This is a genomic window from Roseovarius sp. (assembly GCF_040223625.1).
Classification (GTDB): Bacteria; Pseudomonadota; Alphaproteobacteria; order Rhodobacterales; family Rhodobacteraceae; genus Roseovarius.
This window is the reverse complement of sequence record NZ_JAVKFX010000049.1, coordinates 1-54,876: the sequence shown is the minus strand read 5'-3', so window position 1 is coordinate 54,876 and position 54,876 is coordinate 1. Positions and strand designations below refer to the sequence as shown.

Genomic DNA, 54,876 nt, shown 5'->3' with positions numbered 1-54,876 from the left:
CGCCGTGCTGCTCGCCGGCCTCAATGCGCCGGGCGAAACCGTGGTCATCGAACGCGAGGCCACCCGCGACCATTCCGAACGCATGCTCGCCGGCTTCGGCGCCACCATCGCGACCGAGGTCACCAACGAGGGCCGCATCATCACCCTGCAAGGCCAGCCCGAACTCAAACCCCAGACCATCGCCGTCCCGCGCGACCCCAGCTCCGCGGCCTTCCCGGTCTGCGCCGCACTGATCACCGAGGGCTCCGACATCCTCGTGCCCAATATCGGCCTCAACCCCACCCGCGCCGGCCTCTTCACCACCCTGCGCGAGATGGGCGCCGATCTCACCTACGAGAACCAGCGCGAGGAAGGCGGCGAGCCCGTGGCCGACCTCCGCGCCCGTTTCTCGCCCAACCTCAAGGGCATCTCCGTCCCCCCCGACCGCGCCGCCAGCATGATCGACGAATACCCGGTCCTGTCGGTCGTCGCCGCCTTCGCCCAAGGCACCACCGAAATGCGCGGCGTCAAGGAACTCCGCGTCAAGGAAAGCGACCGGATCGACGCCATGGCCACCGGCCTGCGCGCCTGCGGCATCACCGTGGACGAGGGCGAAGACTGGTGGACGGTCACCGGCCTCGGCCACGGCAACGTCCCCGGCGGCGCCACCTGCGCAAGCCATCTCGACCACCGCATCGCCATGTCCTTCCTCATCCTCGGCCTCGCCACGCAGAAACCGGTCAGCATCGACGACGGCGCCCCCATCGCCACCTCCTTTCCGGTGTTCGAGCCGCTGATGACCACGCTCGGCGCAAATATCCGCCGCGACTGAGGCCCATCACCACCCCACGCTTCTTCTGGCCAGAAATATCCCGGGGGAGGCGTTGAAATCCCAAAGGATTTCAACGTCGGGGGCTGGCCCCCATACCCCGTCGCCCCCCCCCGATGACGCCCCCGGACAAGATTCTGCCGGTTGCAGCCTTCCCCCGCAAAACGAACCGTCTATGGTGCGCCACAAACTCACCTTTCGCCACAAGGCCCGCACCGCAATGACCACCGATCCCCTCGTCGTCTTCACCCCCTCCGGCAAGCGCGGCCGGTTCCCCGCGGGCACCCCGGTCCTGACCGCCGCCCGGCAGCTGGGCGTCGATCTCGACTCGGTTTGCGGCGGCCGCGGCATCTGCTCCAAATGCCAGATCACGCCGGGCTATGGCGAATTCTCCAAGCACGGCATCGCCGTGGCCGACGACGCCCTTTCCGAATGGAACAAGGTCGAGGAGCGCTACGACCAGAAGCGCGGGTTGAAAGCCGGCCGCCGCCTCGGCTGCCAGGCCCAGATCCTGCGCGACGTGGTGATCGACGTGCCCCCCGAAAGCCAGGTACACAAGCAGGTCGTGCGCAAGGCCGCCTCCGCCCGCGTGATCGAGATGGACCCGGCCACCCGCCTCTACCTCGTCGACGTGGAAGAGCCGGACATGCACGAGCCCACCGGCGATCTCGAACGCCTCGCCCGCGCCCTGAAAAAGGAATGGGGGATCGAGGCCATTCGTGCCGACGTCACCCTCCTGTCCAAGCTTCAGCCCGTCCTGCGCAAGGGCAAGTTCCAGGTCACGGTCGCGCTCCACAAATCCCATCAGGATGACGTGGCCCGCGTGCTCGACATCTGGCCGGGCCTCCACGAGCACGGCCTCTACGGCCTCGCCATCGACCTCGGTTCCACCACCATCGCCGCCCACCTGACCGACCTCGTGACGGGCGAGGTCAAGGCAAGCTCCGGCATCATGAACCCCCAGATCCGCTTCGGCGAAGACCTGATGAGCCGCGTCTCCTATTCCATGATGAACCCCGGCGGCGACAAGGAAATGACCAAGGCGGTGCGCGACGCCATCAACACGCTCGCCGGCGAGATTGCCAGGGAAGCGGAAATAGAGCCGCATCTCATCTTCGAGACGGTCTTCGTCTGCAACCCGGTCATGCACCACCTGCTCCTCGGCATCGACCCGGTCGAGTTGGGGCAGGCGCCCTTCGCGCTCGCCACCTCCGACAGCATGACGCTCGAGGCCCGCGACCTCGACCTCACCGTCATCAACCCCCGCGCCCGGACCTATATCCTGCCCTGCATCGCCGGCCACGTGGGCGCCGACTGTGCCGCCGTGGCGCTCTCGGAAGAGCCCGGCAGATCCGAAGACCTCGCGCTCATCGTCGACGTCGGCACCAATGCCGAGATCCTCCTGGGCGACAAGACCCGCGTGCTCGCCTGCTCCTCCCCCACCGGCCCGGCCTTCGAGGGCGCGCAGATCTCCTCCGGCCAGCGCGCCGCGCCGGGCGCCATCGAGGCGATCCGCATCGACCCCGAAACCAAGGAACCCCGCTTCCGCGTCATCGGCTGCGACAAGTGGTCGGACGAGGACGGCTTCGCCGAGGAAACCGCCGTCACCGGCATCACCGGCATCTGCGGCTCGGGCATCATCGAGGCGGTGGCGGAACTGCGCATGGCCGGGCTGATGGACGAGTCGGGCCTGATCGGCTCCGCCGCCATGACCGGCACCGAACGCTCCGTCCCCGAAGGCCGCACCCATTCCTACCTGATCCACGACGCCACCGCCGAGGGCGGCCCGCGCATCACCGTCACGCAAGGCGACATCCGCGCCATCCAGCTTGCCAAGTCGGCGCTCTATGCCGGCGCCCGCCTGCTGATGGACCAGCGCGGCGTCGACAAGGTCGACCGCGTGGTGCTCGCCGGGGCCTTCGGCGCGCATATCTCGCCGAAACACGCCATGGTCCTCGGCATGATCCCCGATGTGCCGCTCGACAAGGTCACCTCCGCCGGCAACGCCGCCGGCACCGGCGCGCGTATCGCGCTCTGCAACATCGGCGCCCGGGCCGAGATCGAGCGCGTCGTCCGCCAGATCACCAAGGTCGAAACCGCCATCGAACCGAAGTTCCAGGATCACTTCGTCGCGGCCAACGCCATCCCCCACAAGACCGACCCGTTCCCCGAGCTGAAAAAGATCGCCCCCTTGCCCCAGGTCAGCTTCAACCTCGGCGGCGGCGATGCCGGCGGGGAAGGCCGCCGACGCCGGCGGCGGGGGTAGGGGCCTTTCGGCTATCCCGCGCGAAACAGCAGCGCGCCCTTGGGCGCGCTGCCGCGCATCGGCGTGCCGCCCCCCGGCACGGCGATTTTGCAGAAGGCAGTGCATCGTCGCTATGTCCCCCTGACTTGGCAGCCATAAACTGCCCACCACCCCCGTCGGATCGCCGCACCGCGGCCCGCCGATGCGCGGCGCAACACTACCGCACGCCCCCTTAACCCGGCCCCTTTCGGAAAAAAACACCGACAAAATACCGACGTTATACCGACGCGATACCGACACCGGATTTCCGCCGTTAATCAGCCCCTTAACGGTGATTCTCGCCGGAAAGCCGGTACGCCCCGTTTCCCTTGCCCGTTAACCCTTGCCGAAACCCTCACGCAACGGCCCTGCGCAATCCGAAACCCCTTGACCGCACCCCGGCGATTTCATACCTGTCCATCCTGCAAAGCGGGTATGGTGAAAAGGTATCACGCGAGCTTCCCAAGCTTAAGTTACGGGTTCGATTCCCGTTACCCGCTCCAGCACTCCCCCTGACATCTCCCATCCAACGGCTTGAGCCCCGGCGCGTGATCTTCTACCACTTCGGGACTCGGACAAGGGGCAGGGCGATGGCGTTCACTGTGGCAATCGACGGGCCGGCCGCGGCCGGCAAGGGCACGATCTCCAAGGCGGTGGCCGCGCATTTCGGCTTCGCGCATCTCGACACCGGCCTGCTCTACCGGGCCACCGGCCGCCGCACGCTCGACGGCACCGACCCGGTGACGGCCGCCGAACAGCTTCAGGCCGCCGACCTCGAAGCGGGTGACCTGCGCACGCCCGACGTGGCCCAGGCCGCCAGCCGTGTCGCCGCCATCCCCGAAGTGCGCCGCGCCCTGGTGGATTTCCAGCGCGCCTTCGCCCGGCGCGAGGGCGGCGCGGTGCTCGACGGGCGCGATATCGGCACCGTGATCTGCCCCGACGCACAGGTGAAGCTCTTCGTCACCGCCACGGATGACATCCGCGCCGAACGGCGCCTTAAGGAATTGCTGGGGACTGGTCACGATACCGATTACGACAGCGTCCTGGCCGACCTGCGCACCCGCGACGCCCGCGACAGCGCCCGCGCCGCCGCCCCGCTGAAACCGGCCGAAGACGCGGTGACGCTGGATACCTCCGAGATGGATATCGACGCCGCCGTCGCCGCCGCGATCACCATCGTTAAGGAAGCGTTAACCTGAGCCCCCCGCACGGGCGCGCCCGCGGTTACCCCTTGATTCCCTCCGCCGCCACCTCTATAGAGCGCGGTGTCGACAAGGCGGGCAACGCCGCAAATGATAAGAAGAGGTCGAGCAGGGTCGGGAACACCGGCCCTCTTTCGTTTGCAGCCCGCTGACCAACGAACCCACCCAAGACCGGCGGAGACAACCGCGCGGCCGGAAAAATCGAAGACGTAAAAGGAACCGAACGCCACATGGCTCAAAACACATCGATGGAGGAATTCGAAGCCCTCCTCAATGAAAGCTTCGAAATGGACACCCCCGAAGAGGGCTCTGTCGTCAAAGGCAAGGTGATCGCGATCGAAGCGGGCCAGGCCATCGTCGACGTCGGCTACAAGATGGAAGGCCGCGTTGACCTGAAAGAATTCGCAAATCCCGGTGAAACGCCCGAAATCTCCGTCGGAGACGAGGTCGAGGTCTATCTCCGCGCGGCCGAGAACGCCCGCGGCGAAGCGGTCGTCAGCCGCGAGATGGCCCGCCGCGAGGAAGCCTGGGATCGCCTGGAAAAAGCCTATGCCGACGACGCCCGCGTCGAAGGCGCGATCTTCGGCCGCGTCAAGGGCGGCTTCACCGTCGATCTCGGCGGCGCCGTGGCCTTCCTGCCCGGCAGCCAGGTCGACGTGCGCCCCGTGCGCGATGCTGGCCCGCTGATGGGCCTCAAGCAGCCCTTCCAGATCCTCAAGATGGATCGCCGCCGCGGCAACATCGTCGTCTCGCGCCGCGCCATCCTCGAGGAAAGCCGCGCCGAACAGCGCGCCGAGGTCATCGGCAAGCTCTCCGAGGGCGATGCCGTCGACGGCGTGGTCAAGAACATCACCGAATACGGCGCCTTCGTCGATCTCGGCGGTGTCGACGGCCTGCTGCACGTCACCGACATGGCCTGGCGCCGCGTCAACCACCCCTCCGAGATCCTGTCGATCGGCGAGACCGTCAAGGTTCAGGTCATCAAGATCAACAAGGAAACCCACCGCATCAGCCTCGGCATGAAACAGCTGCAGGAAGATCCGTGGGATATGGTGGCTGCCAAGTACCCGCTGGAATCGGTCCATACCGGCCGCGTGACCAACATCACCGACTACGGCGCGTTCGTCGAGCTGGAGCCGGGTGTAGAAGGTCTAGTCCACGTCTCGGAAATGTCCTGGACCAAGAAGAACGTGCATCCCGGCAAGATTGTCTCGACCAGCCAAGAGGTCGAGGTCATGGTGCTCGAGATCGACCAGGCGAAACGCCGCGTGTCGCTCGGCCTCAAGCAGACCATGCGCAACCCCTGGGAAGTCTTCGCGGAAACCCACCCCGAAGGCACCGAGGTCGAGGGCGAGGTCAAGAACATCACCGAATTCGGTCTCTTCATCGGCCTGCCGGGCGAGATCGACGGGATGGTCCACCTCTCCGACCTCAGCTGGGACGAGCGTGGCGAAGACGCCATCCAGAACTACCGCAAGGGCGATGTCGTCAAGGCCGTGGTCTCAGAAGTCGATGTCGAGAAGGAGCGTATCTCGCTCTCGATCAAGGCCCTGGGCGGCGACAAGTTCGCCGAGGCCGTGGGCGGCGTGAAGCGCGGCTCGATCATCACGGTCGAGGTCACCTCGATCGAGGATGGCGGCATCGAGGTGGAATACGAAGGCATGAAATCCTTCATCCGCCGCTCCGATCTGTCGCGTGACCGCTCCGAACAGCGCCCCGAGCGTTTCTCGGTCGGTAACAAGGTCGACGTGCGCGTCACCAACATCGACAGCAAGACCCGCCGCCTTGGCCTCTCGATTAAGGCGCGCGAGATCGCCGAAGAGAAGGAAGCGGTCGAACAGTATGGCAGCTCCGACTCGGGCGCCTCGCTGGGCGACATCCTCGGCGCCGCGCTGAAGGGCGACGACGACAAGTAATCCCGTCTTCCGCAAGGAGGATGGTCAGGCGGCCCCGTCAGGTTCTGGCGGGGCCGCTTTCCGTTCTGGGGGGGCAACCTGTACGCCGCCGTACCATCCGCCGGGTCGGCCAAGCGGTTTGCCAAACATGGCAAAAATGGGGCGCCCCGGGCCGGGTTTTCTCAACCGAATCAATGGTTTTTTCCGCGCGCCTTCTCTGCGGCGCGGCATGTCGCTTCCGGGCGAAATGTCGTTTCCGGGCCGAAAATCCATGCATTGGCCCCCCGAAACGGCGGAATTCTTCCCAAAGGATGCGTGTGAGACTATTCCGATTTTTCCGATTTCTATCTATAGTTTACCAAAATCAGGACTGCGCAAGCCAAGCCAAGCCCGGGGAGACTGCCGATGATCCGATCGGAATTGATTCAGAAGATTGCCGACGAGAACCCGCATTTATACCAGCGCGATGTCGAGCGCATCGTGAACACGATCTTCAACGAAATCACCGATGCGATGGCACAGGGCAACCGGGTCGAATTGCGCGGCTTCGGCGCCTTCTCGGTGAAGAAGCGCGAGTCGCGCACCGGCCGCAATCCGCGCACCGGCGAGTCGGTGCATGTCGAGGAAAAGCACGTGCCGTTCTTCAAGACCGGCAAGCTGCTGCGTGACCGCCTGAACGGGAAGGCCTGATGCGATACATCCGCTACGCCTCGATCGCGATCTTCGCGATCGCCCTGATCCTCATTGCGCTCGCCAACCGCGAGGTGGTGACGGTCCAGGTGCTGCCGACCGAACTGGCCCATCTTGCCGCGCTGAACCCGGCCTATGACATGCCGCTCTTCCTCGTCATGTTCGGCGGGGTGCTGGCCGGCCTGATCATCGGCTTCATCTGGGAATGGATCCGCGAGGCCGGCGAACGCGCCGCCGCCGCCCGCCAGGCGCGCGAGATGGAGCGGCTCAAGGCCGAGGTCCGGCGCCTCAAGGGCGAACGCCACCAGGGCAAGGACGAAGTGCTGGCACTTCTGGACGAAGCCAGCTAAGACGCTGGCATGCCGTCAGACACCAGGGTCAAGATTTGCGGGCTCACCGACCCCGCCGACATTCCCGCCGCGATCGTGGCGGGGGCGTCCTATCTCGGCTTCAACTTCTTCCCGAAATCCCCCCGCTACATCGACCTCGAGGCCGCGGCCTTCATGGCCGCCTCGGTGCCCGTGGGCGTGGGCAAGGTTGGGCTCACCGTCGATGCCGATGACACCACGCTTGACCTCCTGACCCAATCGGTCCCGCTCGATTTCCTGCAGCTTCACGGCAAGGAAACCCCGGCCCGCGTGGCCGAGGTCAAGGCCCGCTACGGCCTGCCGGTGATCAAGGTGGTGGGCATTTCCGGCCCCGAGGACGTGACCCAGATCGACTTCTACGGCAAGGTCGCCGACCAGATCCTCGTCGATGCCAAGCCGCCGAAAGGGGCCGACCGGCCCGGCGGCAACGCCGTGGCCTTCGACTGGAAGCTGATCGCCGGCCGCCGCTGGCCCGTGCCGTGGATGCTGGCCGGCGGTCTGACCCCCGAAAACGTGGCCGAGGCCATCCGGCTCACCGGCGCGCGGCAGGTCGATGTCGCCTCGGGCGTGGAAAGCGCGCCCGGCGTCAAGGATGCCGAGCGCATGCGCGCCTTCATCGACAACGCCCGCGCCTGAGCGCGCGCCTCGGCCGTCGACCCTGAAAGCCAAGGAGGAACTGCGAATGAAAAGCGAGGATCTCGATGGCGTCTATGGCGCCAAGTCCCCCGATGAGGCCCGCACGCTCTACGACGACTGGTCGGGCAGCTACGACGCCGACAACCTGGCCAAGGGCTTCCGCCTGCCGGCCCTCGGCGCGGGGCTTCTGGCCAGCCATGTCGGCCGCACCAGGGGGCCGATCCTCGACGCCGGCTGCGGCACCGGGCTGGTGGGCGAGACGCTGATGGTCATGGGCTACATGCATGTCTTCGGCTGCGACATCTCCAAGGACATGATGGCGCGGGCCAACGAAACCGGCGCCTATTCCGGCTTCGAGCAGGCCGACATGGGCGAAAGCCTGCCCTATGCCGACGATCATTTCGCGGGCTTCGTCTGCGTCGGCTCCTTCGGGCCGGGCCACGCCCCGCCCTCGACCCTGACCCATCTCGCCCGCGTCACCCGCCCCGGCGGCTACGGCGTCTTCAACCTGCTCGAACATTCCTATGTCGATCAGGGCTTTCCGCCGGTGATGGAGAAGCTCACCGCCGACGGCGTGTGGGAGGTGGCACAGGTCACGCCACCCTTCCGCCCCTTCATGCTGGGCGAGCCCGACCTCTATTCCCGCGCCTACGTGGTGAAGATGCTCTGATCGGGCGCGCGGGGCAGGGTCAGCCTGCCTCGACTTCGTTCACCTTGAGAAGGATCAGCGCCGGGTCCGGCCCCTCGACCGGTTCGAGCCCCTGCGCCTCGCCTGTCCGCGCCAGTTCGGTGGCAAAGGACGTCCCGTCCCCATATTGCGCATCCCGGCACAGCAGCAGGTAATCCGCCCCGGTCTGCGACAGGGCGCTGCGCAAGGCCGTCTCGTCCCCGTCGAAGGGCAGGGCGCCATTGGCCACCGCCTCGGCGCTGCGATGATAGGGGCCCGCAAGCGCCGTGTGATCGGTCAGCAGAAGCAGGACCGGGCCGAAATTGCTGGAGGTCAGGACAAGCCCGGGCGGGGCCGCATCAAGGCTTCGGACAAGATCGGCGGTGCGGCAGTCGCTCGCATCCGCGCTGCCCGCAGCCGTCGGGGAGGCATCGCCAGTCGCCGGGACCGACGGGGCCGCCTGCGACCTGATCAGCGTGAACAGCGTCGGCGACAGCAGCGTCAGCGCCACGGTCAGCGCCAGCGCCACCGCCGTCCCGGCCCGCACCCCGCCGCCCTCGCGCCGCGGCAGAAGCGCGGCGATGGCATAGCCCATCAGGAACGGCACCGCCGCCGCCCCCATCAGCACCAGCCGAATCTGGAACAGGCAGGCCACCACCCCCAGCCAGCCGAAGGCCAGCAGGATGGCGACCCGCCCCGTGGTCTGCGCCGTGTCGCGCTTCGTCATGGCCCGGACACCCCAGACCAGCGTCGCGATCACCACCGCCGCCGCCGCCGGGAAGGTGAAGCGGAACGCCATCTCGTCCCCGGCCAGAAGCGGCGGCAGGGCCGGGCGCGCCTCGGTGATCCGGGTCGATATGAGGGCCTGCACCTCCGCCGGCAGGTCGCCGTAGGGCCCGCCGAAACAGGGCGCGATCAGCGGGTAGACCACCGCCAGCCCGATCGCTGTGACCCCCAGCACCGCGACGATCCGCAAGCCAAGGCTCCCCATCCAGCCCGAGATCAACGCGGCCGCGATACAGATCAGCGCACCCACCCCGGCCAGTGCCAGGAAGGGCGGCGACAGCTCGTCGCATTTCGGCAACGGCCATTCCACCGGCGGCGTCTGCCCCGCGAAGAGCAGCGCCGCCCCCACCGACAGCGCCAGCGCGAAGACCACCAGTTGCCAGCCCTTGCCCGGCTGCCGCAGCACCGTCTGCACCAGCAGCACCACGCCCGCCAGCGCCAGCGTCACCAGCATCTCCAGCCCCACCGCCAGCGACATCGCCGCCGCCAGCCCCCCGGCCAGCCCCAGCCGGACCGGCCGCCCGGGCACCAGCAGCGTGATCAGCACCACGCAGGTCAGCAGGATCTGCACGTTGTGATGGTCGATCCGCGCCGGCCCGAAATAGGTCAGCCCCGTCGGCGGCCAGAGGGCGAGGGCGATCATGCTCACGATCGCCGCCTGCGTGCCGAACACGCGCCGCGCCGCAAACCCCGTGGCCAGCAGCAGCAACAGGAACAGCAGCGTCGGCCACGCCACCAGCGCGAACGCCTCGGCCTGTGCCACCGGCACCACCTGCGCCGCCGTCCAGACCAACGCGGCAATCGGCGCATCCACATAGCGCGACCAGTGCAGGTCAAGCCCGGCGGGCGGCAGCATCCGGTATTGCGTCATGTCGTACCACGCCTGACCGTCCAGCAGGGCGCGCACCGACAGGAACCGCATGATGTCGTCATTGTCCGACACGGCCAGCGTGTCGATGGGCGGGGCGGGCGCAAGCACCGCCTTCATCACCATCATCGCCATGGTCAGCACCAGTATCGTGATGAAAAGCCGCGTCTCCCGGCCGGTCTCGTCTGCCGTCATTTGCCCTGCCCCGCTGGCGCCTCTCGGGGCGCTCTGATCGCCGGTTTCGCCCGACGTGACGTGATTGATCCCTTCAATTGCCGTAATTTTGCCAGCTTGAACCTGTCATATCCATTGAAAAATCAGGCCGGAGACCGCTCCGGCGCAGAAAGTTAGGGCCAAGCGGATGTCGATCATCTTTCCCGACCGGTTCAGCAAGGAACGCACCCACCCCGGCGCCGCGCCGCTTCGGGTGGCGGTGCTGATCCCCTGCTACAACGAGGCGGCCGCCATCGGGCAGGTCGTGCGCGACTTCCGCGCGGCGCTGCCCGAGGCGGAGGTCTTCGTTTACGACAACAATTCCTCCGACGACACCGCGGCCATCGCCCGGCAGGCCGGCGCCATCGTCCGCACCGAGCCGCGGCAGGGCAAGGGCTACGTGGTGCGCCGCATGTTCGCCGATGTCGAGGCGGACGTGTTCGTCATGGTCGACGGCGACGACACCTACGATGCGGCGGCGGCACGGTTCATGGTCGACAAGATGCTCGAGGACGGGCTCGACATCGTCAACGGCGTCCGCGTGGCGCGCAGCGGCACCGCCTACCGGCCCGGCCACGCCTTTGGCAACCGGATGCTGTCGGGGCTGGTGCGCTCGATCTTCGGGCGGGGGGCCACCGACATGCTGTCGGGCTACCGGGTGTTCTCGCGCCGGTTCGTCAAGACCTTCCCGATGATGTCGCGCGGCTTCGAGATCGAGACCGAGCTGACCATCCACGCGCTGGAACTGCAGATGCCGGCGGGCGAGGTGCGCTGCAACTTCAAGGACCGCCCCGATGGCAGCGAAAGCAAGCTGAACAGCATCCGCGACGGGGTGCGCATCCTCTTCACCATCACCAAGCTTCTGAAGCAGGAACGGCCTTTGCCGGTCTTCCTGGCGACGGCCTGCCTTCTGGCGATGGCCTCGCTCGGCCTCGCGGCGCCGGTCATTTCCGAGTATCTCGCCACCGGCCTCGTGCCCCGGCTGCCGACGGCAGTGCTGTCGGCCAGCGTGATGATCCTCGCCTTCCTGATGGGGGCCGTGGGGCTGATCCTAGACACGGTGACACGCGGGCGGCAGGAGCTGAAGCGGATGCATTACCTGTCCGTGCCCGGTGTGCTGAGCGAGATGAAGACGGCCCAGCCCTCCGGCCCCCGCAGCCTGAGCAACTGATATGGCGGCCACGGGCCAGCAATTCCTGCGCTTTGCCGCGGTGGGCGGCATCGGCTTCGTGGTCGATGCCGTGGCGCTGTACCTGCTCGTCGAAACGGGCGGCGCGCCGCTGCTGATGCGGCTTTTCAGCTTCGCGCTGGCCGTGTCGGTCACCTGGGCGCTGAACCGCGCCTGGACCTTCGGCAGGACCGGGCGCACACCTCGCACGGAATATGCCGCCTATGTCTCGGTCCAGACCGTGGGCGTGGCGATCAACTATGCCGTCTACGCGCTTGTCCTGTCGATGCTGTCGCCCTCGCCTTCCCATGCCGTCTTTGCGCTGGCCTGCGGCTCGGCCGTGGCGCTGGTGGGCAACTTCATCGGCGCCCGCACCCTGGTCTATCGCGACGCGCGCGGCTGACGCGCCCCAGGCTTTCACTTTTCCAGAAATACTCAATTCCACCGCTGCGGCGAAAGACCCCGGTGCGGCAGGAATCCTCTGGAAAAACCCGCCCGCGTCCCATATTCAAGCGCGGTGAGACAAGGGAAGACCAAGCGATGAACGAGCTTTTCAACTCCTTCATGACCGGGCCCGACGAAAAGGGCCGGTTCGGGCAATTCGGCGGGCGCTTCGTGTCGGAAACGCTGATGCCGCTGATCCTCGAACTGGAAGAGCAGTATGAGAAGGCCAAGACCGATCAGTCGTTCTGGGACGAGATGAACGATCTCTGGACGCATTACGTGGGCCGCCCCAGCCCGCTCTATTACGCGGCCGGCCTGACCGAGCATCTGGGCGGGGCGAAGATCTATCTCAAGCGCGATGAACTGAACCACACCGGCGCGCACAAGATCAACAACGTGCTGGGGCAGATACTGCTGGCGCGGCGCATGGGCAAGACCCGGATCATCGCCGAGACGGGCGCCGGCCAGCATGGCGTGGCGACCGCGACGGTCTGTGCCAAGTTCGGGCTGAAATGCGTGGTCTACATGGGCGCGCATGATGTCGAGCGGCAGCGGCCCAACGTGTTCCGGATGAAGCTGCTGGGTGCCGAGGTGGTGCCGGTGACGTCCGGCCGGGGCACGCTGAAGGACGCGATGAACGACGCGCTCCGCGACTGGGTGACCAACGTGCGCGACACGTTCTACTGCATCGGCACGGTGGCGGGGCCGCACCCCTATCCGGCGATGGTCCGCGACTTCCAGTCGATCATCGGCAAGGAAGCCAAGGAACAGATGATGGCCGCCGAGGGGCGCCTGCCCGACACGATCATCGCCGCGATCGGCGGCGGGTCGAACGCGATGGGGCTGTTCTATCCGTTCCTCGACGACAAGGAGGTGCGGATCATCGGGGTCGAGGCCGGCGGCAAGGGCGTGAACGAGAAGATGGAGCATTGCGCCAGCCTGACCGGCGGGCGGCCCGGCGTGCTGCATGGCAACCGGACCTACCTGTTGCAGGACGAGGACGGGCAGATCCTCGAAGGCTACTCGATCTCGGCGGGGCTGGATTATCCCGGCATCGGGCCGGAGCATAGCTGGCTGCATGACAGCGGCCGGGCCGAATACGTGGCGATCACCGATGTCGAGGCGCTGGAGGCGTTCCAGCTGTCCTGCGAAAAGGAAGGCATCATCCCGGCGCTGGAGCCCTGTCACGCGCTGGCGCATGTGATGAAGATCGCGCCGGAGCTGCCCGCCGATCACATCATCTGCATGAACATGTGCGGGCGGGGCGACAAGGACATCTTCACCGTCGCCAAGCATCTCGGCTTCGGGATGGACGAGGGCGACTGAGCCAGTCTCGGCCGGCCTGCCGCTTTCAGATCGCCCGGCCCGGCCTGCTTTCCGGGCCGGGCGATGAGCCGACGACCCGGAGGGACGGTGGGCTGCCGGCGGTTCGTTGAGGCCCGGCCGGTCCGGCCGGGAAGCGGCGGGCGAAGGAGAGGCCGGCGCGGATGACATCCGGGTCCATCCGGCCTTCGGTCAGCACCTCGACCGTATCGCGGGCGGGTGGCGTGTCGTCCCGGCGCATGTGATGCAGCATTTCCAGAACCAGCCGCTCGTCCTCGGTCACGCTGTCGCGGGCGTCGAGGCAGAGCGGATCCTGAAAGGTCAGCCCGCCCGGCCGGGCCGAGAGCAGCGCGCGGACGACGCGCAGTAGGGCCTGCGCCGCGGCAAGCCCGATACTGTCGCCCCAGCGCTCGGCGGCGGTGGTGTAGGCGAATTGCCATGCCTGAAGCTCGGGCGAGGCGAAGCTGGTCAGGAAGTGGCGCAGGACCGGCAGCAGCCCGGCCTCGAACGTGTCGAAGCGGCACTGGCTGAGCGGCAGGACCGGTGCTTCGGCGGTTTGCAGGGCGGGGGGTGTCATGCCTTCTTCCTTTCCGGCAAGGGGCTGCGGTCGACCAGCCGCGTGACGTTGGCGGGCAGGGGGCCGGCCATGGCGGCGGGTCGGGGCGGGGCGGCCGCGGCGCGGGAGGGGTAGCGCAGGTCGGCCTCGATCGCCGCGCGCAGCCTGGGGTTCAGCCCACAGCCGAAGCGCCGTGCCGTGGCGTCCATTGCCAGCAGGTCGGTCAATGTCCGGTCCATGCCCGTGTCTTCCTTTTATGCCTGTCAGGGGGTGGCAGGAGGTCGGCGAGGCGCGCCAGCCCGTCCAGCACCGTCTCGTCCGGGTTGCCCTCGCAAAGCAGCATCACCTCGACATGCGCGGCGCTTCTGCGGCCGCGGCGGAGGGCGGCCAGCGCGGCGACGAGGCGGCGTTCATGCTCGGTGATCAGGCGGGCGCAGCCGGGGCAGTCGGGGTTGCTGAAATAGAAGGTCGAGCGGCGGCTCTGGCGGATTTCGCGCAGGAGGTCGGACATGGCCCAGGCAACGGCGAGGCCGTGGTCGGCGCCGAAACTGCCCGCGACCCGTTCGATGGCGTTCTGGCGGTCGTCGGCGTCGGGGTTGGCGAGGAGCTGGAAGAACCGCCGGGCCAGGGCGAGGCAGTCACGCTCGGACCGGTCGAGCCGGGCGGAGGCGAGGGGGATGTCGCCGTTCTCGGGTTGGGGCGCGCGGCAGCCGCGGTGGCGTCGGGCGGTCATGAGGGGGCTGTGCGGGGCGGGGGACAGGGCATGGCAGCGTGCTTTCGTCCGGGGATCGGTCAGGGGGGTGCCGGGCGGGACGCGAAGGCCATGTGGCTGGGCTGACAGTTATCTGACAAAAATACTCGGAAAAGGCAAGGGTAAATTTTCTGTAAAGGCCGGGGTGTTTTCCGGCGCGCGGCCGAATCCGGTGGGTTGCGGGCAGGGCAGCCGGTGGTGGACGCGATCCTGCCCCGTGCCTTACTCTCGAAACCCTAAGCGACCGCGCGCCGCCCGCTCAGGCCGCCTGCTGCGCCGCATTGCGGGCGATCCGGCGGCAGCGCCAGCGCGACAGGCGGCGGGTCTGCATCCTTGTGGGATCCAGCCGGAGGTTGTTGTTGTCGTCACACACGACGCTGTAGGTCTTGCAGGCCCCGGCGGTGGTGTGGGTGGCGCCGAAGACCACGAACTCGATCTCCTTGATCTTTTCCAGATCCTCTGACGCGTCCGACAGGCCGGCCCGGTGGAAGATCTCGCGCAAGTCGCCCAGAGAGCGGTAGGCCCCGGCCTGAAGCGGACCCTGCAACGTGCCGTTCAGGGCATCGCTGAGCTCTTCCCGGCTGTATTCCTGACGCTCGGTGATGAAGGCCCGCGTTGTCTTGTCGTCGGTCCGGACCTTCATCAGGATATCGCGCAGGTAGACCGGTTCGTTGCCGAGGTTCGTCACGAGGACATGGGCGTTCAGCCCGTCGCCCGCCCCCCGGTTGATGCTGAGCCACGCGCGCTTGTTCCGCCGGATGCCACCGACGAGTATCTGCAGGTAGACCAGCCAGATCACCGCCGTGACGACAGACGCGATTGCCTGAACGGAACTGGAGTTCTCGGAGAGCCAATTGAACATCGGTACCACCTTCCTTGACGCATTGCGCCGGTGCGCTGCCGGCGTGCGGCATCAACGCGGCAAGGGCGGAAAGGTTCGGGTTCAGACGGAAATCAGCTCGGGTCGTGCTGTTTGAGGATGTCGAGCGGCACGATGTCGAGGGCGCGCTCATGCGTCGCCTCGAGCCGGACCTGCGGTGCGCAGCCCTCGTCATGGGCCTGCAGGAAGCGCGCGGCGCAGAGGCACCACTGGTCGCCCGGCTTGAGCCCGGCAAAGCCGAACTCGGGGCGCGGGGTGCTGAGGTCGTTGCCGACATACTTGGAATAAGCGAGGAACTCGGCGGTCATCAGGGCACAGACCGTGTGGCTGCCGTGATCCTCGGAACAGGTGTTGCAATGGCCGTCGCGGAAGAAGCCGGTCACCGGATCGTCCGAGCAATGGGCCAGTTCGCCGCCGAGCACGTTGACGGAGGGGTCTTTCTCGATCATCGACAGTTCCTTTCGCCGGCAAAGCCTAGCGTATTCGCGCGGCGTGACAAGCCGCGCGACGCGGGCCCTGTACGTGTCAGCCCTCGTGCAGGACCGTCTCGAACCCTTCGAATTGCGGCGGGCCCATCAGGGCGTCCTTGGTCGAGGACTGGCCGGCGTTCCTGTGGGCCTCGCGGAAGGCATCCGACTTGGTCCAGGCCTCGAAATCCGCGCGGGTGGCCCAGATCACGTGGCTGGAATAAAGGCGATAGCCCTTGCCCTCGGGGCCCTTCAGCAGGCGGAACTCCTTGAAGCCCGGCACCTCCTTCAGGCGGCTTTCGCGGGAGCGCCAGACCTCCTCGAAATCGGCCTCGGCGCCGGCGCGCACCTTGAAGCGGTTCATTGCGATGAAACTCATGTCGTGCCCCTTTTTCGTGGCTTGGACGGTTCGTCAGGTGGCTGGCGAAGGCGGGCTGGCGTCTCGGGGGTCATGTAACAGCAGGCCGGGCGGCGGGGCAAGCCGGGGTCACAGGCTTTCGGCGATGGCGCGGAACATGGCGATATTGGCGTCGTGCACGCCCTCTTCGCGGAACTGCCGGTCGGCGCCGGTGGTGACGATCACCACGTCGCGGGCGCGGTCGATATAGATGTACTGGCCATAGATCCCGCGGGCGAGGGAGATGCCGGGCTCGGCCCCTTCGGGGATCCACCACTGGTAGCCGTAGCCGATCTTGCCCGGCTCGGTGGGCGCGCTTTGGGTGGTGGATTGTTCGAGCCAGTCTTCCGAGACGATGCGGCGACCGGCGATGGTGCCGCCCTGTTCGACCATCAGGCCGAAGCGGGCGTAATCGCGGGTGGTCATGTTGAGCCCGCCGAGGACGAAGGCCACGCCGTCGCCGTCGGTGATGTAATAGGGCGGCTGTTCGAGGCCGAGGGGGGCGATCACCTTTTCCGACAGGAGCGCGGGGATGTCGCGGCCGGTGGCGCCGCGGATGACCATGCCGATGACATGGGTGTCGATCGAGACGTAGAGCCAGCGCTCGCCCGGTTCGGCCTCGCGCTCGGTCAGGCCGGCGGCGAAGCCGTCCATCGTGCCGCCGAGGGCAAGGACGCGGCCCATGCGGTTGATGTCGGAATCGTAGTCGAGGTAATCCTCGTCGAACTTCACACCGCTGGCCATCTGCAGCACGTTGCGGATGGTGGCGCCGTCATAGGCGCTGCCTTCGAGCAAGGGCGCGTATTTCGTGACCGGATCGTCGAGGGAGGCGATATGCCCCTCCTCCATCACGATGCCGAAGAGAACCGAGAGGAAGCTTTTCGCCATCGACCAGCTGATCCGGCGGTCATCGGTGCCGGTGCCCTGGTGATAGCTTTCGTGGACGATCTCGCCGTTCTTCAGGACCAGCAGCGAGGTGACGGTGCGGTCGTCGATCCAGGCGCCGATATTCTCCGGCAGGGCGGCGTCGGGGCCCTCGGGGAGGGGGGTGACGGGGGTGTCGCCGCGCCCGACCGGGGTGGTCAGGAAGGCGCCGTTCATGTGGGAGAAGTTGGTGACGATGTGCTCTTCGGCGAAGAGGCTGTTGACGGCGAGGAGGCGGCTGATCTCCTCGCGTTTCCAGATGCCGACGGCGACCACGGCCAGCACGAAGGCCAGCAGAATCCGCAGGAGCCATTTCAGGATGGTGCGCATGGTTCATCTCCCCCCGCGCGCAGGAAAGCAGGGCAGGCGCGGGCTGTCCAGCGTGACGCGGCGGCGGGTCAGCGGAACTTGTCGACCAGCTTCTGCAGGGGCGAGCGGGGTTCGGCCTCGGGTTCCGCTTCTGGCTGCGGTTCGGGCTTGGCCTCGTCCGGTTTGGATTTGGCTTCGCTCTTGGAGGAGCGGGCGGGGGCGGTGCGGAGGGCCACGGCGTTCAGGAACTTGTCGTTGCGGCCCGAGGCCAGTTCGGGGGCGCCGTCGGCGATGCCGCGCAGCAGGTCGTCGAGCCAGTCCTGGTCGCCCTTGGCGAAATCGTGCAGCACGTATTGGCTGACAAGATCCTTGCGGCCGGGATGGCCGATGCCGAGGCGGACGCGGCGGTAGGTCTCGCCGATATGGGCATGCATCGAGCGCAGGCCGTTATGGCCGGCATGGCCGCCGCCGGTCTTGACCTTGAGCTTGCCGGGGGCGAGGTCGAGCTCGTCATGGAAGACGGTGACGTCTTCGGGCTCCAGCTTGTAGAAGCGCATCGCCTCGCCCACCGACTGGCCGGAGAGGTTCATGAAGGTGGTGGGCTTCAGCAGCAGCACCTTCTCGGTGCCCAGCCGGCCCTCAGACACCTCGCCCTGGAAGCGGGCCTTCCACGGGCCGAAGTCGTGCGCCTCGGCGATGCGGTCGAGCGCCATGAAGCCGATATTGTGCCGGTTGGCGGCGTATTTCGCGCCCGGATTGCCGAGCCCCGCGAAGATCTGCATGGGTTTGCCCCGCCAGTTTCGAGTGGGGAGAGGTGTAGGGCGGGGCGGGGGGTAAATCAACACCCCGGGCCGTGGGCGCGGCGCGCGCGGGCCAAAGAAAAACGCGGGGCCTGCCATCGCAGACCCCGCGTTCGAACTCGGTTGGACGGAGAGAGGGTTTACTCTTCGGTGCCCTCGGCAGCCTCTTCGCCGCCTTCCTCTTCGCCGACGGTCGGCACTTCGTCCGCCTCGGCCTCGTCCTCGTCTTCTTCGGCTTGCAGCGCCGACGGAGCGGACACGTTGCAGATCACGAAGTCACGGTCGATGGTGGGCTTGGTGCCCGCCGGAAGGTCGACCTGGCTGATGGTGACGGTGTCGCCGATATCCAGCGCGGAGAGGTCGACGGTGACCTTCTCGGGGATTTCGCCGGCGGTCACGATCAGCTCGATTTCGCCGCGGATCACGGTCAGCACGCCGCCGCGGCGGATGCCGGGGGCGTCTTCCTCGCCGACGAACTCGACGGGGATGAACAGGTTGATCTTGGTGTTCCGGCGCAGGCGCATCAGGTCGAAATGCGTCGGGAGGTCTTTCACGATGTCCCGCTGCACGTCGCGGCAGATGACGCGGACGTCGTCATGCCCGTCGACCTTGAGGTTGAAGAGAGTCGACTTGAAGCGACCGTCCTTCAGCTTCTTGAGCAGGACGTTGAACGGAATTTTCACGGGAAGCGGATCGACGTCGCCCCCGAACACGATACCCGGAACCATGTGCTCGCGGCGCACTGCACGAGCGGCGCCCTTGCCTGTCCCCGTGCGTTCCTGGACGTGAAGATCAGGAATTTCTCCAGCCATTTTAAAGTCTCCAAAGTTGAGGCGGGGTTCCTCCAAGGCTGTAACCCCGCGTGAAGCCGCGCGTATAGACCGATTGACGCCTGTTGGAAAGAGGGAATCGACGTTCCCGGGCGGGGCTACGCGCGCGGTTCGGGCGCGTCCGGCGCGCGGCTCATGGTCACCCAGGAGAGGATGGCGATCATCCCGCAGGCGATCAGGCCGAGCACACGCTCGACCACCCCGTCGAAGCCGGTGGACATGAGTAGGAAGACCGGCGCCAGAACGACCCAGCCGCCGCCCAGTATCGCCAGCGTGCGGGCGGCGGTCGGGTGGGCGCGGTTCAGGCCGCCGTACATGCCGACCGGAAGATAGGCGAAGAGCAGGCCGAGCGCGTAGACGAGATAGCTGTGAATCACCACCGCTCCGCCGTTGCTGTCGCCATCGCCATACTCGTCGCGCGCCCCGACGATGATGACGAGCCCGGCAATGACGGCCAGTGCCACGGCCCCGGCGGACCAGTCGAGCTTGCCCAGATGCACGCGCGCCGTCGCGAGCGAGGTGGCCATGATCCCGGCGGCGAAACCGTAGAGCGCCACATCCATGATCACGGCATGGCGTCCGGCTGCGAGATCGCTGATGGTCTCGGAAACCCAGTCATGTTGCGGAACGATGGCCTGGGCCAGAAGCGTGCCGCCAATGGCGGCGAGGCATCCCAGAAGGCCCGTCACCCCGAGCGCCCTGGCCAGCAATGGGCGCTGCCGCGCCGTGCCGTGCTGGTTTCCCGTGGTCATCGACCGTTCCCCCTTGGCGCTTGTACCGCCAACGTGATCGAGGACGGGGAGGTTCCGCCGTGACCGGAATTATTGCCAGTCGCCAGCGAAATCCCTTGGGACGAGCAGGATATCGCGGTCGAGGGTCGTCACGTCGCGGCGGCCGCAGAGGGCCATGGAGGTGTCGAGCTCCTTGTGGAGGATTTCGAGCGACTTCGTGACCCCCTCTTCGCCCATGGCGCCGAGCCCGTAGACGAAGGAGCGGCCGATCATCACGCCCTTGGCACCCATGGCGAGGGCCTTGAGGATGTCCTGGCCGGTCCGGATGCCGCTGTCGAGATGCACTTCGATCTTGTCGCCCACCGCATCCATGATCGCCGGCAGGGCGCGGATGGATGAGAGCGCGCCGTCGAGCTGGCGGCCGCCGTGGTTGGAGACCACGATGGCGTCGGCGCCCGCGTTCACCGCCTCCTGCGCGTCGCGCGGGTCGATGATGCCCTTGATGATGACCGGGCCGTCCCACATGCGGCGGAATTCGCGGATCTTTTCCCAGTCGAGGGAGGGGTCGAAGGCTTCGGCGGTCCATTGGGTCAGCGAGGAGGCATCGCTCACGCCCGAAGCGTGGCCCACCACGTTGCCGAATTCGCGCCGCTTCGTGCCCAGCATGCCGAGGCCCCATTGCACCTTGGTCGCCATGTTGGCCATCGACCTGAGCGTCAGCTTGGGCGGGGCCGAGAGGCCGTTCCTGATGTCCTTGTGGCGCTGGCCCATGACCTGCAGGTCGACGGTGATCACGAGGGCCGAGCACTTGGCGGCCTTGGCGCGCTCGAAGAGGCGCTTCATGAAGGCCTCGTCGCGCAGGGTGTAGACCTGGAACCAGAAGGGTTTGGTGGTGTGCTCGGCCACGTCCTCGATCGAGCAGATCGAGAGGGTGGACAGGGTGTAGGGCACGCCGAATGCCTCGGCCGCGCGGGCGGCCTTGATCTCGCCATCGGCGTGCTGCATGCCGGTCATGCCCACGGGCGCAAGCGCCACGGGCATCGACACGTCCTGCCCGACCATCCGGCTGGCGGTGCTGCGCCCGGCCATGTCGACGGCGACGCGCTGGCGGAGGTATATCTTTTGGAAATCCGTGGTGTTTTCGCGGAAGGTCTGTTCCGTCCAGCTTCCGGTTTCGGCATAGTCGTAGAACATCCGCGGGACGCGGCGTTGGTAGAGGCGCCGGAGGTCTTCGATACAGGTGATGACGGGCATGTGCGCTCTCCGGCTTCCATTGGTAAGGTTTCTTAGCCAAAACCGGGGGGCTTGTGCAATGGCAGGACAGGAGGGCGGGCTGTGACAAAGGCGAGCAGGGCGGGAGAGGCGATGTTTTTCGACGATTTCCCGGTGGGGTACAGCTACGAGACGGCAAGCCGGGAGATGCCGCGCGACGAGGTGGTCGGGTTCGCCGAGGAATGGGACCCGCAGGATTTCCACATCGACGACGAAGCCGGGCGCGCCTCGCCCTATGGCGGGCTGATCGCGAGCGGGTTTCACACGCTGGTGACGGCCTATCGCCTGACGCTGGAGACGGGGCTTTGGACCGAGGCCTCGATGGGTTCGCCCGGCATGGAGCACGTGCGCTGGATGCTGCCGGTGCGGCCCGGCGATACGCTGCGGGTGAAGGCGACGGTGACGGCAAGCCGCGCCTCGGCCTCGCGTCCCGACCGGGGGCGGACGACGATCCTTTACGAGGTTCTCAACCAGAAGGACGAGATCGTGATGAGTTACAGCGCCATCCATATCCTGCGGCGCCGGGCGTGAGGGCGCGGCCATGAGCCTGACGCTGATCGGCCTGCTGGCCAGCCTCGGCGCCGGGCTGATGACGGCGGTGGGGGCGATCCCCGTGCTGTTCGGGCGGAGCCTGTCGGCACGGCTGAGCGATACGCTGCTGGGGTTTGCCGCCGGGGTGATGCTGTCGGCCTCGTATTTCTCGCTGATCCTGCCGGGGATCGAGGCCGGGGAGGGGCTTTATGGCACCACGACATGGGCCGCGCTGGTGGCGGGGCTGGGCATCGCGCTGGGCGCGGGGGCGGTGGCGGCGCTGAACGCGTTCGTGCCGCACCGGCATTTCGTGAGCGGGCCGGAAGGGTCGGACCCGAGCGCGTTGCCGAAGATCTGGCTGTTCATCTTCGCCATCACCATTCACAACTTTCCCGAAGGTCTGGCCGTGGGCGTGGGGTTCGGCGGCGGGGACATCACCAACGGCATGTCGCTGGCCACCGGCATCGGGCTGCAGAACGCCCCCGAGGGGCTGGCCGTGGCGGTGGCGCTGAGGGGGCAGGGCTACAGCCGGGGCTATGCCTTCATGGTGGCGATGCTGACCGGGCTGATCGAGCCGGTGGGCGGGCTTCTGGGGGTGAGCGCGGTGCAGCTGTCGCATCACATGCTGCCGCCCGGGCTGACTTTTGCCGCGGGGGCGATGCTCTACATCATCAGCCACGAGATCATTCCCGAGACGCATCGGCGGGGGCACCAGAGTTCGGCCACGACGGGGCTGCTGGCGGGGCTGATCCTGATGATGCTGCTGGACGTGATCCTGGGGTAGGGGTCAGCGGAAGGTGATCTTCGCGCCGGGCAGGTCGATGCCGTCGAGGCGGGTTTGCCACGTGTCGCCGGGCGAAAGCGGGACGGCATCGGTGAGGGTGCCGGTGGTGATGATTTCGCCGGCCGCGAGCGGGGTGGCTTGCGGGTCGGCCGCGAGCGTGTCGAGCAGGTAGGCGAGGGCGTGCAGGGGCCCGTCGAGCACGTCGGCGCCGCGGCCGGTGAGACGTTTGCCGCCGGGGCCTTCGAGCGTGATCGAGAGGCCGGGCAGGGCGGCGGCGCGCTCGGGGCTGAGCGGCAGGCGGGGGCCGGTGAAGAGGGCGCCGTGCAGGCCGAAGCCGGCCTGGCAGTCGGTGACGTCGAATGTCCAGCCGGGGAAGGGGGAGAAGACGATCTCGAACCCGTGGGAGACCCAGTCGATGCAATGGGCGAGGTCGTCGGGCGTCATGCCGGGGGAGGGGGCCGATTTCAGGCCGAGGATGATTTCGGGCTCGAGCCGGGGTTCGGGGAGGTTCGGGAGCGTGACGGGGGCGCTGGAGAGCTCGAAGAGGGTGGTGTTCCAGACCGGGCCCCAGATCGGGCCGGTGACGCCGTAGATGGGCCAGATCGAGCGGTTGGTAAAGCCGATCTTGCGGCCGACCATCCGCTCGCCGCGGGCGGTGCGGGTGGCGGTGATGTGGTGGGCGACGCGGCCGGCGGTGGCGGCGTCGAACCCTTGTATGCGGCCTGACAGCGGGGCGAGCGGGCGGCCGCTGTCATAGGCCTCCAGCAACGCGGCGGCTAGGCCGGGCGCGTCTGGATTCTGTGTCACGCGCTGTGGGCCCCGTCGGCGAGGCCGCGCACGAAATCAAGCACTTGCGCCGGGGTTTCCCCTTCGGCCAGCTTGGCGACGTTGGCCGAGCCGACGACCGCGCCATCGGCGACGCGGGCGATCTCGCGGCTGGTCTCGGGGGTGCGGATGCCGAAGCCCACGATGACCGGCAGGTCGGTCTTGGCCTTGATGCGCTTGACCTCGGGCCCGACATCGGCGGCCTGTGCCGCGGCGGCGCCGGTGATGCCGGTGATCGAGACGTAATAGACGAAGCCGGAGGTGTTGGTCAGCACCTTGGGCAGGCGCTTGTCGTCGGTCGTGGGGGTGGCGAGGCGGATGAAGTTGAGGCCGGCCTGCTGGGCGGGAATGCAGAGCTCCTCGTCCTCCTCGGGGGGCAGGTCGACCACGATCAGACCGTCGATGCCGGCCTCCCGCGCGTCGGCGAGGAAGGTGTCGACGCCGCGGTTATAGATCGGGTTGTAATAGCCCATCATCACGATCGGGGTGGTGTCGTCGGTCTTGCGGAACTCGGTGACGAGGTCGAGCGTGCGTTGCAGGGTCATGCCGCCTTCCAAAGCGCGCTGGCCGGCGAGCTGGATGGTGGGGCCGTCGGCCATCGGATCGGTGAAGGGCAGGCCGAGCTCGATGATGTCGACGCCGGCGGAGGGCAGGCCCTTCACCACTTCGAGCGAGGTCTCGTAATCGGGATCGCCGGCCATAACGTAGGCGACGAAGGCCTTCTTTCCGGCGGCTTTGAGCTCTGCGAACTTGGCGTCGATACGGGTCATCCGGGCATCCTGCAGTCTGGTTCCCGGTGGTTTCGCGCAAACGGCGCCGGAGTGCAACAAGGATCATGCCTCGGTCATGATCATCCAGTGGGTGCCGTACCGGTCGCGCACCATGCCGAAACCGGGGGAGAAGAATGTCTCGCCATATGCGTCGATCACCTCGCCGCCCTCGGCCAGCCGGTCGTAGAGCGCGCGGCCTTCGGCGGCGTCGGAGACGACATGGGTGATCGAGACGGCCTTTTGCGGATCGCCCTCGAACCCCGGGGGGAAATCGCCCGCCATCAGGCGCGTGCCATCGGGCAGGGCGAGATGCGAATGCATCACCCTGTCGCTGTCGATCTTCTGTGGCGTTTCGGCAGGCGCGTCGGACCATTTCATAATGGTTAACTCACCGCCGAAAACGTCGGCGTAAAAGGCCATGGCGTCGGCACAGTGGCCCTGGAAGTGCAGGTAGGGGTAGGGCATCGCGGTTTCCCTTTGGTTAAGGCGCGGAACGTCTCATCGTGCAACCTGGGCAGGCCTTGCGGCAAGCGCCACCTTGCAACGCGCCCGGTTGCGGCATAGAAGCGCCGCGTTGCCGTAAAGGAGGGCGCGAGATGGGTTTCAAGATGGGTATCGTGGGCTTGCCGAACGTGGGGAAATCCACGCTCTTCAACGCGCTCACCCGCACCGCCGCGGCGCAGGCCGCGAACTTCCCCTTCTGCACGATCGAGCCCAACGTGGGCGAGGTGGCCGTGCCCGATGCGCGGCTCCAGAAGCTGGCCGAGATCGGCAAGTCGAAACAGGTGATCCCGACGCGGATGACCTTTGTCGACATCGCCGGGCTGGTGAAGGGCGCGAGCAAGGGCGAGGGGCTGGGCAACCAGTTCCTGGCGAACATCCGCGAGACGGACGCGATTGCCCATGTGCTGCGCTGTTTCGAGGATGGCGACGTGACCCACGTGGAGGGCCGCGTCGACCCGGTGGCCGATGCCGAGGTGATCGAGACCGAGCTGATGCTGGCCGACCTCGAGAGCATCGAGAAGCGGCGCGCGGGGCTGGTGCGCAAGCTGAAGGGCAACGACAAGGAGGCGGTGGTGCAGGACCGGCTTCTGGCGCAGGCGCAGGCGATGCTGGAAGAGGGCAAGCCGGCGCGGCTGGTGCAGGTGGGCGACGAGGACGCGAAGGCGTGGAAGAACCTGCAATTGCTGACCACGAAGCCAATTCTCTATGTCTGCAATGTCGACGAGGCGAGCGCGGCGGAGGGCAATGCCCATTCCGCGGCCGTGGCCGCCATGGCCGCCGAGCAGGGCGCGGCGAGCGTGGTGATCTCGGCCCAGATCGAGGAGGAGATCAGCCAGCTCGACAGTGACGAGGCGGCGATGTTCCTCGAGGAAATGGGGCTGGAGGAGGCCGGGCTCGACCGGCTGATCCGGGCGGGCTACGACCTGCTGCACCTGCAGACCTATTTCACCGTCGGCCCCAAAGAGGCGCGGGCCTGGACCATCCGGCGCGGCACGCTGGCGCCGCAGGCGGCGGGGGTCATTCACGGCGATTTCGAGAAGGGCTTCATCCGGGCCGAGACCATCGCCTACGACGATTTCGTGGCGCTGGGCGGCGAGCAGGGGGCAAAGGACGCCGGCAAGATGCGGTCGGAAGGCAAGGGCTATCTCGTCAAGGATGGCGACGTGCTGCACTTCCTGTTCAACAACTGAGTTCGTCGAAAACTTAACGCTTCGTTGTGCCCTGCGAACGAGGGTGTTCGCCGGGGCCGAGGCGAATCATGCCGTGCGGCCCGGTTAACAAGGGGTTTCAGGGCCATTTCGGGATGTCGGTATACGTCGGTATTTTGTCGGTATCGCGTCGGTGCGGGCGCCGGTGGCGCCCCGGGTTGATGTGGCGTTCGGTGGGGGGTGGCACGAGATGTCGGGGGCCGTGCAACGGGGTGGATGGGCTGGCTGGCGGAGGCCGGGGCCCGGTGACGCCACGGCATGCGGGCGCGGTGGCGGTGGCGGTCTATACTGGCGACGGCGCGGGAGGGGTGGCCCCTGCCGCGCGGAGATGGCCCGGGAGGATGACATGTCGGAGACCGCACCGTGGCTGATCCTGGCCTGTGCCCTGTTCAACCTGGGGTTCGGGGTGTTTCACCTGCTGTTCTGGCGTCTGCTGAGCTGGCCCGCGTCGCTGGCCCCGGCGGGCGGGCTCAACAGGGCCGTGGCGCAGACGCTGAACCTGATGCTGTGCTACTGCTTCTTCGCGGTCGCGCTGGCGCTGGTGCTGGCCGGTGACGGGGCGGTGGGGCGCGGGCTGGCCCTGTTCGGCGCCGGGTTCTGGCTGTTGCGGGCGGCGCTTCAGCCCGTCTTCTTCCCGATGCGCCGCCGGTACTCGGTGATCCTGCTGGCGGTGTTTGTCGCGGGGGTGGCGCTGCACGGCGCCGCCGGGCTGGGCCTGGATCCTTGAGCCGAAGGGTCCGTGCCGCATCGAAAGCGCGGCCCGGATGCGGCGTCTTGTGGACATGTCGGGAAGGAGGAGATGTTCACGAGCCGGGGTCAACGCGAGACTCGGCGCACGTCGCCGGCTGTGTACGTGTCAGCGGCCCGGCGCCGGCTTTTCCCCTATGTCCCAGAACACGCCTGCCATGATCCGCAGGGCATCCCGGCAGACAGGCATCAGCACGTGCTCGTTCGGCGCATGCTGCGAGCAGCCGCGATAGGAATGCGGTACCCAGATTGTCGGCAGTTCGAGGATATCGGTGAAGCTGTCGTTGGGCAGGGAGCCGGCGAGGTTGGGCAAGACGTGCAGGTCGCCGGATGTCTCGCGGATCGAGGCGCCGACGAACTGTGCCCAGGGGTGGGTGGGGTCCAGCCGGGTGGCGGCGAAGAAGCCACGGTCGTGCGGACGGATCTGCACCCGCTCGAAACCGTGCGCGTCGAGGTGGCGCCGCAGGGCGGGGACCACCTCCGCGGGGTCGGTGCCGACGACGAAACGGAGCTGGCAGGTGGCCCGTGCCCAGCCGGAGATCGCGTTGACCGGCGCGTCGGGCACGCCCGAGACCATGGCGAGCACCGCGAAGCTGTTCCAGCCGAAGACACGCTCGGCGGGGGTGAGGCTTTCCTCGCCCCAGTCGGGATCGACATCGGGGCCTTCGCCGCCCTGAACGGGCAGGTCGCGCAGGGTCTCGCGGACGGTGTCGGTCAGGCTGTCGGGGCGCCATTCGGGCACCTTGATCTGGCCGCGCGCATCGGTGATGCAGGCCAGCGCGTGGGCGAGGATCATCGCCGGGTCCGCCAAGAGGCCGCCCCAGTTGCCGGAATGGTGCGCGCCTTCGTGCGTTTCGACCACGAGGTCGAAGGTGGTGCCGCCGCGCGAGCCCATGAACATGGTCGGCACTTCGGGTTGCAGGCGCGGCCCGTCGGAGGCGATCAGCACATCCGCCGTCAGCCGGTCCTTGTAGGTGCGGAAGATCTCGGGCAGGCCGACCGAGCCGACCTCCTCGCTCATCTCGATGACGATGCGGGTGTTGAAGCCGAGGCTGCCGCGCGCCGCAAGGACGGATTCGAGCGCGGCGATGTTGATCAGGTGCTGGCTCTTGTTGTCGGCGGTGCCGCGCCCGTAGAGGCGGTCGCCCTCTACGGTGATCTCCCAGGGCTGCAACCCGTCGCGCCACATGTCGTCCTGTCCCAGCACGGTGTCGCCGTGGCCATAGGTCAGGACCGTAGGCAGGTCGTCGCCTTCGATACGCTCGCCCAGCAAGAGAGGCCCGCCCTTGGGGTTGGGGTTGTCGAGTATCTCGCAGGCAAAGCCCATCGACTCGAGCCGTGGCTGCATCGCCTCGACGAGGTAGCGCTGCGCCTCCGCGCGGGCCTCGGGGGCGGGGTTCTGGCTTTCGCTGCGGAACGACACGAGGTGCGACAGGTCGGACTGGAACGTGCCGGCGTTGAAATATTCGGTGGCGTTGGTGATGGCGGTGTCGCGGGTCATTGAGGGTCTTCCAGGACTGCGTCACCCCAGGGTGACATGATTTCGGTACATCCCGTGTTCACGGCATCATGACGCATGACGCCGGCGGGACAGGCAAAGGCATAGGGCAGGACGGTGCGGCGGGTGGTGCGCACCGGCATGACGTCTTCGATGGCCGACAGCACCGAGGCGGGCAGGGTGTCGTCGGCGATGGCGGTGCCGCCGCCCGAGACGTCGATGCGGGGGGCGTGGAACGCGGCCTCGATATCCATGCCGCTGTCGGTGATGAAGGAGGCCATCTGCGCCACCGCCGAGACGATCTTGCGCCCGCCCGAGGCGCCGAGCGCGAAGTGGCGCGGGCCGTGGTGGCCGAGGATGGGGCAGACGTTCATCAGGCAGGCCTTGTCGGGCGCAAGGGAGTTGGGTTTGCCCTGTTCGGGGTCGAACCACATGATGCCGTTGTTCATCAGGAGGCCGGTTGTGGGCGAGACCACGCGGCTGCCGAAGATCGACAGAAGGGTCTGGGTGTTGGCGACCATGTTGCCGGCGCGGTCGACGATAGAGAAATGCGTGGTGCAGCCGGGGGCCTCGGGCACTTCGCCGGTGTCGCCCATCTTGCCCAGCCGGTCGGCATAGGCGCGGTCGAGGGCGCTTGCATAGGCCGGAAAGGCGCGTTCGGGGGTGGAGAGGTCCTGATCCGACAGCTGTTCCATCACGTGGGCGAAGGTGGGCCCCGCGGTGAGGCCGGGCATGACGTGAAAGAGCGCGTCGCGGTAGGGCACGCGTTGCGCCGCGCCCATCCAGGCGCGGTAGCCCGACAGGTCGCCGGCGGAGAGGCTGCCGCCCTTGGCCTGAACGTCCCCGGCCAGGGCCCGGGCGATATCGCCGTCGTAGAAGCTGCGCGGACCGCCGCGTGCCAGGGTTTCCAGCATGTCGGCCATGGCGGTCTGATCGAGCCGGTTGTCGGGGATCGCGGTCCAGCCGGAGCCCTTGGGCCACGTGCCGTCATCGAGAAAGAGCGCGGCGGCGTCGGGGTCGGCGGCGAGGTTGCGGGCGACGGAGGCGATCACGAGGGCCGCGTACCAGTCGACCAGCATGCCTTCGCGGGCGTGGGCGATGGCGGGGGCGAGCAGGTCGGCCCAGGGCAGGCGGCCCCATCGTTCATGGGCCTGCCCGATCCCGTCCACGACGCCGGGCACGGCGATGGCTTTGGCGCCTTCGACGTTGCGGTCGTCGACGACCCGTTCCCACGGGAAAAGGTCGCCGGCCTTGCCTTCGCCCGACAAGGGGTAGTCGGCCACGTCGAGGCCCTTGGGCGAGCGCATCCCGAAATTGATCGCCACGGCGTCGCCCGTGTCGGCGCGCCAGTGGACCGCCGCGCCGCCGCCGGCGGGGCCGCTCATCCACGGCTCGAGCACGCCGATGACGAAAGAGGTGGCCACGGCGGCATCGACCGCGTCACCGCCCGCGCGCAGGGCTTCGGCGCCCGCCTCGGCGGCGAGGCGGTGCTGGGCCGCGACCACGCCGCCGGACGTTTCGATGACGTGCTTGCGGACCGTTTGCGTTCTGGAAAGCGCGCTCATGCCGCGCCCTTCTCGAACATCGGGCTTTCGGGGTCGTGCAGGTGACACTCGACCAGCCCCGCATCGGTTTGCAGGGGTCGGGGCGCCTGGGCCGCGCAATGCGCCGTGGCGTGGGGGCAGCGCGGGTGGAAGGCGCAGCCCGAGGGCGGGTCGATCGGGTTGGGATAGGCGGTGCCGAGCGAGGTTTCCGGCACGCCCTGCGTCGGGTCGGGCGTCAGGACGGAACTGAGCAGCGCCTGCGTGTAGGGGTGGCGCGGACGCTCGAAGAGGTCGGCCACCGGCGCCTCCTCGACGATGCGGCCGAGATACATCACCGCGACGCGGGTGGCGAGGTGTTCGACCACCGCGAGGTCGTGCGAGATGAAGAGATAGGTCAGCCCGAAATCGCGGCGCAGATCGGCCAGCAGGTTGAGGATCTGGCTTTGCACCGACACGTCGAGCGCCGAGGTGGGTTCGTCGCAGATGACGATTTCGGGCTTCATCACCAGCGCCCGGGCGATGGCCACGCGCTGACGCTGGCCGCCCGACATCTGGCTGGGATAGGTGTTGATGACGCGGGCCGGAAGGCCCACGATGTCGAGGATCTCCTCGACCGCCTTGCGCTGGCTGGCGGTGTCGCCGATGCGGTGGACCCGCAGGGGCAGCGAGATGAGATCGTAGATCGATTTGCGCGGGTTTAGCGAGGAATACGGATCCTGGAAGATCGGCTGAAGCCGCCCGGCGAGGGCGCGGCGGTCGAGATCCTGCATGTTCTCGCCTTCGACGAGCACCTTGCCATCGGTCGGTTTTTCAAGCCCGAGGAGCAGCTTGGCGAGGGTGGACTTGCCGCAGCCGGATTCGCCCACGAGGCCCAGCACCTCGCCCTTGCGGATCGAGATCGTGACGTCGTTGACCGCCGAGAGCGGCTTGCGCTGGCCGAAGAGGCCCTGCTTGACGCTGTAGGTCTTCTTGACGTGGTCGAGGGTGAGGATATCGCTCATGCGGCGTCTCCTTCCTTGGACAGGGCGCCATCGGCGTGGACACAGCGGAAATCGTGATTGTTGGTGCCGCGCAGGGGGATGGCCTCGCGGCAGGCGGGCACGGCATGGGGGCAGCGGGTGCGGAAGGCGCAGCCGGTGATGTCGCCCACCAGCGAGGGCACGATGCCGGCGATGGTGCCGAGCGCCGCGCCGCGTTCGGTCTTGCCCGGTTGCGGGATGCAGCGCAGCAGGCCGCGGGTATAGGGGTGGCTGGGGGTTTCGAAGACGGCCTCGGCCGGGCCGGTCTCGACCAGTTCGCCCGCATACATCACCGCCACCTTGTCGGCGACGCGGGCCACGACGCCGAGGTCGTGGGTGATCAGGATCATGGCCATGTTCATCTCGCGCGTGAGGTCGACCAGAAGGCGCAGGATCTGGGCCTGGATGGTCACGTCGAGCGCGGTGGTCGGCTCGTCGGCGATCAGCAGGTCGGGTTCGCACATCAGGGCCATGGCGATCATCACGCGCTGGCGCAACCCGCCCGACAACTGGTGCGGGTATTGCGACAGGCGGCTTTCAGCGGCGGTGATGCCGACCTTTTCCAGAAGCTCCACGGCGCGGGCGCGGGCCTTGGCCTTGCTGACATTGCGGTGCAGCAGCAGGGTTTCCATGAGCTGGTCGCCGATGGTGTAGGCCGGGTTCAGCGAGGTCATCGGCTCCTGGAAGATCATCGCGATGCGGTTGCCGCGCAGGTCGCGCATCACGCGGTTGCCCGCTTTCAACAGGTCGATATCGTCGTAGCGGATCTCGTCCGCCGAGCGCTTGATCGACTTGCCGAGAAGGCCCATCATGGCCAGCGAGGTGAGCGACTTGCCCGAGCCGCTCTCGCCGACGATGGAGAGGGTTTCGCCGCGCTTCATCTCGAAGTCGATGCCGCGCACCGCGTGCAGCGTGCCGCTGCCGGTGGGGATGTCGAGCGTCAGGTTCTTTACGGAAAGCAATGTGTCGGACATGTCGTCAGCTCCGTCCTTCGGGGGCGGTGACGTCGCGCAGGCCGTCGCCCATGAGGTTGATTGCCAGCACGAGGGCGAAGAGCACGGCGCCGGGGATCAGCACCAGCCACGGCTCGAACAGCATCATGTTCTTGCCCTCGGAGACCATAAGGCCCCAGGAGGGGATCGGCGGCTGGACGCCGAGGCCGAGGAAGCTGAGCGCGGCTTCCAGAAGGATGGCGTGGGCCATTTCCAGCGTGACGATCACGATGAGGTTGTTGAACACGTTCGGCATGATCTCGGTCAGGACGATGCGCGGGGTCGAGGCGCCGATCACCTGTGCGGCGGCGACGTAATCGCGCCGGCTGATCTGCAGGGTGGAGGCGCGCATCACCACGGCGAAACGATCCCAGAGCAGGAGGCCCAGCACGCAGATCACCACGGTGAGCGAGCCGCCGAGGATGGCCACCACCGCGAGCGCCACCAGCACGACGGGCATGGCGAGGCGCACGTTGATGAGAAAGGTTACCACGGCGTCGACCTTGCCGCCGAAATAGCCCGCGGCGACGCCCATCGCGGTGCCGATAACGCCCGAGATCAGCGCCGCGACAGCGCCGATCAGAAGCGACACGCGGGCACCGTAGATGAGCCGCGACAGGTAATCCCGGCCCAGGTGATCGGTGCCCAGGGGATGTTCCCACGTGCCGCCCATGAAGACCGGGGGGACCATCCGCTTCATCAGGCTTTGGGCGTAGGGGTCGTGCGGGGTCAGCAGGGGCGCGAAGATCGCCACCAGCACCAGCAGACCCACGACGACCATGCCGAACATCAGCCCCTTGTGCGACAGCGCGCGGGCCTTGAGCATCTGGCGGGGCGAGGGCCCCTGGATTTCGCGGGAGAGTGGATCGGTCGTATCGGTCACGTCAGGCACTCCGCATTCTGGGGTCCAGCCAGGCGTTCAGAACGTCGGCGAGGAAGGTGAAGACGATGTAGAACATCGAGAAGACGAGGATCAGCGCCTGCACGGTTGGCAGGTCGTTGCGGGCGATGCTTTCCCAGGCGAGGTATCCCGCGCCATGCAGGGCGAAGACGCTTTCGACCACGATCGAGCCGCCCAGCATGAAGCCCATCTGCACGGCGGCGAGGCTGACCACGGGGATGATGGCGTTGCGCAGCGCGTGCTTGAAGAGAACGCGGGATTCGCCCGCGCCCTTGGCCCGCGCGGTGCGGATATAGTCGGAGTTAAGCACGTCCAGCATGCCCGCGCGTGTCAGGCGCATGATGGCGGGCATGGCGTAATAGCCCAGCACGATGGTGGGCATGATGAAATGCCGCCACGAATCCGCGCCCGAGGGCGGCAGCATGCCCAGCTGGATCGCGAAGATCACGATCAGGATCAGGCCGAACCAGAACGAGGGCATCGCCTGGCCCGCAACCGACAGGAAGAGCGCCACGCGGTCGATCATCGAATTGGGGCGGATCGCCGCGACCACGCCCAGCGGCACTGCGGTGATCAGCGCGAAGAGGATGCCGCAGACGCCCAGGGTCATGGTGACCTGCAGGCGTTCGGCAATCAGGCTGGCGACGGGCAGCTTGAAGTAATAGCTTTCGCCGAAATCCCCCTGCAGCGCCGAGAACAGCCAGTCGCCGTATTGCACCAGCATCGGGCGGTCGAAGCCGTAGAGGCGGCGCAGCGTCTCGACATCCTCGCCGCTGGCGGTTTCCCCCGCGAGCGCCGCGGCCGGATCGCCGGACAGAAACAGCAGCGAGAAACTGATGAAGCTGACGGTGAAGGCGACCAGCACAGCCAGACCGAGGCGTTTCATTATGAATGTGAGCATGGCGGACCTTTCGCGTGACGCGCCTTGTGCGCGTTGCGGGGGAAGGGAGTTCGTGTCTTGAAGGTCGGTCGGGTGAGGGGCCGGAGCCGGCCCCTCACCTGGACTGTCTTAGTTCCAGCTCATGTCGACGAAGCGCAGCACCTCGTCGGGCGTGGGCGTGTAGGCGACTTCATCCGTGAACACGTAGTTGGTGTTGTAGGTGAACATCGGCGCCCAGTAGGCCTCTTCCGTGATGCGCTGCAGGGCCTTGGTGTAGTACTCCACCCGCTCGTCCGGGTCGGTCGAGCTGTCGGCGATGTTCAGCCATTCGAGCACCTGGTCGTCGCGCGTGCTGTCGAGCGAGCCGTGCTTGAAGAACTGGCTGACCATGGCCGAGGCGTCGTTGATCGAGTAGCTGCCCCAGGTCTGGAACGAGATCGGCACCTCGCCCTTCATGTTGAGTTCGCGCAGGGCCGAGTATTGCAGCATGTTGAAGTTTGTCTCGATGCCCACGGCGTTCAGGTACGAGGTGATCGCCTCGGCATACTGGCGGTCGCGGTAGGCGTAGAAATCGACGGTGAAGCCATCGGGGTACCCCGCCTCGGCCAGCAGTTCTTCGGCCTTCTCGGGATTGTATTCGTACTCGGTCACGTCCTGATTACAGCCGAACTGGCTGGGGAAGCAGGGGGTGTAGACGACCTGGGAGGCTCCCTGAAGGAGGGCATCGACCAGTTCCTGCCGGTTGATGGCATAGTTGACGGCCTCGCGCACCAGCTTGTTGGTGAACGGGTTCTCGCCCGAGCGGCCGGCGGAATCCATCTGCAGGTAACCTACCCGCATGGTGGATTCGTTGGCGACGGTGAGTTCATCACGGGTGGCCAGCTTGTTGGCCTGGTCGGCGGGCACCTGCCAGATCAGGTCGAGCGAACCGGAGAAGAGTTCCGCCATCTGCGTGTTCACGTCCGGGATGGTACGGATGTCGATCTTTTCGATCTCGGGCTGGCCCTTGGGGCTGTCGTGGTAGTTCTCGTTGGCTTCGAGCACGAAACGCTGACCCGGCGTGACATCGACGGCCTTGTAGGGGCCGGTGCCGACGGGCTTCAGGCCCATGCCGGAGGGGCCGGCCTCGGCGTAGTATTCGTCCGGGTACATGGAGACCGGGCCGGACAGGAACTCGATCGCCGCCGGGAACTTGTCCTTGAGGTTGATGCGCACGGTGAATTCGTCGATCTTTTCGGCCGATTCCATCCAGTTGACGTTGCGCTGGGTCTTCACGCCGCTTTCTTCCTTGGCGACGAAGTTGACGGTGTAGACCACGTCATCGGCGTTGAACGCCTCGCCGTTGTGAAAGGTGACGCCCTCGCGCAGCTTGAATTCCAGCGTGGTGTCGTCGATCCATTCCCAGCTGGTGGCGAGGTTGCCGACATATTCGTTGGTTTCGGGGTCGCGATAGATCAGCCCGTCCCAGATGGCGCGTTGCAGCACCACCCCTTCGCGGGACGAATTGAAGTAGCTGTCGACATTCTCCAGCTCCTTCGTGAAGGCGACGTTGAGCGTGCCCGAGGCCTTGTCGGCCAAGGCGGGCAAGGCCATGCCGGCCGCTAGGACCGAGGCGAGGAGGGTTGCGGTTGTTTTGGTCTTTACGAGCATGACGACTCCCTGTTGCGTGATGGTGGTTATCACTATTTGATATTGCCGATTGCTATTTGATCAGTATAGCAATGTGTTGCAGGTCGGCGTCAAGACCCGGGTGTATTCAACCGCCACGGGACACCCTAAGGGGGAGGAAAACATGGAAAGGAAGCGGGACAGCCTGTACGCGAGCACGCTGGCACGGGGGCTGCAGATCCTCCGGGCGTTCGACGAATCACATGTCGCGCTGTCGCTCACGGATCTTGTGGCGCGCACCGGGCTGGAGAAAAGCGCGGTGCAGCGGATGGCGCACACGCTGCACGTGGAAGGGATGCTGGACCGCGATCCGAAATCACGCCTGTACCGTCCGAGCCACGCGTGGCTGGAACTGGCCTACGCCTACTACTGGTCCGACCCCCTGATCGCCCGCGCCCTGCCCAAGCTGATCGAATTCAGCCGCGCCATGGGCGAGACGGTGAACCTGGCGCAGATCTCGGGCGATCATATCATCTATTCGCTGCGGCTGCCCAACCAGCGGACGCATTTCGCGGCAAGTATCGTGGGACGACGTTTGCCTGCGCTGAACACGGCTTCCGGAAGGGTGATGCTATCGACCAGAAGCGACGAGGAAATTGGTCACGCCTGTTCCCGTTGGCCCCTGGTTCAGGCGACGCGGAAGACGCTCATGGACCGGAGCGACATCGCAAGACACATAAAGTCGGCCCGCGAAGACGGATTCTGCATCACCCGGGATCAAATGTTGCTCAATGAAATCAGCCTCGCCGCACCCGTGAGAGGCACCGATGGTCAGGCGCATGCTGCGGTACAGATCTCCATTTCCGGCATTGCTTTCAATGAAAAACAAGTCCTTGAGAGGTTTCTGCCGAGCCTGCTTGACACGGCCGCCGGAATTCTGGGTTGAACGGGTCACGGATGGTGGCGGGTAACACGCTGCGCCGCAACGAGGACAGCAGGGGTCGCTACGCTTCGAGCGCCCGCGCCACCAATTCTCGGGCACCGATCCCGGGTCGTGCGCCCAAGGCACGCGCCCGCGCGTTCGCGGCGGAGATAATACCGTCCTGCCATGTCGAACGTGCCTCGCCTATGCGGGCGCTGCCTGCGGCGACCGTCGCGGCGGCGACGCCGCGGGTTTCCAGCACGGGCAGACGCCCTGTTCCCGGCCCGCCACCCGCATCGTTGAAAAGCGCAAGGAAGGCATCGGCCTTGATCGCATTCATCGGATCGCTGCCGAACAGAGCGCCATGCGACCCGGTAACGACGATGCGGCCGGCATCCTCCGGCAGGACGAGGCTGGCCGAGTCGACAAGCACCAACGCACGGCGTGCGCCGTCCGGCGTCAGGACCTCGCGCGCTTCGGCGACCACCGGGCAATCGTACGTTTGCATGGGGGCGGCGGCCAGCCGGGCGGCGGCCTCGGCGCAGGGCATGCCTGGCGATACGCCGCAATCACGCGCCCGGTCATTGGCGTGCGAGATGCGGCCGCTGTCCAGCATCCGCGCTGCCTGCCCGATTGGAGCACTGGTGTGATCCACGGCGGCGGCGGCCATGCCCAGCTTTTCCAGGTACAGCAGCCCGCCGATACCTGCGCCGTCCAGGCCGACACCCGCGTCGTGCAGGATGACGGCGCGGCACCCCGCCTTGCAGGCGGCCCATGCGGCGTAGGTTCCGCCGTGCGAGCCCGAAACGACCACCCGGCCGACGGCCTCCGCCCCCAATTTCGTGACGCTGTCGGCAAGCAGCGGAGCTTGCAGGTCAGGCAATCCTGTCGCCCTTCCTGACCTGCGCCGCGCGGCTGTCGGCGGCAGGCAGCATCTTGCCCGGATCGCGCGTCACCACGACGTCCAGCACCGTGGGGCGGCCCGGTTCGTTCAAAGCCTGCCTCAGGGCGTCCGCCAGTTGACCCGGTGCCTCGATACGGATCCCGCGACAGCCAAGCGCCTCGGCCGCGGCGGCGTAGTTGGTCTCGGCAAGGTCACTCGATTGATAGGCCCCTTCGCCGTACATCAGGTGCTGCAGCGCTTTGACATAGCCAGAGGCGGCGTTGTTCACCACGATGATGGTGACGGCAAGCCCCATGCGGCGGGCGGTTTCCAGCTCTCCCAGGACCATGTTGAAGCCACCGTCGCCGGTCAGGGCGACCACCGCCCGCTCGGGCGCGGCGAGGCGCGCGCCGATCGCACCGGGCAGACCGTAGCCGATGGAGGCAAAGCCCCGGTCCGGCACGAAGCCGCGCCCGGCCCTGGGCTGGTCGTAAAGCAGGCCGCCCCAATGTGCGGCAAAGCCGCCATCGGCGATCAGGATTGCGTCTTCGGGCAGAGTGGCGTTGAGTTCGCCCATCAGGCGGCCCATCGACACCGGCACCTCGTCGCTTTCCAGCCGTTCGCGCGCCGTCTCGCGCCAAGCGGCCATGCGGGTCGGCACGCTTTCGGTCCAGGCCTTGCGCGCGTCGGGCGCCGGCTTGCCATCCAGCGCGGCGGCCAGATCGCGGATGCTTTCGCGCACATCGCCCCAGAGGGGCAAGGTGGGCTGGTAGGTTCGGCCGATCTCCTCGGCCACGCAGTCGAGATGGATGAGCGTCTTGCCCGGCTCGGGCACCGTGTAGCGCTTGGTTGCGATCTCGCCCAGCTTGCAGCCGACCACCAGAAGACAATCGCTTTCGGCGATCATGTCGTTGGCGATCCGGTCATAGCGTCCGAAGAGCCCGGCAGAGATCGGGCTGGTGCAGGCAACCGCGCCCTTTCCGCTGAGGGTGTGGGCGACGGGAATGCCGTGCGTTTCTGCGAAGGATTGCAGGTCGTTCGCCGCCTGCGACAGGTGCACGCCGCCGCCGGCGAGGATCAATGGTTTTTCCGCTCCGATCAGCATGGCCGCGGCCTCGGCCAGGCTGTCCGCGTCGGGGCGCGCGCGCAGTGCCGGGGCCGACTCGTAACGGGCGGCGGCGGTGAAATCGCCTTCGGAGAAACCATGCGTGCCATGCGCCACGTCTTCCGGCACGACAAGCGCCACCGGGCCGGGACGCCCGGTCGTGGCGACGGTGAAGGCGCGGCGGACGAGTTCGGGGAGGCGCGCGACGCTTTCGGCGCGGATCAGTTCCTTCACGGCGGGCCGCAGGATCTCGGCCTGCCGCGCCTCCTGCGTCATGTTCTTCCACGAATGGTCGCGGTGCGAGTCGCCGACGATGGCGACCATCGGGCTGCCCGCGTTGAGGGCTTCGACCAGACCGGTGACTAGGTTGGTGGCCCCGGGGCCGAGCGTCGCATCGACGATCCCGACACGACCCGAGACCTTGGCATAGGCATCGGCGGCGAACACGCCGCAGCGTTCGTCGTTGATCAGATTGTGGTTGAGCCCGAGCCGGCGCGCGGCGTCGTAGAAGGGCAGGAGCTGGAAACCGCCCATGCCGAATACCGGGCCGGCCCCGTGTTTGAGCAGCATGTGCACCAGCGCCTCGCCCCCGGACATCTCGTTGTGGTTTTTCTGGTTCATAATGCCCTCTTCGAGTCAGTTGATGCGATAGCCCAGAACCCGCGGCAGCCAGAGCGAGAGTTCGGGGAAGATGACGACCAGTCCGAGCGCCACCAGCGTGCCGAGCAGCAGCCAGCCGATCCAGCGGAAGGTGCTTTCGAGCGGCGTGTCGGCGATCTTGGAGGCGACCATCAGATTGACCGCCACCGGGGGCGTGAACTGGCCCATGGCCACGAGCATGGCCATGACCACCCCGAACCAGACGAAGGACCATTCGAAGGCCTGAACGATAGGGACCAGAAGCGGCACCGCGATCAGGTAGATGGACACCCCGTCCAGCACCATGCCCGCCAGGATCAGGACGATCATCAGGAAAACCAGGATCACCCATTCGTTGTCCGACACAGACAGGAGCGCGGCGGTGGTCGCATCGAATGCGCCCATGGTGGACCCCGCCCATGCGAAGAGACCGGCAAGCGAGATGATGACCATCACCACGCCGGAGATCTTGGCGCTGGCGGCCAGCACGTCGTAGATTTCGCGCAGGCCCATTGTCCGGTAGAGAAACACGCCCACGATCAACCCGTAGGTGACGGCGACCACGGCCGTTTCGGTCGGGGTGAAGAGGCCCGACCGAAGACCGCCGAGAATGATGACCGGGGCCATCAGGCCGGGGATCGCGCGGCGGAAGCTGGGCCAGAAGGGCGGGCGGTTCGGGTCTTCGTTGATACCGAAGTTGTACTTGCGGCTGAGAAGGAGCGCCGGCACGGCGACGGCCAGCCCCACCAACAGGCCCGGCACCATCCCGGCGGCAAAGAGCGCGCGCAGGTCCATGCCCGGTACGATCACCGAATAGACGATCATCGCCACCGAGGGCGGGATCAGGATCGCGGTGGAGGAGGAGGCGGCCACGACGCTCGCGGTGAAGCCGCGGGGATAGCCCGCCTTCAGCATCGAGGGCAGCATCACCGTGACCACCGCGGCGGCGTCTGCCGGGCCGGACCCGGACATGCCCCCCATGATCAGGCAGACGAGCACCGCCACCAGCGCCAGCCCGCCGCGACGCGGGCCGATGATCGCCTGGGCGAATTCCACCAGCCGGGCGGCGACGCCGGAGCGTTCGAAGACCATGCCGGTCAGGATGAAAAGCGGGATCGCGATCAGCGGATACTTCGCGATGGCCGCGTAGGTGTTGGGACCAATCATGCCCAGGGCGGTCAGGTCGAGCCCTGCCAGGATGCCGACCGCGCCGGCAAAGCCCAGTGCGACGGCAATCGGCGTGCCGAGGAACATGAGGACCACGAAGGTCAGCAGGAGAAGTAGGTTCGGGTCCATTTGCCTGGGTCCTCAGCCGGGGCGGAACAATTTGGCCCAGCCGCGACCCAGCACACGCAGGATGATCGCGATGGACAGCAGCGGAAGCCAGATGGTGTAGAGCCATACCGGGTTTCCGAGCCCGGGCGAGGTTTCGCCCCAGTACCACTCGTCGTAGGTCACGCGACCCCCGTACCAGATGATCATCGAGAACATCGTGACGGTTACGACCAGCGTCACGACCTCGGCCAGCCAGCGCAGACGCTCCGGCAGGCGGTCGAGGAAGAAGGTGATCCGGATGTGCTCGTTCGTGGCGAAGGCGAGGGAGGCGCCGGTGAAGGTCATGAAGACCAGCAGGAAGACCGAGAATTCCTCGGTGAAGGCGAAGGACACGTTGGTGGCATAGCGGACCACGACATTTCCGAGCGAGATCAGGCAGATCACGGCCAGGGCGGCGGCGCCCATCGCCTCTTCGATCCGCACGGGGACGCGGACGTGGTCGGCGCCGGTGTCCGTGCCGGTGACACCGATCTCGCTGGTTTCATGATCGGACATGGGAATCTCCTGCATCGTGCGGGGGCGGATGCAACCTGCGCGCCCGCCCCCGGCCGTCTCGTCGTCAGCGGTTCGCGATGGACTCCTCTGCCATCTTCACGAGGTCCGCGCCGATCATGTCGGTCCATTTCTCGTAGACGGGGCGGGTGATGTCCACGAAGGCCTGGCGCTCCTCCTCGGTGAGGGTGACAACGGTCACGCCCTTGTCGCGAATGTCGTCGAGCAGCGTCTGGTCGTCATCGGTCAGACCCTTGCGGGCCACTTCGATCCCATGGGCCCCGGCCTCGATGGCCGCCTGGCGCACGATCTCCTGGTCCTCGGGGGTGAAGCTGTCCCAGACCTCCTGGTTCAGCGCGAAGATCAGCGGGTCGGCCACGTAGTGCCACAGCGTCACCTTGTCCTGCCCCAGTTCGTGCATGTTGAGCACCGAGTAGATGGTCAGCGGGTTTTCCTGCCCGTCCACCGCACCGGTGGTCAGCGCGGGCTGTGCGTCGGCCCAGCTCATCTGCGTGGGGTTGGCGCCCATTGCCGTGAACATGTCATTGAAGATCGGCGACCCGACCACGCGCATCTTGAGGCCTTCCATATCCGCGGGCTTGCGGATCTCGCGCTGCGAATTGGTCACCTCGCGGAAGCCGTTTTCGGCCCATGCCAGCGGCACCACGCCGTTCTCGCGCAGGACCTCGAAGATCTGCTCTCCGACCGGGCCCTGCGTCAGCGCATCGAGCGCCGCGTAATCGGGCATCAGGAACGGCAGCGAGAAGAGGTTGAGCTCGGTCACCTGCGGCGACCAGTTGATGGTCGATCCCACGGCCATGTCGATGATCCCACGGCGCATGGCGGTGAATTCCCGCGTCTGGTCGCCCTGAACCAGCTGCACGCCCGGATAGACCTTCATGTTGATCCGGCCCTCGGTGCGCTCGCCCACCAGTTCCGTCCAGCGTTCGGCGGCGATCCCCCACGGGAAAGGCGCGGGGACCACGGTCGAAACGCGGTACTCTTCCTTGTAGTCCTGGGCGTGCAGCGGCGCGAGCCCCATCACGGCCACGGCGACCCCTGCCGCCAACATTGTCTTCATCAGTTTCATTCGATTCTCCTCCCTGAGAAAATGACAGGTCTAATGCCCCGCCGGTTCACGAGGCGCAGTCGCGCGGGTCATGTCCCGCACGGCCTCGACGATTCGTTCCTTGCGCACGTGCACCCGCTCTTCCAGCGGGGGCGCGTAAGAGACCGGGATGCGCGGAGCGCCAAGGCGGCGCACCGGTGCTTTCAGGCGGTCGTGCATCTCCTCGGCCACGCTGGCCGCGATCTCGGCGCCGAACCCGGCAACCGACACCGCCTCCTGAACGACCAGAACTCTCCCGGTCCGCTCGACGGAACCCAGCACCGTCTCACGATCCCATGGCCAGAGGGTGCGGAGGTCGATGACCTCGACCTGGATGCCTTCGGCGGCCAGCAGTTCTGCGGCCTCGAGGCTCACGTGGCGCATGGCCGACCATGTCACCAGCGTCACGTCGCCGCCGGCCCGCGCCACCTCGGCCTTGCCGAGCGGCACCAGGTGCTCGCCCTCGGGCACGTCACCTTCCAGTGCCCAGAGGTTCTTGTGTTCCATGTAGACGACGGGATCGTCGCAGCGGATTGCGGATTTCAAAAGGCCGAGGTTGTCCGTCGGGGTCGAGGGCGCGACAACCACGAGGCCCGGGATATGTGCGTACCAGGCTTCGAGCGATTGCGAATGCTGCGCCGCCGAGGACCGCCATATGCCGACCGGCTGGCGGACGACCAGGGGCACGCGCATCTGGCCGCCGAACATGAAGCGCGCCTTGGCCGCCTGGTTCACCAGTTCATCTACCGCGCAAAGCGCAAAATCGGAAAAGCGCATCTCGACCACGGGGCGTGTCTCGGTCATGGCCGCGCCCACGGCGGCGCCCATGATGCAGGCCTCGGAAATCGGCGTGTCGACGATCCGTTCTTCGCCGAACATCTCTTGCAGGTGGTGATACTGGCCGAAGACGCCGCCCCGGCCCAGGTCCTCGCCAAGCGCCCAGACACGCTCGTCCCGCTGCATTTCTTCCAGAAGCGCGCGATGGCCGGCGTTGAGATAGGTCAGCGTCTGCATCAATAGGCCCTCTCTGCCGGATTGCCGATATCCTGCACGTCGTCGAAAGCCTGTGCCGGATCGGGCCAGGGGGCGTCCTTCGCCTCGTCACGGACGGCCTTGAGGTCGGCCCGGGCCCCGTCACGCAGGCGTTCGAGTTCCACCGCCTCGACACCGGCCAGGCCAAGCGCCCTTTCAAGTCGCGCGATCGGGCAGTTACCGCGCCATGTCTCGACCTCTGCCGGGTCGCGATAGGTCGCCGGGTCGACGGCGGTGTGGCCGGTCATCCGGTACGTATTGCAATGCAGAAAGCGCGGACCGTCGCCAGCCCGGATCGCCCCGATCTGCTCGCGGGCCACGGCATCGACCGCCAGCACGTCGTTGCCGTCGACCGACCGGGACGGCAGGCCAAGGCTTTCGGCCCGCGCCACGGCCCCCGGCCCGCCGGTCATCGAGCGGGTATGGGTCGTGGCCGAGAAGTTGTTGTCTTCGCAAACGAAAAGAATCGGCAGGTCATAGATACGCGCCCAGTTCAGGCCCTCAAGGAAGGGGCCCCGGTTGATCGCGCCGTCACCGAAAATGCAGACGGTGATGTCGCCCGATCGGCGCAGTTTCAGGGCATGGGCCGAGCCGACGCCGATCGAGATATTCGCGCCGACCACGCCATTCGCGCCCAGCATCCCCACGCCGAAATCGGCGATATGCATGGATCCGCCCTTGCCGCCGCAGGTGCCGCCTTCGCGGCCAAAAAGCTCTTTCATCATGGCCAGCGGGTCGGCCCCCTTGGCCAGCGTGTGCCCGTGGCCGCGATGCGTCGACAGCAGCAGATCGGTCGGTCGGAGGTTCGGGCAGATCCCTGCCGCGACCGCTTCCTGCCCGATCGAAGGGTGAATGGCGCCCAGCACCAGCCCCTCCTTCTGCGCATCGATCGCTTCCTCTTCGAAAAAGCGGATCTTCCACATCAGCGACAGGATCGGCAGGAACCGGTCCTTGTCCAGATTGGTCATGTCCCGGTTGTCGCCCGCTGCGCCTTCGATCACGAAAATTCCTCCGTTTTCAGCGTCTTGCCTCCGCCAGCGGTCAGCAGCTGGCTCAGCTCCTCGGCCTCGGCGCTCAGCAGCGCGACCAGTTCGTCCGAACGCGGCGCCTGCATCCGCTCGCGGATCGCGGCGATGGACAGCGCCGCAACCGCACGCCCGTCCGGATCGAGCACCGGCACGCCGATGGCTGCCATCGCACTGACGATGTAGCCGTCGTTGAAGGCGTGCCCCGTCGCGCGGGACCGGCGGACCATGTCTCCGAGAGCGTCGGAGGAGAAGCCGTCGAACTGCGCCCGCATGGCGTGGTCGTCCCGCAGGATCCGGGCGATGTCCGCCTCGGTCTGAAAGGCGAGAAGCGCAAGCGACCCCGCCCCGACTCCCAGGGGACGGCGGTCGCCCACGTCCAGGGTCAGGGTCCGGATCGGATACTCGCCGGTGCAGCGGTCGACGCAAAGGGCGTGGTCACCGTCCCGGACGGAGAGATAGACGGTATCCCGCGTCTTCGCCGCGAGCCGCGCGAGGGCCGGACGCGCCAGGTCCACGATCCGGAACCGTTGCGCCGCCGCACCCAGGGCGTAGATTTCGAAGCCCAGGGCATAACGCTTGGTGGTTTCGCTGAACGCGACGAACCCCACATCCGCCAGACCGCGCAGAAGCCGGTGCGCCGTTGCCTTGCCCAGCCCGAGCCCGTCGGTCACGTCCACCAACCGCAGGCCTTCGGACGGTCCGCTTGCGATCGCGCGCAGCACACGCGCCGCGCGATCGATCGTCTGAACCTGTGCGTTCCGACCGTCAGGCATTGTGCTACCGAAACTCCCCCCGCTTCGATCAACTCCGGAAATTCCGTTTACCGGAACATTTTTTACGCTATTTTGGAACAAATGCCGATGTCAACGATAGACCTGCGAACGGGCGAAATTGAGTATAGGTCACGGGTTGGCGGGGGCCGACCGCGTTCCAGGCAGCCGCATTGCACATTGCCACGGGCCGGTATGATCCTGAACTGCATGGTTTTTCCCCAAGTTGCGAAAGCTTTGCAGCCGTAGCAGGCCGCTCCGTCACATCGGCCGAAGTCCGGGATCTTCCCCAACCGCGCGGCCGAAATCCGGCTCGTCGGCGCGTTCATGCTGGAACAGAATGACGAATGGGCCGTCTCGCGCCGCTACATGCCGGTGGAAAAGCTGTTAGCCATGTGCGACGATACTGACGCGGAATGAACGAGCAACACCAGCTATGAAGAAGCAGGTGGGCGCCAGTTCCTGCACCACTTCCCGTGGCACTCCCCCGCGCCCTTCCTTTCCATGCCATTTCAAAGGCTTGGAGGCGTTCGCGCCATGTCGCCAAGTATTTGAAGTTTTGCCTTGTAAATCCATCGCTTGGGCGGCTATACGCGTCGGCGGAGACGTGGCCGAGTGGTCGAAGGCGCTCCCCTGCTAAGGGAGTAGACGGGAAACCGTCTCGAGGGTTCGAATCCCTTCGTCTCCGCCATTTATAGTGACAAACCATTGAAATTAAAGGAATAATTTCCAAGCACGCTTGTGTCCCACCCTCTATACCACCAAAAAACCTTCAGTTGCTTGCCCGTTCCTGCAGTTCGCTGCTGCTCTGGCGCCAAAGGTCGCAACTCATTGAATTCTCGACTGAAAAACCATTTCTCTCATGAGATTCGCTGCTCGAAGCGCAAACTCCTTATCGTTAATGTGCAGGTTGAACTTAATCAATTCCACGTTGGAAGTTTTCGCAATTTCGCTTGCTAGAGCTTCGACAAGGGTTTGATCTGCAGCGGGATCCCAAAAAGGGCCACCATCAATGTCGAGGGCAGAAAAGCCGTTCATTGGGGCCAAGACTTTCACGTGGCCACGACAGCTGTTGAGCTTTCCTCCTATCCATCTGCCGATCTTTTCGCATTCTTCATCCGAAGTTCGCATGAGTGTCACTTCGGGGTTGTGCTTGTGAAACGTTCTCTCTGCGAACTGGGGGGGAACAGACTCCCGGGACCAAAAGTTCACAACGTCCAATGCGCCGAGAGACAAGACGCATGGCACCCCTGTGTCTCGGACGGCGTTCAGCCTCTCTTCCCCGGCTGACAACACGCCCCCGACAATGTGATCCGCTATTTCTGTAGTGGTGAGATCCAAAACTCCTTCTATCAGCCCAGATGCCACAAGTTGCTCCATGGCTCTTCCGCCAGTGCCCGTCGCATGAAAGCTGATGCAGTCAAATTCCCTGCTCAAATGCGCTCGGACGCCGTCTATGCATGGCGTCGTGACGCCGAACTGAGTGAGGCCAATCTCAGGTCTTTCCGATGGCGTCTGGCATACCGGGTTAGCCGCCATGGCAGCTATCGCTGTCGCTGCGTTGCCCAGAATGAGCCTGTTTATCCTGTTGAGGCCGGCAATATCGGTGATTGAGGAAATCATGTTGATATCGCTCGAGCCGACGTAGGTGGATACATCTCCAGAGGCTATGGTGGAGACCATTACCTTAGGAAGACCGACAGGCAGCGAGCGCATCGCTCGGGTCACCATGCCTGTATTCCCGGACCCACCAATGCCGATAACGCCGTCTATGTCGTTCTGCTGGCTCAGGTATCTGGTTAGGGCGAGGCCCATGGCGTCAAGCGCCTCCCCGCGTGTTTGGCGGGAAAAGACGAACTCTTCGCCTTCCGGATGAGACTTGGCTATCACATGGTTGGGGATGTCGACGCCGGTCGTCGGGCCGATGCCAACGTCTACAAGCGCTGCGGCATGGCCTGCCCGGGCGATTTTTTCACGGACGTAATCCAGTTCCTCTCGCTTCGTGTCAGCCGTGCCGACTACGTATACGCGGCCCATAGTGTTTCTCCTCCATGTGATTCGTGAACGTTCACGTGAATATATCATCCTACTGTTGCGGAAACATGTAAAGGTTACCACAGGGCAAGCCGTAATGGACCGAAAAATAAGGAGTTTATCGGAATCTCTGTCGCCTACTTGACCTTTCTGTCGAACTTGCGCTATCAATTGTGAACGTTCACGGGAGGTTATTGATGGCAATCGGGAAAGAAAAGAATGTCACGATCAAGGATGTCGCCGAAAAAGCGGGCGTATCCTATCAGACAGTCTCGCGCGCCATCAACGGTCAGGGCGAAATCAGCGTTGAGACCCGGAAACGTGTCATGGCAGCCGCAAAGGAGCTCGGCTACAGGCAGAACCGCCTCGCAGGCGCGCTGCGCGGACAAAATTCGAAAGTCATCGGATTGGTCGTCTCGGACCTTGCGAACAGTTTCCACTCGGAGGTTGCGGCTGGGGTCGAGGCAGAAGCCGACAGCAAAGGTTATTCGGTCATTCTTGCGAACAGCAATGAAGATCCGCTTCGCGAGCGTCAGGCCGTCGCAAACTTGTATGAACGCCGCGTCGAAGGGTTGATCATCGCTCCGGCGCAGGGCGATCATGAATACATCAATTCGGATCTTCCGTCGGATTTCCCGATTGTGGCGGTGAACCGCCGGCTCGAAGCGGGGCGCAGCGGTGCGGTGCTTCTTCGAAACGTTGAGGCGGCAAAGGTCGCGGCGAACCATTTGATCGCTCTCGGGCATACGAAGATTGGCGCGATCATCGCAAGCCAGGAGCTGATGACGTCGAGCGAGCGATTGATTGGTTTCCGGGAGGCCATGGAAGAGGCTGGTCTAAGGGTGAACTCAGACTGGCTTGGAACTGGTAGTGGGACGATCCATCCGGACGGCGCTCGGGCGTCGGCAATGCGCATCTTCTCCGGAACCGATCGGCCTACCGCCGTGATGACTTCAAGCAGCAGGATTGCAGAGGGTGTTCTGATCGCCCTGCGAGAACTGGGGCTTAAGCGAGGTCGCGACGCCGACGTGATCAGTTTCGACAACGCTCCCTGGTCAGCTCTCTTGGACCCCCCGCTCCCAGTCATCGAACAACCAACAAGACATATCGGTCAGGCCGCCACCAGAATGCTGGTTGGAATGATCGAAGGAACCGGCATCGCAGAGGAGTTGCGGTTGCCAGGCAAGCTGCTCACGCACGGTGAGCAGAAAATCAGCATATCGGTCTGAAAGGACATCAGGCCGACGCATTCCAGGGAGGATCACATGATTAACAGACGGACTTTCACCCGCAGCATAGCAGCTGCGGGAATGGCGGTGGCTTGCGCGTTTTCAGCGACCGCTCAGGAGAATCTGACAATACGCGTCGAACATGATGCGCCAGCGACATCACTGACACATCGCCTGCTCGCGGAGCTTGCCTCATCTCTCGCATCCGAGACCGAGGGCCGTATCAATCTCGAGCTTCACGCCGGGGCCAGCCTGTCCGGCGGAAAGATCGGAACGATGGTTCAGAATGCTCAAGCAGGCAATGTCGACCTCGCGTTCATTTCGAGCGCGTTCTACACGAACATCGATCCGCGGCTCAATCTGCTTAGCCTGCCGTTTATGAATGGGTCGATTGACGATCTGGACTATCTCGCCGGCGAAAGCGGTGTGCTGGATCATGTCTATTCGGATCAGGAAAAGCGCAACCTGGTCGTCGTCGATACCTGGAGTCGTGCGCTTAGGCAAATCGTGAACAACGAGCGTGTCGTCGAAACGCCCGACGACATGCAAGGCTTGCGCTTCCGCGTGCCCGAGATCAAGCTCTGGGCGGATACATTCAAGGCGCTCGGCGCGGTGCCGGTGCCGATGCCGTTTTCCGAAGTGGTCACGGCGCTCGAGCTTGGCGCAATTGAGGGCGCGGAGCGGCCAACGGAGTTTCTGAAGACAGAAGCTTGGTGGGACATGGCGCAATACGTGAGCATGGTGAATTACACAGGTGACGTGCTCATGGTGTCCTTCAACAGGCAGTTTTGGGAACGGCTGGAGCAATCTGATCAGGAACTGCTGACGGAGAAGCTGAAAAAACTGGGCGACGAGACATTTGAGGCCGAAAAGTCCATGGAGGATAGCGTCATCGCGACGCTCAGAGAAAATGGAATGGTCGTCACCCAGCTGACTTCGGATCAGGTCGATGCCTTCCGAGAGCACATGCGCCCGGTCTGGGCAGATTACGAGAGCCAGATCGGCGCCGATCTCATCGCGGCGGCGCAGTCCGCGCTGACCGACCGCTGATCACCCCGGCACGCACATCCAGGAGCTGAATGCAATGATCTCGCTTATCTGGCTGATACTATTTCTGCTGTTCCTCGCGGTGGGCGTGCCAGTTTCAATTTCCATCGGACTAGGTGCGATGCTTGCATTGCTTGCGAGCGAAGGCACCAACGCACTGATGGTGCCGACGATGCTCATCTCCTCGATGGATTCCTTCATTTTGACAGCAGTGCCGCTGTTCATGTTGACCGGGGCTATCATGCAGCGCTCGACGCTTGCTTCCCGGCTGTTCGGCTTCGCTGACAGCTTGGTCGGTTGGTCACGCGGTGGCATGGGGCATGCGAGCATCGTGGCGAGTATGATCTTTGGAGGCATCTCCGGCTCTGCCGTCTCCGATGCAGCTGCATTGGGCCCAATGTCGGTCCAGATGATGAAACGCACAGGATACAGTAAGGGCGCTGCAGGAGCGATTGCGGCCTCGTCTTCCACCCTTGCCGCCATCATCCCGCCGAGCATCATTATGGTGGTTTATTCGGTCGCGGCGGGCGTATCGGCGAGCAAGATGCTTGTCGCAGGCATTGTTCCCGGACTGATGTGCGGTTTCGGGATGATGATCGTGAACGTCTTCGTTGCGCGTGCATCAGGCCTACAACCCGGCGCGTCCTTTTCGCTTCGCCGCATCGGGCGCGAGACCCGGAGTGCCGGCTGGGCAATCTTCGCGCCTGCGATCATCGTTGGTGGCCTATTCAGCGGGCTGTTCACACCGACGGAGGCGGGTCTTGTTGCGGCGGTGTATTCCTTCCTGGTAGCTTGGCTCGTCTACCGGTCGATCTCAATCGGAGACCTCGGAGACATTCTTGTCGATACCGGTCGGGCAACTGGCGTCGCAGTGCTGATCCTGGCCACGGCGTCGCTTGCCGCACACATACTTGCCTCGGAACAGATACCCCAATACGCGGCGGATCTGGCGACACGAGCCTCTGGAAGCAGGTTCCTGGTCTGGGTGGTGCTGGTCCTCTTCTTTCTGATCGTGGGAATGTTCCTGGAAGGGCTCGCCGCAATCATCATTCTGATGCCTGTTTTCCTGCCGTTCATCGAAGCTCTGAACATTGACCCAATACACTTCGGGGTCGTGTTCGTTGTCGCAATGTGTATTGGGTTGATGACCCCGCCCGTCGGCGTCTGCTTGTTCGTTATTTCCAAGATCGGGAAGATCGGGATCGAACGCCTCAGCCTCTACGTCCTTCCGTATGTGCTGGCCATGTTGGCGATCCTGATCTGCCTGATCTGTTTCCCCGGCCTTTCCCTCTTTCTAACGAGGTTCGTATGACCGCGCGTGATCTGCATCCTTTTACAAAGCGTTTGCAACGCATCGATGCTGCAGTCGTCAACATCGAAAAGGGGATGATCATCTTGCTCTTCCTTGGCATCGCCATTCTCGTCGGTGCGGGTATCTTTGCCCGGCTAACCTGGCTTGTGTTGCCGTGGACGAACGAGGCGGCCCAGATACTTCTGGTCTGGATGATCTTCATCGGCGCCAATTTGGGCACGCATTTCCGCGAGCATGTCGGAGTGACCATATTGCCGGACATCCTTGATGGTCGACTACAAGTCATGGTGTTCGTCCTCATCCGCATATGCATTTTCGGGTTTTCGGCATACGTGGTCTGGGCCGGTTGGAACTTTGTATCCTTCCAGAAAATGGTCGGAGGCACGACATTTTCCCTGCCTTGGGATATCCCGAAATATCTCATCGCACTTGTGCTGCCGATGTCTTTCTTTGCCGGTTGTCTCCACGTGCTGACCGATCTTCTGTCCGCATACTCGGATGCCCCCTACGCCAAAATCCTGCCCGAGGCCGATCTCGTTGAGTCAACCTCGAGTTCACCGCAATCATAGAAGGAGTCGGACCATGAAACGAACTGAGGCGCTGGAGCGTCTGCGAAATACGGCCGCGGCCGGTAACGCAATTGTCGGGGCGGGAGCCGGGACAGGTCTGTCCGCAAAATGCGAGGAAGCAGGCGGCGTCGATCTTATCATCGTTTATAATTCCGGCCGCTACCGAATGGCCGGGAGAGGGTCGATGGCAGGCCTGATGCCATACGGAGATGCCAACGCCATCGTCATGGAAATGGCGGGAGAGGTGCTTCCGGTTGTGAAAAATACACCTGTGCTCGCAGGCGTCTGCGGAACTGATCCGTTTCGGCTTATGCCACAGTTCTTGCGGGAAGTCGTAAGCGCCGGTTTCACTGGCGTGCAAAACTTCCCCACGGTCGGCCTATTTGACGGAACCATTCGGGCAAACTTCGAAGAGACCGGTATGGGTTATGGGCTCGAAGTGGACATGATCCGTGCTGCTCACGAGCTCGACCTTCTTACTTGTCCCTACGTTTTCAACGAGGATGAAGCTGTTGCAATGGCCGAAGCCGGGGCAGACGTCTTGGTTCCTCACATGGGGCTTACAACGAAGGGTGTAATCGGTGCGCACACGGCGATGAGTTTGGACGACGCCGTCGCCCGGATCCAATCCATGCACGACGCCGCCAAGCGGGTCCGCAACGATATTATCGTTCTGTGCCACGGTGGTCCTATCGCGGATCCTGCCGACGCAGAATACGTCCTTCGTCGCACCGACGGTATACAGGGCTTTTTTGGTGCCTCGAGTGTCGAGCGGTTGCCAACAGAAATCGCCATCACTGAACAGACCCGAAGCTTCAAGCGTCTCAATCTGAGCACATAATAGGAGATAATAATGCGTTTCGAAGACAAAACGATCATCGTCACGGGCGCTGCACGGGGCTTGGGGCGCAGCGCCGCTCACCTCCTCGCCAATGAGGGTGCCCAGCTTGTGCTGGCCGATATCGACGGTGACCGCGTGTCCCAGGTGGCGGAGCAAATCAACGGTGATGTATCGTCTGGCTCAGCGGTTGCCTTAAATGTGGATGTCACTTCCAAAAGAATGATCGATGACATGGTGGCCCTTGCCGTCAAGACAGGCGGCAAGATCGATGGCATCATAAACTGCGCCGGCGGCTACCACCCTTACAACGGCTTGATCGATACGACAGAACAGGAATGGCAAAGTATCATTGATACAAACCTGAAGAGTATTTTCCTCTGCTGTCAGGGAGTGCTGCCGACTATGGTCAACCAAGGTCACGGCCGAATTGTGAATGTGTCCTCATTGGCTGCTAGGACCTACAGCTATTTCCTGGGTTCACATTACTCGGCGGCCAAGGCGGGAACTTGCGGATTGACGCGCCACATAGCCCACGAATATGGCCCAAGTGGAATTCTCGCCAATGCAGTAGCTCCCACTGCATTTCGGGGCGAGCGCTTGACGGAAATCATGTCTCCTGAGCAGGAGGCAGATCTGATCAGCAAGACACCATTGCGGAAAATACCTGAAGCCGACGATATCGCCTGCGCAATGGTCTTTCTGGCGTCTGACGAAGCACGCTTTATCACAGGCGTGACTCTCGATGTTAACGGCGGTCTCGTCACCCACTAAGGAACTCCGAAATGGAAAAACTCAGGACGGCGGTCGTAGGACCGGGCCGCATTGCAGTCGCTCATCTTGCCGCCATCAAGAACAATTCTGATATAGCCGAACTGGCCGCTGTTGTCGGGCTGCCTTCGGATCGGCAAAGGACCCGCGCGCTCGCCGAACAATTCAATGCGCACCAGGCATCTGATGAATACGAGGCGGTGCTTCGGGATCCGGAGATTGACGCGGTGGTTCTTACGCTACCGAACCATCTACATAAATCTTCTGCGATCGCCGCACTTGAAGCGGGCAAACATGTCTTGGTCGAAAAACCTCTCTGCAACACGCCCGAAGAAGCAGACGCAATGATTGCCGCGGCGGAGAAAGCAGGACGAGTTCTGATGGTCGCCCAATGTCGCCGGTTCTTTCCTGCGGCCCAGGAAGCGGCGCGACGGGTCGCGGAGCTGGGTCGCCCGCTGGATATCGTGCATGTGCTCGGGGTCTATGTAGACGAAGCCCAGGCGGCGTGGTGGAAATCCGCGGATGCAACTGGTGGTTTGGCGATCGGCCTCAATGGTCCGCACGTTGTCGATACAGTGCTTATGCTGATGGGGGAAACGCCGGTTTCAGTTTATGCTCAGTCTTCTCGGTTGAAAGGCGACAAATGGGAAGGGGAAGATCAGGCCACGATAGTGATGCGTTTTTCCGACGGCAGCACCGCAACCGGACACCTATCCTTTAACATGCGCCCCGGCGTGAACGAACGATGGATCGTCGGCCCGTCAGGCATGATGCATTTGAGGGATGATCGCGTGCTGACATACGACGGGGATGTGATTTCCGAGACGCCTTTGACGCCCTACATCGATGGCGATCCGTCGTTCGACGAACAATTCCGTAGATTTGCCGAGTGCATTCGAAAAAAGCTGCCGCCTCAACCATCGGGAAGCGACGGAAGGAACGTTGTCAAAATTCTTAGTGCAGCGTTGCGATCAGCCTCGACCGGGGAACCTGTTTGTTTGTCTGAATGAAAGGACAACCTTTTGTCATCGCTGCAGAAAAGTGAACCGTCTCATGTCGCGATTTCTGGGAAAACGGATACTCGTTACCGGTGCAACCAGCGGCATTGGCCGAGCTGGCGCTCTTCGCCTTTCGGCGGAGGGTGCAACCGTGATCGCTGTCGGGCGAAATTCCGAACGTCTCCGAACACTTGGAGATCAAATGGCAAATGACGGCATGGTCATTGAAAATGATGCATCTTCGTTAAATTCAGGAGTGGCGCTCAATGAGGTTTTGACTGACGCGGAGCAATTGGACGGCCTGTGGCTGAATGCAGGCTTTGCGCGGACGGGTCCAATCGAAGATGTGTCGCCAAGTGAATTTGAAAAGGTCATTTCAACAAACCTTCGCGGGCCGGTTCTTCAGTTGGCAGCATTGGCTCAACGTCTCAGACCTGGCGCATCCGTCGTTGTTACAAGTTCCAGTTCCTCTTTTGAGGGCGCTGCAATGACCAGTCTTTACTCGGCAGCAAAAGGTGCGCTGCTTTCGATTGTGCGCACATGGGCAAGTGAACTGGGCCCAAAGGGAATTCGTGTCAACAGCCTTGTGCCAGGTCCGATCGCGACGGAGTTCAGAGATTTCATGCAAGCGGATGAGCGAACAGAATTCGAGGCCGGCCTGGTCAACAGTCTTGCGCTCAGACGTATAGGCACTGCTGAGGAAGCGGCAGCCGTCGCAATCTTTCTGCTTTCCAAAGACGCTTCATACATCACTGGCTCCCAGATCGCGGTCGATGGCGGACTTGTGATGCGGTGAGTTGTATTTGCGATTGTAACCCATACTTGGAATCGTTGTCGAAGAATACAAGAAATGGTCACTGCCAGCCCGTTACGTCGACTGCGGCTCGTGCGGGGGAACGCTGCTGAAACAGCGAAAACTATTGGCAGGCGTTTTAGTGGCGTGCTTGCCTACGGTTGCTCCATCGTCGCGGATTGGGCGGGTTGGTCAATTACGTAACCAGTATGTGGAATTTAAAAACATTAAGAAATCAATGGCTTATAAGAATCCTATAGAAACCTAAAATAAATCGCCGTCATTCTTGCTATAATCCGCGTAGTCGAAACCAGCACAAATTATCCATCCCGCTCCGGGGAATCTGCGTTTTCCGGTGTGTGGTCGTGTGCGCGAAAAAAGGAGAAGGGCATGACCAACACGTCACCCGAGAATCTTTACCTTTCCGTCGATCAGGTCGCTCAACGCTTTAACGTATCCAAAGATACGATCTGGCGCTGGAAGCGCCATGGTGAATTCCCGAAGCCTGTCAAGCTTGGCGGAACCACCACCCGGTGGCGCCTAGCGGAGATCGAGGCATGGGAAGGTCAACTTGCCTGCGGTTTGGTCACCTGTCTGGATGTCGGTGCCTATGCCTTGAGGGGTTCATAACAACTCCCACTCTCTAGCCAGATACTGACTGCTCCTTTGCACCGGGCGTCAACGATTTCCATGGCGCGACACTGGTCCAGCCAAACGCTCCGTTTGTGCCAATTCGAGGTGACTCTATGACTAGAGCGTTTCTATGAAAACCTGAATCGCCGGGGATTCCCAGAAGACGCTGATTGTGCTTCCCTCTCCCTGGGAGGATCGGATCATGTCAGCACCTTTGCCGAAGGCGCTTCGTGCGCGGTTTCAGCAGTATATCGAGGA

The 54,876-nt window shown here is 64.8% G+C and carries 56 protein-coding genes, 2 tRNA genes and 1 pseudogene (1 of these 59 only partly in view); 28 read left to right on the top strand and 31 right to left on the bottom strand.

Going from position 1 to position 54,876, the window contains the following annotated elements; translation table 11 throughout:
* The 9 genes from aroA to RLN94_RS15120 form a co-directional block, all read left to right on the top strand.
* On the top strand, positions 1-811 hold the 3' portion of the coding sequence (gene aroA / locus RLN94_RS15160; RefSeq protein ID WP_350129910.1) for a 3-phosphoshikimate 1-carboxyvinyltransferase. 536 nt of this gene lie to the left of the window's left edge; the window shows 811 of its 1,347 coding nt (coding positions 537-1,347); its start codon lies off the left edge, out of view; it ends in the stop codon at positions 809-811.
* 217 nt (positions 812-1,028) lie between these two features.
* Positions 1,029-3,074, top strand: coding sequence for an ASKHA domain-containing protein (locus RLN94_RS15155; protein ID WP_350129913.1), 2,046 nt, complete (start codon positions 1,029-1,031; stop codon positions 3,072-3,074).
* 447 nt (positions 3,075-3,521) lie between these two features.
* Positions 3,522-3,595: transfer RNA gene (locus tag RLN94_RS15150), tRNA-Gly, on the top strand.
* 87 nt (positions 3,596-3,682) lie between these two features.
* On the top strand, positions 3,683-4,291 hold the full coding sequence (locus RLN94_RS15145) for a (d)CMP kinase (RefSeq protein ID WP_350129916.1): 609 nt from the start codon (positions 3,683-3,685) through the stop codon (positions 4,289-4,291).
* 233 nt (positions 4,292-4,524) lie between these two features.
* The gene (rpsA, locus tag RLN94_RS15140) at positions 4,525-6,210 is read left to right on the top strand and encodes a 30S ribosomal protein S1 (RefSeq protein ID WP_350159086.1); all 1,686 of its coding nucleotides are present in this window, start codon (positions 4,525-4,527) and stop codon (positions 6,208-6,210) included.
* 384 nt (positions 6,211-6,594) lie between these two features.
* On the top strand, positions 6,595-6,879 hold the full coding sequence (ihfB, locus tag RLN94_RS15135) for an integration host factor subunit beta (RefSeq protein WP_057817845.1): 285 nt from the start codon (positions 6,595-6,597) through the stop codon (positions 6,877-6,879).
* The gene (locus tag RLN94_RS15130; RefSeq protein WP_350127485.1) at positions 6,879-7,229 is read left to right on the top strand and encodes a lipopolysaccharide assembly protein LapA domain-containing protein; all 351 of its coding nucleotides are present in this window, start codon (positions 6,879-6,881) and stop codon (positions 7,227-7,229) included. The genes ihfB and RLN94_RS15130 overlap by 1 nt, the downstream gene beginning before the upstream one ends.
* A 9-nt stretch (positions 7,230-7,238) precedes the next feature.
* On the top strand, positions 7,239-7,883 hold the full coding sequence (locus RLN94_RS15125) for a phosphoribosylanthranilate isomerase (protein ID WP_350124441.1): 645 nt from the start codon (positions 7,239-7,241) through the stop codon (positions 7,881-7,883).
* A gap of 46 nt (positions 7,884-7,929) precedes the next feature.
* On the top strand, positions 7,930-8,553 hold the full coding sequence (locus RLN94_RS15120) for a class I SAM-dependent DNA methyltransferase (RefSeq protein WP_350124444.1): 624 nt from the start codon (positions 7,930-7,932) through the stop codon (positions 8,551-8,553).
* Between the two features lie 19 nt (positions 8,554-8,572).
* On the opposite strand, the gene RLN94_RS15115 is transcribed toward RLN94_RS15120, so the two are convergent.
* Positions 8,573-10,399 (bottom strand): hypothetical protein, encoded by a 1,827-nt coding sequence (locus tag RLN94_RS15115; RefSeq protein WP_350124447.1) that lies wholly within the window; start codon positions 10,397-10,399, stop codon positions 8,573-8,575.
* 166 nt (positions 10,400-10,565) lie between these two features.
* Between RLN94_RS15115 and RLN94_RS15110 the strand changes: the two genes are divergently transcribed.
* The 3 genes from RLN94_RS15110 to trpB all read left to right on the top strand — a co-directional run bounded on the left by RLN94_RS15110 (position 10,566) and on the right by trpB (position 13,355).
* A complete protein-coding gene (locus tag RLN94_RS15110) occupies positions 10,566-11,588 on the top strand; it encodes a glycosyltransferase family 2 protein (protein ID WP_350124450.1) in 1,023 nt (340 codons plus the stop codon).
* A 1-nt stretch (position 11,589) separates the two neighbouring features.
* Positions 11,590-11,988, top strand: coding sequence for a GtrA family protein (locus RLN94_RS15105; protein ID WP_350124452.1), 399 nt, complete (start codon positions 11,590-11,592; stop codon positions 11,986-11,988).
* A gap of 137 nt (positions 11,989-12,125) precedes the next feature.
* Complete coding sequence (trpB, locus tag RLN94_RS15100) at positions 12,126-13,355, top strand: tryptophan synthase subunit beta (protein ID WP_350124455.1); 1,230 nt, start codon at positions 12,126-12,128, stop codon at positions 13,353-13,355.
* 25 nt (positions 13,356-13,380) lie between these two features.
* Here trpB and RLN94_RS15095 read toward each other — a convergent pair whose 3' ends face one another.
* From RLN94_RS15095 to RLN94_RS15045, 11 genes are all read right to left on the bottom strand, one after another.
* Positions 13,381-13,929, bottom strand: a complete 549-nt coding sequence (locus RLN94_RS15095; protein ID WP_350124458.1) for a hypothetical protein — start codon at positions 13,927-13,929, stop codon at positions 13,381-13,383.
* Entirely contained in the window at positions 13,926-14,147 is a 222-nt protein-coding gene (locus tag RLN94_RS15090) for a hypothetical protein (RefSeq protein WP_350124461.1), read from the bottom strand. The genes RLN94_RS15095 and RLN94_RS15090 overlap by 4 nt, the downstream gene beginning before the upstream one ends.
* Positions 14,132-14,641 (bottom strand): hypothetical protein, encoded by a 510-nt coding sequence (locus tag RLN94_RS15085; RefSeq protein ID WP_350124464.1) that lies wholly within the window; start codon positions 14,639-14,641, stop codon positions 14,132-14,134. Before RLN94_RS15085 ends, RLN94_RS15090 begins: the two co-directional genes overlap by 16 nt.
* 277 nt (positions 14,642-14,918) lie before the next feature.
* Positions 14,919-15,521: a hypothetical protein gene (locus RLN94_RS15080; protein ID WP_350124467.1), complete on the bottom strand. Its 603-nt coding sequence runs from the start codon at positions 15,519-15,521 to the stop codon at positions 14,919-14,921.
* A 92-nt stretch (positions 15,522-15,613) separates the two neighbouring features.
* On the bottom strand, positions 15,614-15,988 hold the full coding sequence (locus RLN94_RS15075; protein ID WP_350124470.1) for a DUF2237 family protein: 375 nt from the start codon (positions 15,986-15,988) through the stop codon (positions 15,614-15,616).
* A gap of 76 nt (positions 15,989-16,064) precedes the next feature.
* A complete protein-coding gene (gene hmuQ / locus RLN94_RS15070; RefSeq protein WP_350124473.1) occupies positions 16,065-16,385 on the bottom strand; it encodes a heme-degrading protein HmuQ in 321 nt (106 codons plus the stop codon).
* 108 nt (positions 16,386-16,493) lie between these two features.
* On the bottom strand, positions 16,494-17,657 hold the full coding sequence (locus tag RLN94_RS15065; protein WP_350124477.1) for a serine hydrolase domain-containing protein: 1,164 nt from the start codon (positions 17,655-17,657) through the stop codon (positions 16,494-16,496).
* Between the two features lie 68 nt (positions 17,658-17,725).
* Complete coding sequence (pth, locus tag RLN94_RS15060; RefSeq protein ID WP_350124480.1) at positions 17,726-18,418, bottom strand: aminoacyl-tRNA hydrolase; 693 nt, start codon at positions 18,416-18,418, stop codon at positions 17,726-17,728.
* A gap of 158 nt (positions 18,419-18,576) precedes the next feature.
* Positions 18,577-19,248 carry a 50S ribosomal protein L25/general stress protein Ctc gene (locus tag RLN94_RS15055; RefSeq protein ID WP_350124483.1) on the bottom strand — a complete coding sequence of 224 codons (672 nt, stop codon included), beginning with the start codon at positions 19,246-19,248 and terminating at the stop codon, positions 18,577-18,579.
* Between the two features lie 116 nt (positions 19,249-19,364).
* Entirely contained in the window at positions 19,365-20,018 is a 654-nt protein-coding gene (locus RLN94_RS15050) for a DUF998 domain-containing protein (protein WP_350124486.1), read from the bottom strand.
* A 69-nt stretch (positions 20,019-20,087) separates the two neighbouring features.
* Positions 20,088-21,251, bottom strand: coding sequence for an alpha-hydroxy acid oxidase (locus RLN94_RS15045; protein ID WP_350124489.1), 1,164 nt, complete (start codon positions 21,249-21,251; stop codon positions 20,088-20,090).
* Between the two features lie 111 nt (positions 21,252-21,362).
* On the opposite strand from RLN94_RS15045, the gene RLN94_RS15040 reads away from it, so the two are divergent.
* Complete coding sequence (locus RLN94_RS15040; protein WP_350159088.1) at positions 21,363-21,800, top strand: MaoC family dehydratase; 438 nt, start codon at positions 21,363-21,365, stop codon at positions 21,798-21,800.
* Positions 21,801-21,810: 10 nt separating this feature from the next.
* The gene (locus tag RLN94_RS15035) at positions 21,811-22,584 is read left to right on the top strand and encodes a ZIP family metal transporter (RefSeq protein ID WP_350124495.1); all 774 of its coding nucleotides are present in this window, start codon (positions 21,811-21,813) and stop codon (positions 22,582-22,584) included.
* A gap of 3 nt (positions 22,585-22,587) precedes the next feature.
* On the opposite strand, the gene RLN94_RS15030 is transcribed toward RLN94_RS15035, so the two are convergent.
* The 3 genes from RLN94_RS15030 to RLN94_RS15020 all read right to left on the bottom strand — a co-directional run bounded on the left by RLN94_RS15030 (position 22,588) and on the right by RLN94_RS15020 (position 24,644).
* Complete coding sequence (locus tag RLN94_RS15030; RefSeq protein ID WP_350124498.1) at positions 22,588-23,391, bottom strand: 2-keto-4-pentenoate hydratase; 804 nt, start codon at positions 23,389-23,391, stop codon at positions 22,588-22,590.
* Positions 23,388-24,179 (bottom strand): tryptophan synthase subunit alpha, encoded by a 792-nt coding sequence (gene trpA / locus RLN94_RS15025; protein ID WP_350169190.1) that lies wholly within the window; start codon positions 24,177-24,179, stop codon positions 23,388-23,390. The genes RLN94_RS15030 and trpA overlap by 4 nt, the downstream gene beginning before the upstream one ends.
* A gap of 63 nt (positions 24,180-24,242) precedes the next feature.
* Complete coding sequence (locus tag RLN94_RS15020; RefSeq protein ID WP_350124504.1) at positions 24,243-24,644, bottom strand: VOC family protein; 402 nt, start codon at positions 24,642-24,644, stop codon at positions 24,243-24,245.
* Positions 24,645-24,775: 131 nt separating this feature from the next.
* Between RLN94_RS15020 and ychF the strand changes: the two genes are divergently transcribed.
* Both ychF and RLN94_RS15010 read left to right on the top strand, forming a co-directional pair.
* On the top strand, positions 24,776-25,873 hold the full coding sequence (gene ychF / locus RLN94_RS15015) for a redox-regulated ATPase YchF (RefSeq protein WP_350124507.1): 1,098 nt from the start codon (positions 24,776-24,778) through the stop codon (positions 25,871-25,873).
* Between the two features lie 364 nt (positions 25,874-26,237).
* The gene (locus RLN94_RS15010) at positions 26,238-26,618 is read left to right on the top strand and encodes a hypothetical protein (RefSeq protein ID WP_350124510.1); all 381 of its coding nucleotides are present in this window, start codon (positions 26,238-26,240) and stop codon (positions 26,616-26,618) included.
* Between the two features lie 129 nt (positions 26,619-26,747).
* Here RLN94_RS15010 and RLN94_RS15005 read toward each other — a convergent pair whose 3' ends face one another.
* The 7 genes from RLN94_RS15005 to RLN94_RS14975 form a co-directional block, all read right to left on the bottom strand.
* Positions 26,748-28,139, bottom strand: coding sequence for a M20 family metallopeptidase (locus tag RLN94_RS15005; protein WP_350124513.1), 1,392 nt, complete (start codon positions 28,137-28,139; stop codon positions 26,748-26,750).
* Positions 28,136-29,701 (bottom strand): gamma-glutamyltransferase, encoded by a 1,566-nt coding sequence (locus RLN94_RS15000; protein WP_350124516.1) that lies wholly within the window; start codon positions 29,699-29,701, stop codon positions 28,136-28,138. The genes RLN94_RS15005 and RLN94_RS15000 overlap by 4 nt, the downstream gene beginning before the upstream one ends.
* The gene (locus tag RLN94_RS14995; RefSeq protein ID WP_350124519.1) at positions 29,698-30,681 is read right to left on the bottom strand and encodes an ABC transporter ATP-binding protein; all 984 of its coding nucleotides are present in this window, start codon (positions 30,679-30,681) and stop codon (positions 29,698-29,700) included. The genes RLN94_RS15000 and RLN94_RS14995 overlap by 4 nt, the downstream gene beginning before the upstream one ends.
* On the bottom strand, positions 30,678-31,673 hold the full coding sequence (locus RLN94_RS14990; RefSeq protein WP_350124522.1) for an ABC transporter ATP-binding protein: 996 nt from the start codon (positions 31,671-31,673) through the stop codon (positions 30,678-30,680). The genes RLN94_RS14995 and RLN94_RS14990 overlap by 4 nt, the downstream gene beginning before the upstream one ends.
* A 4-nt stretch (positions 31,674-31,677) precedes the next feature.
* Positions 31,678-32,574, bottom strand: coding sequence for an ABC transporter permease (locus tag RLN94_RS14985; protein WP_350124525.1), 897 nt, complete (start codon positions 32,572-32,574; stop codon positions 31,678-31,680).
* Between the two features lies 1 nt (position 32,575).
* Positions 32,576-33,493: an ABC transporter permease gene (locus RLN94_RS14980; RefSeq protein ID WP_350124528.1), complete on the bottom strand. Its 918-nt coding sequence runs from the start codon at positions 33,491-33,493 to the stop codon at positions 32,576-32,578.
* 108 nt (positions 33,494-33,601) lie between these two features.
* Entirely contained in the window at positions 33,602-35,122 is a 1,521-nt protein-coding gene (locus tag RLN94_RS14975; RefSeq protein ID WP_350169187.1) for an ABC transporter substrate-binding protein, read from the bottom strand.
* 142 nt (positions 35,123-35,264) lie between these two features.
* Here RLN94_RS14975 and RLN94_RS14970 point away from each other — a divergent pair, with 142 nt between their 5' ends.
* A complete protein-coding gene (locus tag RLN94_RS14970; protein ID WP_350124534.1) occupies positions 35,265-36,026 on the top strand; it encodes an IclR family transcriptional regulator in 762 nt (253 codons plus the stop codon).
* Between the two features lie 58 nt (positions 36,027-36,084).
* Here RLN94_RS14970 and RLN94_RS14965 read toward each other — a convergent pair whose 3' ends face one another.
* The 8 genes from RLN94_RS14965 to RLN94_RS14930 form a co-directional block, all read right to left on the bottom strand.
* Entirely contained in the window at positions 36,085-36,885 is an 801-nt protein-coding gene (locus RLN94_RS14965) for a hypothetical protein (protein ID WP_350124537.1), read from the bottom strand.
* Positions 36,878-38,611, bottom strand: a complete 1,734-nt coding sequence (locus RLN94_RS14960; protein ID WP_350124540.1) for a thiamine pyrophosphate-binding protein — start codon at positions 38,609-38,611, stop codon at positions 36,878-36,880. Before RLN94_RS14960 ends, RLN94_RS14965 begins: the two co-directional genes overlap by 8 nt.
* Before the next feature lie 15 nt (positions 38,612-38,626).
* Complete coding sequence (locus RLN94_RS14955; RefSeq protein WP_350124543.1) at positions 38,627-39,925, bottom strand: TRAP transporter large permease; 1,299 nt, start codon at positions 39,923-39,925, stop codon at positions 38,627-38,629.
* 12 nt (positions 39,926-39,937) lie between these two features.
* Complete coding sequence (locus RLN94_RS14950; RefSeq protein ID WP_350124546.1) at positions 39,938-40,459, bottom strand: TRAP transporter small permease; 522 nt, start codon at positions 40,457-40,459, stop codon at positions 39,938-39,940.
* Positions 40,460-40,523: 64 nt separating this feature from the next.
* A complete protein-coding gene (locus RLN94_RS14945; RefSeq protein ID WP_350124549.1) occupies positions 40,524-41,546 on the bottom strand; it encodes a DctP family TRAP transporter solute-binding subunit in 1,023 nt (340 codons plus the stop codon).
* A 30-nt stretch (positions 41,547-41,576) separates the two neighbouring features.
* Positions 41,577-42,578: an alpha-ketoacid dehydrogenase subunit beta gene (locus RLN94_RS14940; RefSeq protein ID WP_350124552.1), complete on the bottom strand. Its 1,002-nt coding sequence runs from the start codon at positions 42,576-42,578 to the stop codon at positions 41,577-41,579.
* Positions 42,578-43,597, bottom strand: a complete 1,020-nt coding sequence (locus tag RLN94_RS14935; RefSeq protein WP_350124555.1) for a thiamine pyrophosphate-dependent dehydrogenase E1 component subunit alpha — start codon at positions 43,595-43,597, stop codon at positions 42,578-42,580. Before RLN94_RS14935 ends, RLN94_RS14940 begins: the two co-directional genes overlap by 1 nt.
* The gene (locus RLN94_RS14930) at positions 43,594-44,397 is read right to left on the bottom strand and encodes an IclR family transcriptional regulator (RefSeq protein ID WP_350124558.1); all 804 of its coding nucleotides are present in this window, start codon (positions 44,395-44,397) and stop codon (positions 43,594-43,596) included. Before RLN94_RS14930 ends, RLN94_RS14935 begins: the two co-directional genes overlap by 4 nt.
* A 276-nt stretch (positions 44,398-44,673) precedes the next feature.
* On the opposite strand from RLN94_RS14930, the pseudogene RLN94_RS14925 reads away from it, so the two are divergent.
* Together RLN94_RS14925 and RLN94_RS14920 are read left to right on the top strand one after the other, a co-directional pair.
* Positions 44,674-44,814, top strand: a pseudogene (locus RLN94_RS14925) (IS256 family transposase); the annotation flags it as partial.
* A 181-nt stretch (positions 44,815-44,995) separates the two neighbouring features.
* A tRNA-Ser gene (locus RLN94_RS14920) sits at positions 44,996-45,085 on the top strand.
* Between the two features lie 137 nt (positions 45,086-45,222).
* Here RLN94_RS14920 and RLN94_RS14915 read toward each other — a convergent pair.
* Positions 45,223-46,431, bottom strand: coding sequence for a Tm-1-like ATP-binding domain-containing protein (locus RLN94_RS14915; protein ID WP_350124561.1), 1,209 nt, complete (start codon positions 46,429-46,431; stop codon positions 45,223-45,225).
* A gap of 194 nt (positions 46,432-46,625) precedes the next feature.
* On the opposite strand from RLN94_RS14915, the gene RLN94_RS14910 reads away from it, so the two are divergent.
* From RLN94_RS14910 to RLN94_RS14870, 9 genes are all read left to right on the top strand, one after another.
* Entirely contained in the window at positions 46,626-47,657 is a 1,032-nt protein-coding gene (locus tag RLN94_RS14910) for a LacI family DNA-binding transcriptional regulator (RefSeq protein WP_350124563.1), read from the top strand.
* A 36-nt stretch (positions 47,658-47,693) separates the two neighbouring features.
* Positions 47,694-48,707: a TRAP transporter substrate-binding protein gene (locus RLN94_RS14905; RefSeq protein ID WP_350124566.1), complete on the top strand. Its 1,014-nt coding sequence runs from the start codon at positions 47,694-47,696 to the stop codon at positions 48,705-48,707.
* A gap of 34 nt (positions 48,708-48,741) precedes the next feature.
* A complete protein-coding gene (locus tag RLN94_RS14900) occupies positions 48,742-50,016 on the top strand; it encodes a TRAP transporter large permease (protein WP_350124569.1) in 1,275 nt (424 codons plus the stop codon).
* The gene (locus RLN94_RS14895) at positions 50,013-50,585 is read left to right on the top strand and encodes a TRAP transporter small permease (protein ID WP_350124572.1); all 573 of its coding nucleotides are present in this window, start codon (positions 50,013-50,015) and stop codon (positions 50,583-50,585) included. Before RLN94_RS14900 ends, RLN94_RS14895 begins: the two co-directional genes overlap by 4 nt.
* 13 nt (positions 50,586-50,598) lie before the next feature.
* Positions 50,599-51,426 (top strand): phosphoenolpyruvate hydrolase family protein, encoded by an 828-nt coding sequence (locus tag RLN94_RS14890; RefSeq protein WP_350124575.1) that lies wholly within the window; start codon positions 50,599-50,601, stop codon positions 51,424-51,426.
* Positions 51,427-51,438: 12 nt separating this feature from the next.
* The gene (locus RLN94_RS14885; protein WP_350124578.1) at positions 51,439-52,197 is read left to right on the top strand and encodes an SDR family NAD(P)-dependent oxidoreductase; all 759 of its coding nucleotides are present in this window, start codon (positions 51,439-51,441) and stop codon (positions 52,195-52,197) included.
* Positions 52,198-52,208: 11 nt separating this feature from the next.
* Positions 52,209-53,204, top strand: coding sequence for a Gfo/Idh/MocA family protein (locus RLN94_RS14880; protein ID WP_350124581.1), 996 nt, complete (start codon positions 52,209-52,211; stop codon positions 53,202-53,204).
* A gap of 43 nt (positions 53,205-53,247) precedes the next feature.
* Positions 53,248-53,988, top strand: coding sequence for an SDR family NAD(P)-dependent oxidoreductase (locus tag RLN94_RS14875; protein ID WP_350124587.1), 741 nt, complete (start codon positions 53,248-53,250; stop codon positions 53,986-53,988).
* 387 nt (positions 53,989-54,375) lie between these two features.
* The gene (locus RLN94_RS14870; protein WP_350124584.1) at positions 54,376-54,615 is read left to right on the top strand and encodes a helix-turn-helix transcriptional regulator; all 240 of its coding nucleotides are present in this window, start codon (positions 54,376-54,378) and stop codon (positions 54,613-54,615) included.
* Positions 54,616-54,876: the final 261 nt, after the last annotated feature.

What these genes read in the sequence shown, in the direction of transcription:
- RLN94_RS15155 (WP_350129913.1), top strand. Translation starts at nt 1,029, where the DNA reads ATGACCACCGATCCCCTCGTCGTCTTCACCCCCTCCGGCAAGCGCGGC.
- RLN94_RS15145 (WP_350129916.1), top strand. Translation starts at nt 3,683, where the DNA reads ATGGCGTTCACTGTGGCAATCGACGGGCCGGCCGCGGCCGGCAAGGGC.
- rpsA (WP_350159086.1), top strand. Translation starts at nt 4,525, where the DNA reads ATGGCTCAAAACACATCGATGGAGGAATTCGAAGCCCTCCTCAATGAA.
- ihfB (WP_057817845.1), top strand. Translation starts at nt 6,595, where the DNA reads ATGATCCGATCGGAATTGATTCAGAAGATTGCCGACGAGAACCCGCAT.
- RLN94_RS15130 (WP_350127485.1), top strand. Translation starts at nt 6,879, where the DNA reads ATGCGATACATCCGCTACGCCTCGATCGCGATCTTCGCGATCGCCCTG.
- RLN94_RS15125 (WP_350124441.1), top strand. Translation starts at nt 7,239, where the DNA reads ATGCCGTCAGACACCAGGGTCAAGATTTGCGGGCTCACCGACCCCGCC.
- RLN94_RS15120 (WP_350124444.1), top strand. Translation starts at nt 7,930, where the DNA reads ATGAAAAGCGAGGATCTCGATGGCGTCTATGGCGCCAAGTCCCCCGAT.
- RLN94_RS15115 (WP_350124447.1), bottom strand. Translation starts at nt 10,399, where the DNA reads ATGACGGCAGACGAGACCGGCCGGGAGACGCGGCTTTTCATCACGATA.
- RLN94_RS15110 (WP_350124450.1), top strand. Translation starts at nt 10,566, where the DNA reads ATGTCGATCATCTTTCCCGACCGGTTCAGCAAGGAACGCACCCACCCC.
- RLN94_RS15105 (WP_350124452.1), top strand. Translation starts at nt 11,590, where the DNA reads ATGGCGGCCACGGGCCAGCAATTCCTGCGCTTTGCCGCGGTGGGCGGC.
- trpB (WP_350124455.1), top strand. Translation starts at nt 12,126, where the DNA reads ATGAACGAGCTTTTCAACTCCTTCATGACCGGGCCCGACGAAAAGGGC.
- RLN94_RS15095 (WP_350124458.1), bottom strand. Translation starts at nt 13,929, where the DNA reads ATGACACCCCCCGCCCTGCAAACCGCCGAAGCACCGGTCCTGCCGCTC.
- RLN94_RS15090 (WP_350124461.1), bottom strand. Translation starts at nt 14,147, where the DNA reads ATGGACCGGACATTGACCGACCTGCTGGCAATGGACGCCACGGCACGG.
- RLN94_RS15085 (WP_350124464.1), bottom strand. Translation starts at nt 14,641, where the DNA reads ATGACCGCCCGACGCCACCGCGGCTGCCGCGCGCCCCAACCCGAGAAC.
- RLN94_RS15080 (WP_350124467.1), bottom strand. Translation starts at nt 15,521, where the DNA reads ATGTTCAATTGGCTCTCCGAGAACTCCAGTTCCGTTCAGGCAATCGCG.
- RLN94_RS15075 (WP_350124470.1), bottom strand. Translation starts at nt 15,988, where the DNA reads ATGATCGAGAAAGACCCCTCCGTCAACGTGCTCGGCGGCGAACTGGCC.
- hmuQ (WP_350124473.1), bottom strand. Translation starts at nt 16,385, where the DNA reads ATGAGTTTCATCGCAATGAACCGCTTCAAGGTGCGCGCCGGCGCCGAG.
- RLN94_RS15065 (WP_350124477.1), bottom strand. Translation starts at nt 17,657, where the DNA reads ATGCGCACCATCCTGAAATGGCTCCTGCGGATTCTGCTGGCCTTCGTG.
- pth (WP_350124480.1), bottom strand. Translation starts at nt 18,418, where the DNA reads ATGCAGATCTTCGCGGGGCTCGGCAATCCGGGCGCGAAATACGCCGCC.
- RLN94_RS15055 (WP_350124483.1), bottom strand. Translation starts at nt 19,248, where the DNA reads ATGGCTGGAGAAATTCCTGATCTTCACGTCCAGGAACGCACGGGGACA.
- RLN94_RS15050 (WP_350124486.1), bottom strand. Translation starts at nt 20,018, where the DNA reads ATGACCACGGGAAACCAGCACGGCACGGCGCGGCAGCGCCCATTGCTG.
- RLN94_RS15045 (WP_350124489.1), bottom strand. Translation starts at nt 21,251, where the DNA reads ATGCCCGTCATCACCTGTATCGAAGACCTCCGGCGCCTCTACCAACGC.
- RLN94_RS15040 (WP_350159088.1), top strand. Translation starts at nt 21,363, where the DNA reads ATGTTTTTCGACGATTTCCCGGTGGGGTACAGCTACGAGACGGCAAGC.
- RLN94_RS15035 (WP_350124495.1), top strand. Translation starts at nt 21,811, where the DNA reads ATGAGCCTGACGCTGATCGGCCTGCTGGCCAGCCTCGGCGCCGGGCTG.
- trpA (WP_350169190.1), bottom strand. Translation starts at nt 24,179, where the DNA reads ATGACCCGTATCGACGCCAAGTTCGCAGAGCTCAAAGCCGCCGGAAAG.
- RLN94_RS15020 (WP_350124504.1), bottom strand. Translation starts at nt 24,644, where the DNA reads ATGCCCTACCCCTACCTGCACTTCCAGGGCCACTGTGCCGACGCCATG.
- ychF (WP_350124507.1), top strand. Translation starts at nt 24,776, where the DNA reads ATGGGTTTCAAGATGGGTATCGTGGGCTTGCCGAACGTGGGGAAATCC.
- RLN94_RS15010 (WP_350124510.1), top strand. Translation starts at nt 26,238, where the DNA reads ATGTCGGAGACCGCACCGTGGCTGATCCTGGCCTGTGCCCTGTTCAAC.
- RLN94_RS15005 (WP_350124513.1), bottom strand. Translation starts at nt 28,139, where the DNA reads ATGACCCGCGACACCGCCATCACCAACGCCACCGAATATTTCAACGCC.
- RLN94_RS15000 (WP_350124516.1), bottom strand. Translation starts at nt 29,701, where the DNA reads ATGAGCGCGCTTTCCAGAACGCAAACGGTCCGCAAGCACGTCATCGAA.
- RLN94_RS14995 (WP_350124519.1), bottom strand. Translation starts at nt 30,681, where the DNA reads ATGAGCGATATCCTCACCCTCGACCACGTCAAGAAGACCTACAGCGTC.
- RLN94_RS14990 (WP_350124522.1), bottom strand. Translation starts at nt 31,673, where the DNA reads ATGTCCGACACATTGCTTTCCGTAAAGAACCTGACGCTCGACATCCCC.
- RLN94_RS14980 (WP_350124528.1), bottom strand. Translation starts at nt 33,493, where the DNA reads ATGCTCACATTCATAATGAAACGCCTCGGTCTGGCTGTGCTGGTCGCC.
- RLN94_RS14975 (WP_350169187.1), bottom strand. Translation starts at nt 35,122, where the DNA reads ATGCTCGTAAAGACCAAAACAACCGCAACCCTCCTCGCCTCGGTCCTA.
- RLN94_RS14970 (WP_350124534.1), top strand. Translation starts at nt 35,265, where the DNA reads ATGGAAAGGAAGCGGGACAGCCTGTACGCGAGCACGCTGGCACGGGGG.
- RLN94_RS14960 (WP_350124540.1), bottom strand. Translation starts at nt 38,611, where the DNA reads ATGAACCAGAAAAACCACAACGAGATGTCCGGGGGCGAGGCGCTGGTG.
- RLN94_RS14955 (WP_350124543.1), bottom strand. Translation starts at nt 39,925, where the DNA reads ATGGACCCGAACCTACTTCTCCTGCTGACCTTCGTGGTCCTCATGTTC.
- RLN94_RS14950 (WP_350124546.1), bottom strand. Translation starts at nt 40,459, where the DNA reads ATGTCCGATCATGAAACCAGCGAGATCGGTGTCACCGGCACGGACACC.
- RLN94_RS14945 (WP_350124549.1), bottom strand. Translation starts at nt 41,546, where the DNA reads ATGAAACTGATGAAGACAATGTTGGCGGCAGGGGTCGCCGTGGCCGTG.
- RLN94_RS14940 (WP_350124552.1), bottom strand. Translation starts at nt 42,578, where the DNA reads ATGCAGACGCTGACCTATCTCAACGCCGGCCATCGCGCGCTTCTGGAA.
- RLN94_RS14930 (WP_350124558.1), bottom strand. Translation starts at nt 44,397, where the DNA reads ATGCCTGACGGTCGGAACGCACAGGTTCAGACGATCGATCGCGCGGCG.
- RLN94_RS14915 (WP_350124561.1), bottom strand. Translation starts at nt 46,431, where the DNA reads ATGGGCCGCGTATACGTAGTCGGCACGGCTGACACGAAGCGAGAGGAA.
- RLN94_RS14910 (WP_350124563.1), top strand. Translation starts at nt 46,626, where the DNA reads ATGGCAATCGGGAAAGAAAAGAATGTCACGATCAAGGATGTCGCCGAA.
- RLN94_RS14905 (WP_350124566.1), top strand. Translation starts at nt 47,694, where the DNA reads ATGATTAACAGACGGACTTTCACCCGCAGCATAGCAGCTGCGGGAATG.
- RLN94_RS14900 (WP_350124569.1), top strand. Translation starts at nt 48,742, where the DNA reads ATGATCTCGCTTATCTGGCTGATACTATTTCTGCTGTTCCTCGCGGTG.
- RLN94_RS14895 (WP_350124572.1), top strand. Translation starts at nt 50,013, where the DNA reads ATGACCGCGCGTGATCTGCATCCTTTTACAAAGCGTTTGCAACGCATC.
- RLN94_RS14890 (WP_350124575.1), top strand. Translation starts at nt 50,599, where the DNA reads ATGAAACGAACTGAGGCGCTGGAGCGTCTGCGAAATACGGCCGCGGCC.
- RLN94_RS14885 (WP_350124578.1), top strand. Translation starts at nt 51,439, where the DNA reads ATGCGTTTCGAAGACAAAACGATCATCGTCACGGGCGCTGCACGGGGC.
- RLN94_RS14880 (WP_350124581.1), top strand. Translation starts at nt 52,209, where the DNA reads ATGGAAAAACTCAGGACGGCGGTCGTAGGACCGGGCCGCATTGCAGTC.
- RLN94_RS14875 (WP_350124587.1), top strand. Translation starts at nt 53,248, where the DNA reads ATGTCGCGATTTCTGGGAAAACGGATACTCGTTACCGGTGCAACCAGC.
- RLN94_RS14870 (WP_350124584.1), top strand. Translation starts at nt 54,376, where the DNA reads ATGACCAACACGTCACCCGAGAATCTTTACCTTTCCGTCGATCAGGTC.